Genomic DNA, 55,713 nt, shown 5'->3' with positions numbered 1-55,713 from the left:
ATCTGATCACGGGTGATCGTCTCGTTGAACCGGATGATCGCGGTGTTCAGATTGGACGAGTACAACTCGGGATGTGTGGAGACGTACTTGACGTCCTCATGCCGCGTGACGGCCCAGTAGCCCGCGTCGTCGTAGCCGGAGATCCGCGGCGGCTGGGCGATCCAGCGCACCGGTTCCGTCTGCCGCAGCTGTGCGAACTCCGGCAGGGGTACGCGGTCTTGGAGCAGGTCGGGGTCGGTGAAGTCGAACCCGTCGGGCAGCGCTGGACAGGGCATCGGCAACTCCAGGCGTGGGCTGAATTCTGACGAACCATCAGGGCAGTTGGCTCGCAAGGTAGTAACGGGTTCTACAAGAGGCAAGGCCCAGGGCGGGTCCGGTTGCGTGCGGGTCCTGCGCAAGATGCGTGCAAGCCCCTTGCGGCACCAGGGTCGCGGTCAGCAGACTGCTGGACGGAACTAGAACGCGTACTAGTTCTACTCGCGAGCCGCCGGGACGGCTCGCGGGACGTGGAGAGGGAGGACGAGCCCATGGCCGCGGAACCCGTCATCGTCGAAGCAGTACGCACGCCCATCGGCAAGCGCGGAGGAGCGCTCGCCAATCTCCACCCCGCCTATCTGCTCGGTGAGACCTACCGCGAACTCCTCGGCCGCACCGGCATCCACGCCGACTGCGTCGAGCAGATTGTCGGCGGCACGGTGACGCACGCCGGGGAGCAGTCCATGAACCCGGCGCGCACGGCCTGGCTCACCATGGGGCTGCCGTACGAGACCGCGGCGACCACCGTCGACTGTCAGTGCGGCTCCTCCCAGCAGGCGAGCCACATGGTCGCCAACATGGTCGCGGCCGGTGTCATCGACGTCGGCATCAGCTGCGGTGTCGAGGCGATGTCACGGGTGCCGCTCGGCTCCGGCTCCAAGCACGGCCCCGGCAAGCCCTTCCCCGACGAGTGGAACGTCGACCTGCCCAACCAGTTCGAGGCCGCCGAGCGCATCGCCCGCAAGCGCGGCCTCACCCGCGAGAACGTGGACTCGCTCGGCCTCATCTCGCAGGAGCGGGCGGCCGTCGCCTGGGCCGAGGAACGCTTCAAACGCGAGACGTTCGCCGTGCAGGTGCCCACCACCGAGGAGGAGCAGGCTTCGGGGCAGGGCATGTGGCGGCTCGTCGACCGCGACGAGGGGCTGCGCGACACCACGATGGAGGGCCTCGGCCGCCTCAAGCCGGTCATGCCGACCGCCGTGCACACCGCGGGCAACTCCTCGCAGATCTCGGACGGTGCGGCGGCCCTCATGTGGGCGTCCAAGCGGATGGCGCGGGCCCTCAAGCTGAAGCCGAGGGCGCGCATCGTCGCGCAGGCGCTCGTCGGCGCCGACCCGCACTTCCACTTGGACGGTCCTGTCGACGCGACGCGCGCGGTGCTCGGCAAGGCGGGGATGTCCCTGAAGGACATCGACATCGTGGAGATCAACGAGGCGTTCGCATCGGTGGTCCTGAGCTGGGCGCAGGTCTTCGGGCAGGACCTGGAGAAGGTGAACGTGAACGGCGGCGCGATCGCCATCGGCCACCCGGTGGGGGCGACGGGGGCGCGGCTCATCGCCACGGCCCTGCACGAACTGGAGCGCAGGGACAAGGAGTTCGCGCTCATCACGATGTGCGCGGGCGGGGCGGTGGCGACGGGGACGATCATCCAGCGCCTCTGAGGCTCTGCTCGCAGGCCCCCTCGGCGGGTGGCGTCAGGTACACCCCGCGGCCGGGGGGTTCTCGGATGTCGGCGGGGCGGTGACTCTTCGTAACGTCTGGGGCATGAACTCCACGCCTGTTCACGCCCGTTCGATGCGCCGAGGGGGCGCCGCCCTCGCCGCGCTGATGCTCGCCGGGCTTGCCGGATTCGGTGCCGCACCCGCCGCGCAGGCCGCACCCGCCGCGGAGACGGCGACCGCGCAGCACGCGGACCGGACCGCCCGGGGTGCCCTCCTCAAGGTCACCCCGGTCGCCGACCTGAGCCGCGCCGAGGTCGCCGCCTTCCTGAAGAAGGGCAAGTTCGACAAGGCCACGGTGCGGTACGGAGTGCGGGCGTACCGCCTCACCTACCGCACCGTCGACACCCAGGGCCGCCCCACCACGGCGACCGGCCTGTTCGTGCTGCCGAGGACGCCGGAACACCGCGCCCTCGGCCTCGTCTCCGACAGCCACGGCACGATGGTCCACCGCTCCTACGCCCCCTCGGTAGGCGAGGACTTCGGGCGGCTGAGCCCCTACCTCCACGCCGCCGCGGGCAAGGCCGTCGCCGCGGCGGACTACCTCGGGCTCGGCAAGGGTCCAGGACGCCACCCGTACATGGACACGCGCTCGGCGGTGACCGCCTCCGAGGACATGCTCCGGGCCTCGCGCACCGCGGCCCGCCGCGAGGGGCGCACGCTCTCCGGCGACCTGTACCTCACCGGCTTCTCGCAGGGCGGCCAGGTGGCGATGGCGCTCGGCAGGGAGCTGGACCGAAAGAAGGGCGGGCCGTTCACGGTGCGTGCCGTCGCACCCGTCAGCGGGCCCTACGACCTGTCGGGCGAGGAGCTCCCCGCCCTCTTCGACGGCCGGGTCAACGACACGAGCGGCGTCTTCTACCTCTCGTACTTCCTGGTCGCCCAGAACCGTCTGCACCCGATCTACAAGGACCCCTCCGAGGTGTTCCGCGCGCCCTACGCGGACCGGGTGGAGAAGCTCTTCGACGGCGAGCACACCGAGGAGGAGGTCCTGCCCGCGCTGCCCGGATCGGTGAAGGAGCTGCTCACGCCCGCCTTCTACGAGCGCGTCCAGCACCCGGACGGCGGCCTGAAGGAGGCGCTGGCGGCGAACGACGGCTCCTGCGACTGGAAGCCCGCCGCGCCGGTGCGGCTCTACGCGGCGCGGGGCGACACCGACGTGCCGATCCAGAACGCCCGCAGCTGCGCGACGGCCCTCGCCGCGCACGGGGTGCGGGCGCCGGTCGTGGACCAGGGCGGGGTGCCGCACATGGAGTCGGTGGCGAAGGCGGCGCCGAAGATCGCGCGGTGGTTCGCGGCGGTGCGGTAGGCGGCAGGGCGCCGGGTACGCGAAAGAGGCGGCAACCCTCACGGGGTTGCCGCCTCTTTCAGTGGCGGGTCGCGGCGGCTCAGTACCAGCCGTTGGCCTGCCAGTGGTTCCACGCGCCGACCGGGCTGCCGTAGCGGTCGTTCATGTACTTCAGACCCCACTCGATCTGGGTCTCGGGGTTGGTCTTCCAGTCCGCGCCCGCCGAAGCCATCTTCGAGGCGGGCAGGGCCTGGACCAGGCCGTAGGCGCCGGACGAGGAGTTCGTGGCGCTGGGGTTCCAGCCGCTCTCGTGCGAGACGATCTTGTCGAACGCGGCGAACTGCGCCGGGTCCGCGATCTTCTTCTGGGCGATCGCCTTGGCGGACGCGGGGGCGGCCGGGGCGGCGGCCTTCGCGGTGGTCGGGGTGGCTGCCTGGGCCGGGGCCGCGGCGAAGACCATGCCGGAAGCGGCAACGGCGACGAGGCCGCCGGTGATGGCCTTCTTCGGGGAAGCGATGCGGCGGATGAGCGAGGCGGACACAGAGGACCTTCCGGTGGGGGACGGGACGATCGCGGTGCACGCCGTGCGACACAGGAGTGTGGGGGACATGCGGCGGCGCCGAGGCCCGGGTGGGCTGTCGGCGCCTTGCGACTCATCCAGAGAAGCAGGGCTGTTACCTCGCCGCAATGACCCCATTTACTAGTGGAAGTCGCACCCGAGTCGAATGTCCTTCATGTGACCTGGCTCTCAATGCCCAGGTCAGCGCGGTGATTGACGCGTGTACGTCAAGGAGGAAGGTCTACGAGCCCGCTTCGTAGAGGACCAAGGTCCTGTGCGCCGCCTCACTCGGGACGGGCCCGGATGTAACGGAGTGCGTCGGATTCCCTACGGTTTCGGCGCCTCGAATGTGACCGGCGCCTCGAACGCGGCCCGGCGCGTGGCCCGGCGCAGCGCCTTCAGCACGGCGGGACCCAGCGCGAGGCTCAGCAGCACGGTGACGACCGCCCGCGGCAGGTCCCAGCCGAGCGAGGTCGCCAGGCAGTACGCGACGAACCGCCCGAGGTTCTCCACCAGCGGGTCACCCGGTACGAAGGAGACACCGGTGGCGAGACCGCCCAGGTAGGGCCAGCCCTGGAGGTTCATCACCGTGCCGTACAGGACGGAGGACACCGCCCCGTAGCCCGCGAGGAGCCACAGCTCGCGCCGCCCGCGCAGGCTCTCGGCGCCCGGCAGCAGCCCCGCGCCCATGCAGACCCAGCCCATCGACAGCATCTGGAACGGCATCCACGGCCCCACACCGCCGGTCAGCAGCGCCGACGCGAACATCGACACCGCCCCGAGCACGAACCCGAACCCCGGCCCGAGCACCCGCCCGCTCAGCACCATCAGGAAGAACATCGGCTCGATGCCCGCCGTCCCCGCGCCCAGCGGCCGCAGCGCGGCGCCCGCCGCGGCCAGCACGCCCAGCATCGCGATGGCCTTCGCGTCGAGACCGACGTCCGCGATGGTCGCCACCACCACGGCGAGCAGCAGCGGAAGCAGCGCCGCGAACAGCCAGGGCGCGTCCTGCGCGTGCTCACCGATCCCCGAGTCGCCCGCCGCGAGCAGCGGCCACCCGAAGGCGGCCACGCCGACGGCGCTGACCAGGGCGAGAGCGGCGACCGAGCGGACGCCCAGGCGGATGGGGCGGGCCCGGCCCCGCGCCTTCGGCACGCCCGTCACGAGAACTCCCCCTGCTCTGTGCCGAGGGCCCGCCGCACCTGCGCGACCGTCAGCCATTCCTGCGGCGCCAGGATCTTGGTGACCTGCGGCGCGAAGGACGGCGACGACACCACGATCTGCTCGGTCGGACCGTCCGCGACGACCTCGCCGTCCGCGAGGATCACCACCCGGTGGGCGATCTCGGCGGCCAGCTCCACGTCGTGCGTGGCCAGCACGATCGCGTGCCCCTCGGCGGCGAGCCCGCGCAGGACCGTGACGAGGCGGTTCTTGGCCGCGTAATCGAGGCCGCGCGTCGGCTCGTCCAGGAGCAGCAGCGGCGGGCGTGTGGTCAGGACGATCGACAGGGCGAGCGTCAGCCGCTGGCCCTCGGAGAGGTCCCGGGGGTGGGTGTCGTCCGCGATGCCCGGCAGCAGCTCGTCCACCAGGGCCCGGCAGGTGCCGGGCGCGGCGTCCGCGTCGTGGTCGGCTGCCGTGCACTCGGCGGCCACGGTGTCCGCGTAGAGAAGGTCGCGCGGTTCCTGCGGGACCAGGCCGACGTGCCGGATCAGCTGTCGCGGGGCCGTGCGGTGGGGGACCGCGCCGCCGACGCGGACGGCGCCCGATGTGGGTTCGAGGAGGCCGACCAGGGTGGAAAGGAGCGTGGACTTCCCTGCGCCGTTGCGGCCCATCAGGGCGACGGTCTCGCCCGGCACGACGGTCAGGTCGACGCGGCGCAGCGCTTCGACGCGGCCGCGGCGCACCGCGAGGCGTTCGACGGAGGCGGCCGCCGCGTCCTGTGCCGTCGCCGTACGTTCCTTGCGCAGCCGGGGCCACCGGCGGCCGGTAGCCTCGCCCGGCTCCGCTCCCGTGCCCGGTTCGGCCGCCGTCTCCCGGCGCGGCTCCGCGCCCGCGAGCCGCTCCCGCAGCGCGCCCGCCCTGCGCCGCGCGTCCCGCACGGTCAGCGGCAGCGGCGACCAGCCCGCGATGCGACCGAGCGCGACCACCGGGGGGAAGACGGGGGAGCGGGCCATCAGCGCGGCCGGGTCGCCGAGCACCGGAGGCTCGCCGGGCGCGCCGAGCAGCAGCACCTGGTCCGCGTACTGCACGACCCGCTCCAGGCGGTGCTCGGCCATCAAAACCGTGGTGCCGAGGTCGTGGACGAGCCGCTGCAGCACGGCGAGGACCTCTTCGGCGGCGGCCGGGTCGAGGGCCGACGTCGGCTCGTCGAGGACGAGGACCCGCGGGTGCGGGGTGAGGACCGAGCCGATGGCGACGCGCTGCTGCTGGCCGCCCGACAGGGTCGCGATGGGGCGGTCGCGAAGACCGGCGAGGCCGAGCAGGTCCAGGGTCTCCTCGACGCGTCGGCGCATCACGTCGGGGGCGAGGCCCAGTGACTCCATGCCGTACGCCAGCTCGTCCTCGACGGTGTCGGTCACGAAGTGCGAGAGCGGGTCCTGGCCCACGGTGCCGACGACGTCGGCGAGTTCGCGGGGCTTGTGCGTGCGGGTGTCGCGGCCCGCCACGGTCACGCGGCCGCGCAGGGTGCCGCCCGTGAAGTGCGGCACGAGACCGCTCACGGTGCCGAGCAGCGTCGACTTGCCGACCCCGGAAGGGCCGACGAGCAGCACCAACTCGCCCTCGGGGACGTCGAGATCGACCCCCTGGACGGTCGGCAGGGGTGCCCCGTCGTAGGTCACCGAGACGTCCTCGAAGCGGATCATGAGGTCTCCTCGGAAGCGGCGGGGGAGGTGCGAGAGGCAGGAGAGACAGGAGAGATAGGAGAGGCGGGGGAGTCGGCGGGGACCGGTGCCACGAAGGCGGGCAGCAGGCCGAGCAGGACCGCGGCCGCGGGCCACAGCGGCAGCGTCGGCGCGGTCAGCGGCACGACTCCGGGGTGCAGCGCGGCGGGGTCGTACGACGCGGCCCAGATCATCAGGCCCGCCACCGCCACCCCGGACCCGGCGACCAGCCAGGCCCGCACGCCCCACGGATCGGGCCGGTAGCGGGTGCGCACCGAGCGGCGGCCGCCCAGCCGCAGCCCCGCGAGCGCGGCGAGCAGCCCGACGGCCAGGGCGGGCAGACCGTACGACGCGCCCTGCGCGGTCAGCAGTCCGTACGTCCCCACACAGACGCCCATGAGACCGCCGAGCGTCAGCGCGGTCGTCGCCCTGCGGACCCCGGCGGGAACGGGGGTGGTGCGCCCGAAGCCCCGCGCGTCCATGGCGGCGGCCAGCGAGACCGACCGCTCAAGCGCGCCCTCCAGGACGGGAAGCCCGACCTGCAGCAGTCCACGTACGCCCTTGTCCGGCCGCCCGCGCAGCCGCCGCGCCGCCCGCAGCCGCTGCACGTCGGTGATCAGGTTCGGCGCGAACGTCATCGCCACGACGACGGCGACCCCGACCTCGTACAGCGCGCCCGGCAGCGACTTCAGCAGCCGGGACGGACTGGCCAGCGCGTTCGCGGCGCCGACGCAGATCAGCAGACCGGCCAGCCTGATCCCGTCGTACAGCGCGAAGGCCAGGCCCTCCGCCGTCACCCGGCCGCCGATCCGCACGCCCTTCGCCCAGTCGGGCAGCGGCACCTCGGGCAGCGTCACGACGATGTGCGTGCCGGGGATCGGCGAGCCGAGCACGATCGCGAAGACCAGCCGGATCGCGATGACCACCAGACCCAGCTTCACGAACGCGCCGTACGACTTCGCCCACGGCGCCGACGTCCGCCGCGCCGCCACCACATAGCCCGCGACCCCGATCAGCATCCCGATCAGCAGCGGATTGGTGGTGCGCGACGCCGCGGTGCCGAGGCCGATGGCCCACACCCACCAGGCGCCCGGGTGCAGCGCGTTGCTGCGGTGCGCCTCGGGGGCGAGGCGGCGCCGCAGAAGGGCGGGCGCGCCGTTGCCGTGGTCCGTCATGGTGCTGTCCGTGTCGTCGCGTCGTGGTGGCGTGGTGGCGTGGTGTCGTCGTGTCGCCTCTGGTCAGGGCCCCGCGTCAGCCGCGGCGACGCCGGGCCTGCCAGATCCCGGCACCGCCGAGCAGCGCGACGGCGGCGATCCCGGCGATCAGACCGACCGAGGGCCCGCCGTCGCCGTCACCGTTGTCGGGGTCCGCCTGCGCGTCGGTGGTCGCGGTCTTCTTGCCGCTCGGGTCCCCGTCGCCGGAGACCTGCTCGCCGCAGCCCGACTTCGGATAGCCGTCGATGGCGCACAGCAGCGCCTTGTTGTCGTAGCGCAGCGGCTTGGCGACGGCGGCGAGGGCCTCCGCGCTGGTGGCGTCCTCGGCGACCTGCGCGCAGGCGGTGCGCGGCTTCGGCGGCCGCTCGCCGCCGGGGGCGTCGCCCGCCGTGCCGAAGTCGACGACGAGGCCGACGCGCTTCTGGCCGTCCTTCGCCGGGGTGTCCTTGCAGAGGTCCGCGAAGTCGGCGGGGCCGCGGGGCTTCGCGGAGTCCTTCGAGTCGTCGGAGACCGAGAAGCGGAAGCCCTGCACGTCGCCGTCCTCGGGGGTCGCGGTGCCGGGCCCCTGGGTGGCGTACGTCCACTGCTCGCCGTCCCGCTCCCAGAACGACCAGTAGCGGTAACCGGCGGCCTGGGCGGGCGCGGCGGCGAGGGCGCACAGCAGCGCGGCGAGGAACGCCACGACCACCGGGCGCCCGCGCCGCACACGGCCCCGTGTCACTGCTTCTTCTTGCGGTTGCCGCTGTACAGGAAGCCGATGCCGATGCCCGCGACCATGCCGACGCCGATGATCCACCAGACGCTGACGCCGCCGTCGTCGTCCTTCTCGTCCGCGTCCGACGCGGACGGGGACTTCGACGCGGTCTCCGGGGCCGGGCCCGTGGCGTTCAGCTGCTTGACGAGGTCGGCGCCGCCGAAGTCGCGCGGGTCCATGCCTGCCGCGTGCGCGGCGAAGATCAGCTGGGAGTAGGCGGCGGGGCCCGACTGCTTCGCCCAGTCCGCGGAGTTCTTCGCGAGCCAGTCGGCGGACGCCTCGGCCCGCTCGCTCTGCCCGGCGGCGGCGAGGGCGAGCACGGAGTCGGCGGTGTTGCCGAAGTCCGGCTGGTCCGTGGAGCCCGGCATCGACGACATCAGGTGGTCGTCGGTCTTGCCGAGGGTGTCGAGCAGATAGCCCACGCCGTTGCCCGCGGCCTGCGCGGCGGTGTCCGGCTTCGCGCACTTGGGCGCGGCGGTCTCGGACTTCTTGGGGGCGGAGACGACGAGGCCCTTGCCGAGGCTGCCGAGCACACCGGCGGCGGTGGCGTCGGCGTTCGGCGAGAGCTTGCCGGACTTGGCGTCGGCGAGGCCGAACGCGCCGCCGTCCTTGTCGCAGTCCATGGCGAGCTTCGGCAGCGCGTCGTAGGCGGACTTGCCGTCCTGGGACTTCATCGCCGCCGGGTTCTGGCCCGCCGCGACGAGCGCGCCGACCACGATGCCGGTGGAGTTCGCGTCGCTGGGCAGCCCCGGGTTGTAGCCCCAGCCGCCGTCCTTGTTCTGTACGGACTTCAGCCAGTCGACGCTCTTCTTGACCGTCTTGTCCTGCTTGCCGAGCGCGGCGAGGGCCTGCACGGCGGCGGCGGTGGAGTTGCTGTCGACCGCCGTCTTGGAGTTGCAGGGCTCGGTGGCGTCCGCGCGGTACGCCGCGAAGCCGCCGCTCGCGCACTGCTGGCCGGTGAGCCAGTCCACCGCCTTCGCGGCGGGCTTGACGCCCTCGGTGTCCTGGGCGAGCAGGGCGTACGACTGGCGGAAGACACCGTCGAACTTGGGGTCGGTCTTGCCGTAGAGGCCCGAGGGGAGCGCGGCCGAGGGCGACGGCGTGTCGTCCGCGAAGGCGACCGGTGCTGCGGCCGGGCCGAACACGGCGACGGCGGCCAGAACCGCTGCGCTGCGACGAACGTTCATGATGCGGCGGGTTGCCTCTCCCTGCGGGGAGCGGGGCGGCACGGACCATGCGAGCACGGCTACCGGGCGGCTCCGGCTCCGTATACCTCGACGGTGCCGCTCATCGGGGGCCCCGATGAAGCGAGCCGGTCACGTTCCGCGCCGGGCATTCCGGCTCACGGGTCCCGAAGGTCGGGGCCCGTACACGGCTGCGGGTCAGCGCCGGATTCGCACCGGCTTCCCCCTTGGCGGACGTGAGGACGACGCGCTCACTCTACCGGCCGGTCCGCGCACCTCCCGGGTCACACCGCCACGAACGTGACCGGGTCGCTGCCCGGCACGGCCTCCGCGCGCCCCAGCTTGACCAGGCGCCGCACATGGGCCTCGGCCTCCGAGACGGCGATGGTGCGCGAGCCGTAGGGGATCTCGGCCCAGGGGCGGTTCCACTCCATGCGCTCGGCGATCTGCCAGGGGGTGAGGGGCTCGGCGAGCAGGGTGCGGAGTCCGGTCAGGCGCTCCTCGTGGTGGGTCAGGAGCTCGTGGACGCGGGCGGGCGCGTCGGTGAACGTGCGCTGGTGGGCGGGCAGGACCTCCGCGGGGCCGAGGCGGCCGACGCGTTCCAGGGAGTCCAGGTAGTCGCCGAGGGGATCGGTGACGGTCTCCGAATCGGGGTCCTCGTACAGGCCGATGTGCGGGGTGATGCCGGGCAGCAGGTGGTCGCCGGAGAAGAGGCGGCCGTTGCCGCGCAGGCCCGCCGGGTGGTCCTCCTCCAGATGGAGGCAGACGTGGCCCGGCGTGTGGCCGGGGGTCCAGATCGCGCGCAGGCGGCGGCCGGGCAGGGCGAGGAGCTCGCCGGGGGTGATGGAGCGGTCGGGGAGGGCGGGGGCGAGGCCGGGGAGCTTGCGGGGACGGCCCTCGTCGCGGGCCAGGACCAGCGGGGCGAGGTGGTCGGCGGGCGCGCCTGCGGCGGTGAGCTTGTCCACCAGGTACGCGTACCAGCGGTCCGGCGGGTTCGAGCGGGTGCGGCGGACCACGGACGCGTCCGCGTCGTGCATGGCGAGCCACGCCCCCGAGGCGTCCCGGACCTTGCCGGAGAGGCCGTGGTGGTCGGGGTGGTGGTGCGTGATGACGACGCCGTGCACGTCGGCGACCGCGACGCCGCAGGTGGCGAGCCCGGCGGTGAGGGTGTCCCAGGACGTCGGGTCGTCCCAGCCGGTGTCGACGAGGACCGGTCCCGCGTCGGTGTCCAGGAGGTGGACGAGGGTGAAGCCGAGGGGGTTGTCGGGGATCGGGACCTTGATGCTCCAGACGCCGCCGCCGTGCTCGATCACCGGCGGGTCCGTCACCTGCGGGGTCATGAGGGCCTCGTCTCTGTTCGCCGGGTGCCACCACTATAACTAGAACTAGTTCCAATAGTCGCCCAAGTCGACTGTCTGGAGGCTGTGTTACCCCTTCCGTCCGTGGACTCCACGAACTAGAACTGGTATCAGTTCTGAAACCGTGTCAGGAAACCGGGTCGGGAAACCGCGTCGGGAAGCGCTCCGCAGGAGGCAGTCAGCCATGACCGAGCTCGTGGAACACGGACAGCTGTTCATCGGCGGGGAGTTGGTCGACCCGCTCGGAAAGGACGTCATCGACGTCGTCTCTCCGCACACCGGAGAGGTCTTCGCCCGGGTGCCGCACGCGGCGCCCGCCGACGTGGACCGCGCCGTCGCCGCCGCCCGCAAGGCCTTCGAGCACGGTCCCTGGCCGCGGATGACCCTGGACGAACGCATCGAGATCATCGCGAAGATCAAGGACGGATTCGCGGTGCGCCACGAGGAGATCGCCCGCGTCATCAGCTCCGAGAACGGCACCCCCTACACGTCCAGCGTGATGGTGCAGGCCCTCGCCGCGATGATGGTGTGGGACGCGGCGATCACCGTGGCCCGTGACTTCCGGTACGAGGAGCAGCGCGACGGCGTCCTCGGCAAGCTGCTCGTCCGGCGCGAACCGGTGGGCGTCGTCGCGGCCGTCGTGCCCTGGAACGTCCCGCAGTTCACCGCCGCCGCCAAGCTGGCGCCCGCGCTGCTCGCCGGCTGCCCCGTGATCCTCAAGACCTCCCCGGAGGCCCCGCTCGACGCGTACATACTCGCCGAGCTCGCGGCCGAGGCGGGCCTGCCCGAAGGGGTGCTCTCCATCGTCTGCGCGGACCGCGAGGTGAGCGAGTACCTCGTCGGGCACCCCGACGTCGACAAGGTGTCCTTCACCGGGTCCGTCGCCGCGGGCAAGCGCGTCATGGAGGTCGCCGCCCGCAACCTCACCCGCGTGACGCTGGAGCTGGGCGGCAAGTCGGCCGCCGTCATCCTGCCGGACGCCGACGCGGCGACCGCCGTCGCGGGCATCACCCCGTTCGCCTGGATGATCAACGGCCAGGCGTGCGTGGCCCAGACCCGCATCCTCGTGCCGCGCACCCGCTACGACGAGTTCGCCGAGGCGTTCTCCGCCGCGGCCAGCGCCCTCAAGGTCGGCGACCCCCTCGACCCCGCCACCGAACTCGGCCCGCTCGTCGCCCAGCGGCAGCAGCAGCGGTCCCTCGACTACATCCGCATCGGCCAGGAGGAGGGCGCCAAGATCCTTGCGGGCGGCGGCCGTCCGGCAGGCCTCGACCAGGGCTGGTACGTGGAGCCGACGCTGTTCGGCGGCGTCGACAACTCGATGCGCATCGCCCGCGAGGAGATCTTCGGCCCCGTCATCTGCCTGCTGCCCTACGGCGACGAGGACGAGGCGGTACGGATCGCCAACGACTCCGACTACGGCCTCAGCGGCAGTGTCTGGACGGCCGACAACGAGCGCGGCATCGACATCGCGCGCCGGGTGCGCACGGGCACGTACTCCGTGAACACCTTCAGCCTCGACATGCTCGGCCCCTTCGGCGGCTACAAGAACTCCGGCCTCGGGCGCGAGTTCGGCCCCGAGGGATACGGCGAGTACTTCGAGCACAAGATGATCCATCTCCCCAACGGTTACCAGGGGAGCGGTGCCTGATGGGTGACCGCTGGCACGTCGAGGTCGACCGGTCGGTCTGCATCGGCTCCGGGATGTGCGTGCTCACCGCGCCCGGCGGGTTCGAGCTGGACACCGCCCGTCAGTCGCACCCCACCGAGCCCGAGACCGACGCCAACGAAAAGGTCCTGGAGGCGGCGGAGGGCTGCCCGGTCGAGGCGATCACGATCACGCTGGCGGGCGGCGGTGAGGTCGTGTTTCCGCCGGAGGACTAGCCCCAGGAACAGCGTCCCCAAGCCCGGCAGGACCGCGCCCGCGCCCCGTTTGCCCCGATGACGGCGCGGGCGTCGCCCTTTGTACCGTCCGTGGATATTCTGTGCTCTCGAACATGCGCGAACGCGACTTTACCCATGCGTTCCGCACGGCGTTCTGATGACACTCGTGACTGTTCCGCCCCTTTGCGCCCTGGAAATCTCTCTGCCACGCCGAGCGGAGAGGGGACGCCATGGACAAGCGGTACGAGGTCTACTGTCTGGCCGACAGGCACTTCTACGAGACCCCGGACCGGCTGTCGTCCAAGGGCGCCTCGGGCACCCCCGAGTTCCCGGTGGCGGGCCGGCCCGTCCCCGCCGGGTGGCGCTCCGGACGCATCGGCGACTGGCTGTCCCTCGTCCCGTTGGGCGACGACGGGACCCCCGTACCCGCACCGCAGCAGGGCTGGAAGATCCACGTCTCCGCGACCCTGCAGAACGCGGACCGCGTCGCGTCGACCGTCTGGGACCACTGCGTCCCCCGCCGCATCCCCTTCAAGTTCGTACCGGCCAAGCACCTGCTGCACCTGCGCAACAGCAAGTACGCGGGCCGCGACCACAGCGGCAAGGCCGTCACCGTCTATCCGGCTGACGAGGCACAACTGCAGCAAGTCCTCACCGACTTGGGGGATCTGCTCGACGGCATCGAGGGCCCGTACATCCTCACTGACCTGCGCTGGCGGCAGGGCCCGCTGTACGTCAGGTACGGCGCCTTCACCCGGCGCATGTGCGACAACGGCAAGGGCACCCTGGTGCCCGCCATCGAGGACGCCGAGGGGCAGCTCGTGCCCGACCCGCGCGACCCCGCCTTCAAGGTCCCCGAGTGGGTGACGCTGCCGCCCTTCCTCGAACCGGCGCTCGCGGCCCGCAACAAGACCACCGTCTCCGACCTGCCGTACCGCATCGAGAAGGCCCTGCACTTCTCCAACGGCGGCGGTGTCTACGCGGGTACCGACACCCGCGACGGCCGCAAGGTCGTCCTCAAGGAGGGCCGCCCGCACGCGGGACTCGCCTCCGACGGCGCCGACGCCGTGGCCCGGCTCGAACGCGAGAAGGCCGCCCTGGAGAAGCTCTCCGGACTCGGCGTGGCCCCCGAGGTGCGCGACTGGTTCCTCCTCGACGGCCACCGCTTCCTCGTCATGGACTTCCTCGAAGGATCCACCCTCAACTCGTTCTTCGCCCACCGGCACCCGCTGTGCACCAGCGAACCCGACGCCGCGGCCATCTCCGAGTACACGGCCTGGGCGCTGCGCATGCACCGCGCCGTCGAGGAAGCCGTCACCGCCGTGCACGAGCGGGGCGTCGTCTTCAACGACCTGCACCTCTTCAACATCATGGTCGCGCCCGACGAACAGTCCGTCTCCCTCCTCGACTTCGAGGCGGCGGGCGCCGTCGGCGACACCGGCCGCCAGATCGTCGCGCACCCCGGATTCCTCGCGCCGCCGGACCGCACCGGCGCCGACATCGACCGGTACGCCCTCGCCTGCCTGCGCCTCGCTCTCTTCCTGCCGATCACCTCGCTGCTCTCCATCGACCGGGGCAAGGCCGCACACTTCGCCCAGGTGATCGCCGCGGAATTCCCCGACGTACCCGAGGAGTTCCTGGCCGAAGCGGTGGCGGAGATCGAGCACGGCCCACGCGGCAGGACCGGCGCCACCCGGCGGACGGCAGGGGCGACCGCGCCCCTGGTCGACCCCGCCGACTGGCCCTACAGCCGCGACTCGATGGTCAAGGCCATCCTCGCCTCGGCCACCCCCGAACGCGACGACCGGCTCTTCCCCGGCGACATCGCCCAGTTCTCCGACGGCGGCGGACTCGGCATCGCGCACGGCGCGGCCGGTGTACTGCTCGCGCTCGCCGAGAGCGGCGCCGAACGCTACGAAGAGGGCGAACGCTGGCTCCTCGCACACACCGCACCGACCCCGCTCGGCACCCCGCTCGGGCTGCACGACGGAATCGCGGGCATCGCCCACGTACTCGACCGGCTCGGCCACCGCACCCGCGCCCTCGACCTCGTCGGCCTCGTCCTGGCCGAGAACTGGGAGCGGCTCCCCTCCGACCTGTACGGCGGCCTCGCCGGACTGGGCCTCGCCCTCGACGGCCTCGCACGGAGCACGGGCGAGAGCGACCTCGCACGCCACGCGGAGCGGGCCGCCGAACTCCTCGGCGAACGCCTCACCGCCGAAGACGCCGGAGCCGCCGGAGCCGCCGAACGCGCCCCGAAGATCGGACGCCGCAAGGCGGGACTGCTGCGCGGCGCCACCGGACCCGCACTGCTCTTCCTGCGCCTCCACGAACGGACCGGCGACCCCGCACTCCTCGACCTGGCGGCCCGCGCCCTGCGCACGGACCTCGCCCAGTGCATCACCCAGCAGGACGGCAGCCTCGCCGTGAACGAGGGCTGGCGCACCATGCCCTACCTCGGGGAGGGCAGCGTCGGCATCGGCATGGTCCTCGACGACTACCTCTCGCACCGCGACGACGCCGACTTCGAGGCGGCACGCCCCGGCATCCTGGCTGCCGCCCGCTCACGCTTCTGCGTACAGCCGGGCCTGTTCCAGGGCCGGGCGGGCCTGCTGACCCACATGAACCGCAGCACCGCGCCGGGCATCACCCCCGAGGACGTCGCGGAGCAGGTCGAGGAACTCGGCTGGTTCGCCATGTCCTACGCGGGCCAGCTGGCCTTCCCCGGACACCAGATGCTGCGCCTGTCCATGGATCTCCACACCGGGACGGCGGGCTGCCTCCTCGCACTCGCCGGAGCGCTCGGCGACGACGGAGCGCACGTCCCCTTCCTGCCGCCCCTGCGGCGGCCCCAGAGCCGGTCCCGCCTCACGGCGGGGTCGTGACACAACCCCATATAGGGCAGTCAACTCCCCCAAGAGAGAGGGAAGTTTCATGGCACTCCTCGACCTGCAGAGCATGGAATCCGACGAGATGACGGGTGGCGGCGGCCACGGTGGCGGCGGCAGCCAGGTCAGCCTGCTGCTCTGCTGGAGCGACGCCAGCGTCCTCCTCTGTCTCTGATTGACGCCTGACCGCAGCACCTGAGCGGCACGGCAACGCAGGCCCGGGCGGCACCCCGAGAGGGGCCCGCCCGGGCCCACCACCGAGGCGACGGAGATCCGGACCGCATGGCGACGACGACCACCCGTCCGCAGCACCCGCGGCAATCCGCGGCAGGCACCCGCCTGCTGGGCACGGCGACCCGGTACAGCGCCGCACGCTGCACGGTCCTCGCCCTCTGCGCCGTCGCCGGATCGGGCGCCACCCTGCTCCTGCCGCTTGCGATCGGCCGCGCCCTGGACGCCGTCCTCACCGGCCACCTGACCGGCGGCGACACCGACGCCACCCGCTGGATCCTCGCCTGCGCCGCACTGATCGGCGCCGGCGCACTCCTGGACGCCGTCGACGGCGTCCTCACCGGCACCACCAACGCCCGCACCACCGCCTGGCTGCGCGGCCGCGTCGTACGCCACGTACTCGCCGTCGGCCCGCGCACCACCGCGCGCTTCGCCCCCGGCGACCTGGTCGCGCGCCTCATCGACAACGCGGCCCACGCGGGCGTCGCCCCCGCCACCTTCGCCGCGCTCCTCGCCGCCCTGGTCACACCCCTCGGCGCGATCGTCGCCCTCGCCCTCATCGACGGCTGGCTCGCCGTGGCCTTCGTCGCGGGCGCACCCGTCCTCTTCCTGCTGCTGCGGGCGTTCGTCCGCGTCTCCTCCGACTGCGTGGCCCGCTACCAGCACGTCCAGGGGGACATCGCGGGCCGCCTGAGCGAGGCGGTCGGCGGCGCGCGGACCATCGCGGCGGCGCACACCGAGGACAAGGAGGCGGCGCGGGTCCTGCGGTCGCTGCCCGAACTCGCCCGCCAGGGCCACCGGATGTGGCGGGTCCAGGGCCGCTCCCAGGCACAGGCCGTCGCCGTCGCGCCGCTGCTGCAGCTCGCGGTCGCCGCGGTGGCGGGCCACCTGGTGCTCCAGGAGCGCATCAGCATCGGCGACCTGCTGGCCGCTTCCCGGTACGCGGTGCTCGCCACCGGTGTCGGCATGCTTGTCGGACAGCTCGGCGGCCTGGTGCGGGCGCGGGCCGCGGCCCGGCGCCTGGGCGAGGTGCTCGCGGAGCCCGAAACCGTGCACGGAACGGCTGGACTCCCGCCCACCGGCGGCCTGTTGGAGCTTTGCGGCGTCAGGGTGAGCCGCGGCGGACGCACCGTCCTCGACGGCGTCGACCTGACCGTGCCCGCGGGCGGCACGGTCGCCGTGGTCGGCCGGTCGGGCGCGGGCAAGTCCCTGCTCGCCTCCCTCGCCGGACGGCTCACCGACCCCGACGAAGGAGTCGTACGCCTCGACGGCGTCCCACTGGACTCGCTCGGCCGCGAGGAACTGCGCCGCGAGGTCGGCTACGCCTTCGAGCGGCCCGCACTGCTCGGCGAGACCCTGGAGGGCACGATCGGCTTCGGCGCCCCGCGCCCGGCACCGGAACGCGTCCGCGAGGCCGCCCGCGCCGCCCGCGCCGACACCTTCATCACCCGCCTCCCCGACGGCTACGCCACCCGCTGCGCCGAAGCTCCCCTGTCCGGAGGCGAGGCCCAACGCCTCGGCCTGGCAAGGGCGTTCGCGCGCGGCGGCCGACTCCTGATCCTCGACGACGCGATGTCGAGCCTGGACACCGTGACGGAGCACCACATCGCCGAGGCCCTGCTCCGCCACACCCCGCACCGCAGCCGCCTGATCATCGCCCACCGCGCGGCGACGGCGGCCCGCGCGGACGCGGTGGCCTGGCTGCACGAAGGCAGGATCCGGGCGATGGGCACGCATGCGGAGCTGTGGGAGCGGCCGGAGTACCGGGAGGTGTTCGGCGCGTGAAGCTTTCCGGAGTGCAGCCTTCCGCCAGGCCGGGCCCGTACCGCAGGGGCGTGCGCTTCCTGCGGCGCAGGTGGCCTGTGGTGCTGCGGCTCGTGCTCTGGTCCGTGCTGGAGACCGGGCAGACGTTCCTCACCGGGTACGCCCTCGCGCACGCCCTGGACGACGGATTCCTCGACGGGAACGAGGCGGTCGGCCTCGGCTGGCTGGGTGCGGCCGCACTCGGTGTGGTGATCGCCGCCTACGGCACGGGGAAGGTGTACCGCGCCGTTGCCGACCTGGTGGAACCGATGCGGGACTCCCTGGTGCGGCAGGTCGTCGGGCGCGGTCTGCGCGACGCGGACGGCGCCGCCGTGTCCCGGCTGACCCAGCAGGTGGAGATCGCGAGGGACACCTTCGCGGGCCTGGTGCTGGTGTCCCGCTCCTTCGTCTTCACGGCGGCGGGTGCGCTGATCGGTCTGTTCTCGCTGGCCCCCCTGCTGCTCCTGGTGGTCGCGCCGCCGCTGCTCGCCGGGATCGTCCTGTTCGTGGCGACGCTGCGGCCACTGGCCCGCAGGCAGGAGGAGTTCCTGGTCGCGGACGAGGAGCTGGCCGGTCAACTGGGCGTCGTGTGCCCGGGGTTGCGGGACGTGGCGGCGGCGGGCGCGGAACAGGGCGTGGCCGAGGACTTGGACCGGGGCGTCGCCACGGAGTACGCGGCGGCCGGTGCGCTCGCCCGCTGGGGCATCCTGCGCACGGTGGCCCTGGCGACCGGCGGCCAGCTCCCGCTGGTCCTGCTCCTGGCCACGGGCCCCTGGCTCCTGGACAACGGAGTGACGCCGGGAGCCCTGGTCGGCGCCCTGGCCTATGTCACCCAGGCCCTGCTCCCCGCGCTCCACAACCTGGTCCACGGCCTGGGCGCGAGCGGCTCCCGCCTGGCCATCGTCCTGCGGCGCCTGACGTGGGACCCGCCGGAGACGGCCGAGACCCCCGAGGGCGAGGCACCCGAGGCCAGTACACCCCGGGGTGACGTGCCCGCCCCGGCCCTCCGCCTCTCCTCCCTCACCTTCGCCTACGGCCCCCATGCCGAGCCCGTCCTCAACGACCTGGAGCTCACCCTCGCCCGGGGCGAGCACCTCGCCGTCGTCGGACCCAGCGGCATCGGCAAGTCCACGATGGCCGGAATGGTCGCGGGGCTGCTCGTACCGGACGCGGGAGACGTGCGCGTCGACGGGCTTCCCGTGCGGGGCGAGGGGGCCGTGGGGCGGCGCGTGCTCATTCCTCAGGAGGCGTACGTCTTCACCGGGACGCTCCGCGAGAACCTGGGCTATCTGAGGGAGGAACCCGTTCCGGAGCGGGAGATGCTCGCCGCCGCCGAGGTGATCGGTCTGGCCCCGCTGATCGAGCGGCTCGGCGGACCGGACGCCGAGCTGGCGCCGGACGAACTGTCCGCGGGGGAGCGGCAGTTGATCGCGCTGACCCGCGCCTACCTCTCGTACGCCCCGCTCGCGATCCTCGACGAGGCGACCTGCCACCTCGACCCGGTGGCGGAGTCCCGCGCCGAGCGGGCCTTCGCGGCCCGCCCGGGCGGCACTCTGGTGGTGATCGCCCACCGCATCAGTTCGGCCCGCCGGGCCGACCGCGTCCTGGTGATGGACGGGGCGCACGCCCTCTGCGGTCGGCACGACGAGCTGCTGGCACGCTCCCCCCTCTACCGGGACCTCAACGGGGCGGGCGAGTGGGGTTCACACCCACCCCTCGCCCTGCGAGATCCGTATCGCGTCGATCCTGTTCCGCGCCCCGGTCTTGCGGGTGATCGCGGCCATGTAGTTGCGCACCGTTCCGTTGGACAGATGGAGGCTGTTCGCGATCTCGGCGACCGACGCACCCCCGGCGGCGAGTGAGAGCACGCTCAACTCGCGCCGGGTGAGCGGCATCTGCGCCGCCTTGAGGAAGCCGAACCCGAGCGACTCGTCGACGAACCGACGACCCGCCGCCACCTGCCTTATCCCCGCGAGCAGCCGTTCCGGCGCGCTCGCCTTGTTCACATAACCGAGGGCGTCCGCTTCCGCCGCCCGCCGCAGCTGGCCCGGCCGGTTGGCGGTGGCGAGCACCAGCACCCGGCAGCCCCTCCCCAGCGCCGACGGCCCGGTCAGTTCGCCGAGCGGTGCCAGTGCGTAGGTCGCCTCGTCATCGAGGTCCACCACACACAAGTCCGGTCGTACGCTCCGTTGCCGCCCGCGCGCGTGTGACCACGGCGCGTGGAACACCTCCAGATCCGGCTCGCGGGCGAGTTGCTCCGCCAAAGCCATTCTCAACAGACAGGCGTCGTGCACGAGTAGAACCCGGATCACGCTCTGCCCCTCCAGCTCCCGCCCCGGTTGCTCCGTTCAAGCACCAGACCATTCATAGCGGTGAGTACCCCGGTCGTGACGCTGAGAACTGGCCAACGGGGAGGGCAGGGGCGCATTTGCCGTACGACTGTGCGCCCCCTGTGCGTCGGACAGGTGACGGACGACTTATGGGCAGGGCGGCGCCGAACGGCTATGCGTGCGGCTCGGCGGTGAGGTCGATGAGTCGGCACACCGTCTCGATGTCGATCTTCACCTGGGCGATGGAGGCCCGGCCCGACAGCCAGGTGATCAGCGCCGAGTGCCAGGTGTGCTCGATGACCCGCACCGCGGACAGCTGCTGCGCGGTCGGCGTCTCCGTCAGACCCATCGCGTCCAGGATGATCGCCGTCGTCAGCCGCGACACCGTGTCGACCTCGGGGCTCACCGAGCGGTCCGCGAAGGTCAGCGCCCGCACCATCGCGTCCGCCAGATGCGGCTCGCGCTGCAGCGCACGGAAGGCCCTCATCAGCGTCTCGGCGACCCGCTCGGCGGGCGTCTCACCGGCGGGCGGGCGCTTGCGGATCGTCGTGTGCATGTGCTGCAGCTGGTCCTGCATGGTGGCGACCAGCAGATGGACCTTGGAGGGGAAGTAGCGGTACAGCGTGCCGAGGGCGACGCCCGCGGCCTCGGCGACCTCCCGCATCTGCACGGCGTCGAAACCGCCCCGGCTGGCGAGCTGCGCGCTGGCGTGCAGGATGCGGCGGCGGCGCGCCTCCTGGCGCTCGGTGAGGGGCGGCGCCGCAGGGTTCGCCGTCCTGACTTCCGCTGTCATGTCGATGCCCCTCCGAATACGCCTCGCGAGATCGCACAGCATGGCAGGGAGCCCGTCGTGGCGCGAATCACCTGATCCGGGCCTTACACCTCGCCTACCTGCCGGTAGATTCAAAGCTCGTTCAGCGATCATTCAGCGATCAAGTCTGAAACTTGTTCTAGATTACCGTCCCGGCGTAACCTCGCGGAGAACTGCAGGGAGAAGGGGGCCGAGAGTGACCGCTGAGGCCATGGAAGCGGGCCCCCGAAAGGGCTCTGGCGGCGACGGCGAGCGCCCGCTGCGCATCGCTCTCCTCACGTACAAAGGGAACCCGTTCTGCGGGGGGCAAGGCGTCTACGTACGCCACCTCTCCCGCGAGCTCGCCCGGCTCGGCCACAGCGTCGAAGTGATCGGCGCGCAGCCCTACCCCGTCCTCGACGAGGGCGCGGGCCTCGCGGGCCTCAAGCTCACCGAGCTGCCGAGCCTGGACCTCTACCGCTCGCCCGACCCCTTCCGCACCCCCAAGCGCGACGAGTACCGCGACTGGGTCGACGCCCTCGAAGTGGCGACGATGTGGACCGGCGGCTTCCCCGAGCCCGTCACGTTCAGCCTGCGCGCCCGGCGGCACCTGCGCGCCCGACGGGGCGACTTCGACGTCGTGCACGACAACCAGACCCTGGGGTACGGCCTCCTCGGCGACCTCGGCGCGCCCCTCGTCACCACGATCCACCACCCCATCACCGTCGACCGGCAGCTGGAGCTGGACGCCGCGCCCGGCTGGAAGCGCCGCGCCTCCGTCCGCCGCTGGTACGCGTTCACCCGCATGCAGAAGCGCGTCGCGCGCCGCCTCCCCTCGGTCCTCACCGTCTCCGGTACGTCCCGGCAGGAGATCGTCGACCACCTCGGCGTCCGCGCGGACCGCATCGAGGTCGTCCACATCGGCGCCGACACCGGCCTCTTCTCACCGGACCCGGCCGTCCCCGAAGTGCCCGGCCGCATCGTCACCACCTCCAGCGCCGACGTCCCGCTCAAGGGACTGATCCACCTCGTCGAGGCGCTCGCCAAGGTCCGCGCCGACCACCCCGGCGCCCACCTCGTCGTCGTCGGCAAGCGCGCCGAGGACGGCCCCGTCGCCCAGGCCATCGAGCGCCACGGCCTCGCAGGCGCCGTCGAGTTCGTCAAGGGCATCACCGACGCCGAGCTCGTCGACCTCGTCCGCTCGGCGCAGGTCGCCTGCGTCCCTTCGCTGTACGAGGGGTTCTCGCTCCCCGCGGCGGAGGCGATGGCCACCGGCACCCCGCTCCTCGCGACCACCGGCGGCGCGATCCCGGAGGTCGCGGGCCCCGACGGAGAGACCTGCCTCGCCGTCCCGCCGGGCGACGCCGGAGCCCTCGCCCACGGCCTGAACCGGCTGCTCGGCGACGGCGACCTGCGGGCCCGACTCGGTACCGCGGGGCGCGCACGCGTCCTCGCCAAGTTCACCTGGGCCCAGGCCGCCAAGGGCACGGCCGACCGCTACCGCGAGGCCATGGACCGCTCCGCGGCCACGCATCCCGGCCGCGCCGCGGCCACCACGACGTACTCGACGCACTCCGGGAGCCATCGCTGATGCTGACCGTCGACTTCACCCGCTTCCCGCTCGCCGCGGGCGACCGCGTCCTCGACTTGGGCTGCGGCGCGGGCCGGCACGCCTTCGAGTGCTACCGGCGCGGCGCGCAGGTGGTGGCCCTCGACCAGAACGCCGAGGAAATCCGCGAGGTCGCCAAGTGGTTCGCCGCGATGAAGGAGGCCGGTGAGGCGCCCGCGGGCGCGACGGCCACCGCGATGGAGGGCGACGCGCTCAACCTCCCCTTCCCCGACGAGTCGTTCGACGTCGTGATCATCTCCGAGGTCATGGAGCACATCCCCGACGACAAGGGCGTCCTCGCCGAGATGGTGCGCGTCCTCAAGCCGGGCGGCCGCATAGCGGTCACCGTCCCGCGCTACGGCCCGGAGAAGGTCTGCTGGGCTCTCTCGGACGCCTACCACGAGGTCGAGGGCGGCCACATCCGCATCTACAAGGCGGACGAACTCCTCGACCGGATGCGGGAGTCGGGCCTCAAGCCCTACGGCACGCACCACGCGCACGCGCTGCACGCGCCGTACTGGTGGCTGAAGTGCGCGTTCGGCGTCGACAACGACAAGGCGCTGCCCGTGCGGGCGTACCACAAGCTGCTCGTCTGGGACATCATGAAGAAGCCCCTCGCGACGCGCGTCGCCGAGCAGCTGCTCAACCCCGTCGTCGGCAAGAGCTTCGTGGCGTACGCGACCAAGCCGCACCTCCCCAAGGCCTCCGCCGACGCCGCGGCGGCCGCCAAGTGACGAGCCCGGAGCGGACCGAACACCTCGTCCTGCCCGGCGTCCTGACGGCCGATCAGGCCGTGGCGACGGTGCGCGGCATCCTCGCCGTGCAGCGCGAGGACGGCGCCATCCCGTGGTTCCGCGGCCACCACCTGGACCCGTGGGACCACACCGAGGCCGCCATGGCGCTGGACGCGGCGGGCGAGCACGCGGCCGCCGAGCGCGCCTACGACTGGCTCGTGCGCCACCAGAACCCGGACGGCTCCTGGTACGCGGCGTACGCCGACGGGGATCCGCACGACGTCACCGACCGCGGCCGCGAGACCAACTTCTGCGCCTACCTCGCGGTCGGCGCCTGGCACCACTACCTCTCGACCGGCGACGAGGCGTTCCTGGACCGCATGTGGCCCGCCGTGGTCGCCGCCGTCGAGTTCGTGCTCGGGCTCCAGCAGCCGGGCGGGCAGATCGGCTGGAAGCGGGAGCCGGACGGCACCCCGGTCACCGACGCGCTCCTGACCGGCTCCTCCTCCATCCACCAGGCACTGCGCTGCGCCCTCGCCATCGCCGAGCAGCGCGAAGAGCCGCAGCCCGACTGGGAGTTGGCCGCGGGCGCCCTCGCGCACGCGATCCGCCGCCACCCCGAGCGTTTCCTCGACAAGGACCGCTACTCGATGGACTGGTACTACCCGGTCCTGGGCGGCGCGCTGACCGGCGTGGCGGCCAAGTCCCGCATAGAGGAGGGCTGGGACCGCTTCGTCGTGCCAGGCCTCGGGGTGCGCTGCGTGGTGCCCAACCCCTGGGTCACCGGCGGCGAGAGCGCCGAACTCGCCCTCGCCCTCTGGGTGTTGGGGGAGTCCGACCGCGCTCTGGACATCCTGCAGTCCCTCCAGCACCTGCGCGATCCGGAGTCGGGCCTGTACTGGACGGGCTACGTCTTCGACGACAAGGCGATCTGGCCCGCGGAGCTCACCACCTGGACGGCGGGCTCACTCCTGCTCGCCGTGGCGGCCCTGGGCGGCGACGAGGCGACCTGCGCGGTCTTCTCGGGCGAAGGGCTGCCGCGGGGCCTGGACCCCGACTGCTGCGCCTGACGCTCCGCGGGGGAGTGGGAAAGTCCGCGGGCCGGTCGTGGCTGGTCGCGCAGTTCCCCGCGCCCCTTACGGGGCGCACCTGAGCCGCTGCGTTCTTCAGTAGCGGCGCAGGCGGCCCGCGAGGGCGTGGCCGATGAACAGGTAGACGACGGCCGCGAGGCCGTAGCCCGCGACGACCCGGGCCCAGTCCTCGTCGAACGTGAAGAGGTCGTGGGACCAGCCTGCCAGCCACCGGGCCGCGTCGTGGATGAACTGGACGAGGTCGTTGGCGCGGTTCGCGTCCAGCAGGTACATCAGGATCCACAGGCCGAGGATGGCGGCCATGACGTCGGCGACGACGACGATCACCCGTGCCGCAGTGCTTCCGTGGGAGTTCCGCGTGGGAGACATGGTTACCGGGTACCGGGGAGAGCGCCGTTGAAACCCGTACGGGGGAGCCCCGGTGGCGTGGTGCGGCGGCCGGGGTGAGGCTGCGGAGAGGTCCGCGCTCTCCCACGGGCCGCTCAGCTCCCGTCTGGAGGCCCCCGTCGTGCCCAGCCCCGTACCCGTCCGCCGTGCCGCGGTCTCCCTCACGCTCTGCGGCGCCCTGCTGGCCGGTGCGACGGCCTGCGGCGGCAGCGGTGAGAGCACCGCCTCCGCGGCGGCGCCGTCCGCCAGCAGCAGCGCCGAGAAGCAGAAGTTCGCCAAGACCCGCTTCGTCGCCAACGCGGGCCTGGCCGCGGGGGCCACGTACCAGTGGATCGTGAAGCCGTACCGCGCGGGCAAGTTCAAGAAGGGCGCGGGCGGCCGGAAGTTCGCCCTGATCAAGGCGGGCCTCGCGGGGGCGTTCACGTACAACAGGCTGAAGGCCGCGACGAAGAACGCGAAGGGCGACCCGACCCTCTCCAAGGCGGTGGCCCCGCTGACCTCCGGCATCGACGCCCTGAAGGACCTGCCGTCCAAGCTCCGCAAGGGCGAGGGGACGGACTCGGTGGTGAACTCCTTCGACGACATCATCAAGGACATCAAGGGCGCGGGCAGCAGCGCGGGCGCGGAGGTCAAGGACAAGGTGCCGTCGGCGGGCGATCTGACCAAGAACTAGGGGCCTGGTCCCTAGGAGTTGAGCTCGGCCAGGACCCGCAGCGTGTGCGGGTCCGGGGCGAGCACCAGCAGGTCCGTCACCGGACCCTTGCGCCACAGCTCAAGCCGCTCCGCGATCCGCGCCCGCGGCCCGACCAGGGAGATCTCGTCGGCGAAGGCGTCGGGCACCGCCAGGACCGCCTCCTCCCTGCGCCCCGCGAGGAACAGCTCCTGGATGTGCCGGGCCTCGGCCTCGTACCCCATGCGCGCCATCAGGTCGGCGTGGAAGTTGCGGGCGGAGTGCCCCATCCCGCCGATGTAGAAGCCGAGCATGGCCTTCACGGGGAGCAGGCCCTCGGCCACGTCGTCGCAGACCTTGGCGCGGGCCATCGGGGCGATCAGGAAGCCCTCGGGGACATCGGCGAGCGACGCCTCGTACACGTCCGTCCGCAGCGGCGACCAGTACAGCGGCAGCCAGCCGTCCGCGATCCGGGTCGTCTGCGCGATGTTCTTCGGACCCTCGGCGCCGAGCAGGACGGGCAGGTCGGCGCGGAGGGGGTGGGTGATCGGCTTGAGGGCCTTGCCCAGTCCGGTGCCGTCCTCGCCGTCGTACGGATGGGAGTGGAAGCGTCCCGCCAGCTCCACGGGTCCCTCGCGCCGCAGGACCTGGCGGATCACCTCGACGTACTCGCGCGTCGCGGTCAGCGGCGACCTCGGGAAGGGCCGCCCGTACCAGCCCTCCACCACCTGCGGCCCGGACAGCCCGAGTCCGAGCATCATCCGCCCGCCGGAGAGGTGGTCGAGGGTGAGCGCGTGCATGGCGGTGGTGACGGGGGAGCGCGCCGCCATCTGCGCGACGGCCGTGCCCAGCCTGATCCGCGAGGTCCGCGCGGCGATCCAGGTCAGCGGCGTGAAGGCGTCCGAGCCCCAGGCCTCGGCGGTCCACACGGAGTCGTAGCCGAGCCGCTCGGCCTCCTGGGCCAGGGCGACGTGTCCGGGGTCGGGGCCGCGCCCCCAGTATCCGAGTGCGAGCCCGAGCCGCATAGGCCTGCCTCCCTGGTGAACTGACGGTATGTCAGGTTGGGTTCGTAGGGGAGGGACTGTACGACAACGGCCCCCCGCCCGGAAGGGGCGAGGGGCCGCGGTACTGCTCTGCGGGGGATCAGCCGCGCTGGATCCCCGTGGTGTCCTGCAGCACGCCGCGACGGCCGTCCTGCGTCTGGGCCACCAGACCGGGACCGCGCTGCTCGACGGCCAGGTACCAGGTACCCGGCGCCAGCTCGGCGATCGGCGTGGGCGAGCCGTCCTCCGCGTACAGCGGACGCGGCACCGGCACGGCGAACCAGAACGGCGAGAAGTCACCGGCGGGCTGCGCCTGCGCGGGCGGCGGGGTCTGCCCGGCCTGCGGCTGCGGCTGACCACCGAAGGACTGGCCCTGCGGCTGGCCCGGCTGGCCGCCGTAGGGCGCACCCGGCTGCGGCTGACCCGCACCGGCGCCCGGGTAGCCGTAGCCACCCTGCGGCTGACCGCCGTAGGGCTGCGGGGCCATCGGCTTGGGGGCACCCATGAGGGGGGCCTTCAGCGCAGGAACGATCAGCCCGGCGACCGCGCCACCGGCGAGGACCAGGGCGGCGATCAGACCGAGGATGAGGCCGACACCGGCGCTGGGGGTGGACTCGGAGGGCGCGCCGTCGAAGAAGAAGCCGTAGGACTGGTCGGCGTCGAAGATCGCACCGAGCGAGCTCCATGCGGAGGCGACGGCGAAGGCCACGCCGAGCTGGCCGAGGTCCAGGCCGATGACCTTGCTCGGCTGCGGCAGCGCGCGGCCGACGACGATGAGAGCCGCTCCGATGATGCCGAGCAGGTACACGCTCAGCAGCAGGTTGCCGTTCTCCCACGCGTTGGGGAGCTTGTCGCCGTCGACACGAGCGATGTCAAGGGTGTCGAGGAACGAAGCGATGAAGAGCAACACCGCTGCTCCGATCACCACGCCGTCGCCTCGAGTGAGGGAGCGGAAATTCACTTCAGGGTCCTTCGTCAGTCGTCTCGTCAGTGGAGGCGTCGCTGTCGCCGTAGTCGCGGTCGTGTCGCGGTGCGCGAAGCGCGGGGGTGGCCCCTCATCGTAGGGAGGACAATATCGTCAGTACGCGCGGGGTGTCTGCTCGGGATAAAGACGTCCACGCTTCATCGCGAAGACGTTCACCTCTACTTCCGCAGGAACCCCGTGATTCCCTCGGAAATCCCCTGCGCCGCCTTCTGGCGCCACGTGCCGCTCGTCAGCAGGGCCTCGTCCTTCGCGTCCCGCATGTTCCCGCACTCGATGAACACCTTGGGGACGGTGGAGAGATTGAGGCCGCCGAGGTCCGTGCGGGTGTCGAGGCCGGTGCCGCCGCCGATGTAGTTCGAGGGGGCGCTGCCCGTCGCGCTCACGAACTTTCCGGCGATGCGCTCGCCCAACTCCTTGGAGGGGGCGACGATCGGTGAGGTGTCGGCCGAGCCCGACCGCACCTTTCCCGGCATGATCACGTGGTAGCCGCGGTTGCCCGCGCCGGAGCCGTCGGCGTGGATGGAGACCACCGCATCGGCGTGCGCCTTGTTGCCGATCCGGGCGCGCTCGTCGACGCACGGCCCCCAGGGGCGGTCGTCGTCCTGGGTGAACTTGACCGTGGCGCCCTGCTTTTCGAGCAGCGTCCGCAGCTTGCGCGAGACGTCCAGGGTGAACTTCGCCTCGGTGTAGCCGTGGTTGGTGGACGTCCCCGTGGTGTCGCACTCCTTGCGGTTCGTCCCGATGTCGACCTGGCGGTTGATCTCCGAGGCGTGGCGGAAGTTTCCGGGGTTGTGGCCGGGGTCGATCACGACGACCTTGCCCTTGAGGGGGCCGCTCGCGGCGGGGCCGCCACCGGGCGGCTTCGTGGCCGAATCGTTGTCGTCGGAGTCCCCGCCCTTGCCGTCCTTGTCGCCCTTGTCCTTTTCTTTGGCCTGATCGGAGGCCTTGCTTCCGGATGGGGAGGGCGTGGTGGAGCCGGGCGACGCGTCCTGTCCGCCGGACGCGCTCGCCGACGCGGGCAGCGATCTCGCCGGTTCGTTCCCGTCGGGCCCGCTCGTGGCCTGGTAGACGAGCCAGCCCGCGAGGCAGGTCGGCACCAGCGCGGCGACGGCCACCGTCACGGGGCGGCCGATGCGGCGCCTGGGCGGCTGGGAGGGATCGAATTCCGGACCTACGTACGACACGGGGGCGAGCCTATCCGCGAGGTCGGGCCCCTCGCTCCTGTTGAGGTCAGATACCCGGCGCCGTGCGCCGCAGCACGCGCAGCGAGTCCGTCACCGCGACCTCCGTGAACGCGCCGGACTCCAGAGCCCTGAGGTAGACGCGGTACGGCGCCTGCCCGGTCATGATGTCGACCGGGTCGGGGAACACGTCGTGGATGACGAGCAGCCCGCCCTCGGCGACGTGCGGCGCCCAGCCCTCGTAGTCGGCCGTGGCGTGCTCGTCCGTGTGGCCGCCGTCGATGAAGACCAGGCCGAGCGCGCCGCCCCACGCCTTCGCCACCTGCGGCGAGCGGCCGACGACCGCGATCACGTGATCCTCCAGGCCCGCCTTGTGCAGCGTGCGGCGGAAGGTGGGCAGCGTGTCCATGCGGCCGATCTCGGGGTCGACCGTCTCCGGGTCGTGGTACTCCCAGCCGGGCTGCTGCTCCTCGCTGCCGCGGTGGTGGTCGACGGTGATCGCGGCCACCCCGGCCTGCCGGGCCGCGTCGGCGAGCAGGATCGTGGAGCGGCCGCAGTACGTGCCGACCTCCAGGAGCGGCAGGCCGAGCGCGGCGGCCTCCGTCGCGGCCGCGTACAGCGCGAGCCCCTCGCCGCGCGGCATGAAGCCCTTGGCGGCCTCGAAGGCGGCAAGAATCTCCGGCTTGGGCTCGACGGCGGCGGCCATGGGTTCCTCCAGGTCGTACGCGTGTGGGCAGGCGTTTCGCGCGTATGTATGGCCGCCCATGATGCACGGCACCCCCGTCACCGGAGTGACGGGGGTGGGTGGTCCGTGCCTGCCTCAGGCCGGTACGTCGCTGCTGCCGGGCAGCAGGAGGTCCAGCTCGACGGGGCGGTCCTGGCCGGGGTGGGCCGCCGCCGACGCCAGCGGGCCGTGGCCCGTGGCCCGCACCGCGAGGACGTACGAACCGTCGCCGGGCACGGCCAGCTCGTACCGCCCGCCGTCGTCGGTGAGCGCCGCGCCCGCCTGACGGCCGCTGCGGTCGATCAGCGTCACCTTCGCGCGGGGGACGGGCGCCCCGTCCGCGCCCCGCACCTGCCCGTGGAAGCCCGCGAGGACCTGGACCGCGCGCTCCAGGTTCGCGTCCTCCTCGCTGCTGGCGCGCAGCTGCACGGTGGCCGGGCGGCGGGCGGAGGGCAGCATGAGCGCGAAGAGCAGACCGATGGCGACCGCGCCCCCGGCGATCAGGAACGAGACGCGGAAGCCGTGCATGGTCGGCACGGCGACGCCACCGACGTGGTTCGCGGTGTTGGCCAGGACCATGCCGATCACGGCGCTCGACACCGAGGTGCCGATCGAGCGCATCAGGGTGTTGAGGCCGTTGGCCGCGCCCGTCTCGGACGGGTCGACCGAGCCGATGATGAGTGCGGGCAGCGAGGAGTAGGCGAGGCCGATGCCCGCGCCGAGGAGCACCGCGATGACGATGGTCTGCCAGGCGGCGCTCATCAGGCCGAGCCCGGCGCCGTAGCCGATCGCGATGATCAGCATGCCGAGGATGAGGGTGACCTTCGGGCCGTACTTCGCCGACAGGCGGGCGTAGACGGGGGCGGTGAACATCATCGTCAGGCCGAGCGGCATCACGCACAGGCCCGCCACGACCATCGACTGGCCGAGGCCGTAGCCGGTCGCCGTCGGCAGCTGGAGGAGCTGGGGCAGGACCAGCGAGACGGCGTAGAAGGCGACGCCGACCATGATCGAGGCGAGGTTGGTGAAGAGCACCGAGCGGCGTGCGGTGGTGCGCAGGTCGACCAGCGGGGCCTTGATGCGCAGCTCCATCACGCCCCACAGGACGAGAACGGTGGCCGAGGCGCCGAAGAGGCCGAGCGTGAGGGGGTCGCTCCAGCCCCAGTCGCTGCCCTTGGTGATGGGCAGCAGGAAGAGGACGAGTCCCACGGAGAGGCCGAGCGCGCCGAGCACGTCGAAGGTGCCCTCGGCGCGGACCGAGCTCTCGGGGACGAAGGCGAGGGTCAGCAAGATCGAGGTCACGCCGAGTCCCGCGGCGCCGAAGAACAGGGCGTGCCAGTCGGCGTGCTGCGCGGTGAGTGCGGCGACGGGCAGGGCGAGGCCGCCGCCGACGCCGATGGAGGAGCTCATCAGCGCCATCGCGGAGCCGAGCTTCTCGCGGGGCAGCTCGTCGCGCATCAGGCCGATGCCGAGCGGGATGGCGCCCATGGCGAAGCCCTGCAGCGCGCGGCCCACGATCATCACGACGAGATCATCGGTGAAACCGCAGATCAGGGAGCCCACGACCATCACGGCGAGGCTGCTGAGCAGCATCTTCCGCTTGCCGTAGAGGTCGCCGAGGCGGCCCATGATCGGAGTGGAGACGGCGCCGGCGAGGAGGGTCGACGTCATGACCCAGGTGGCGTTCGACGGCGAGGTGTTCAGCAGCTCCGGCAGGTCCTTGATGACCGGCACGAGCAGGGTCTGCATCACCGCGACGACGATGCCGGAGAAGGCGAGCACGGGGACGACCCCGCGTATGCCGCGCGGTTTGTTCGTCGACATCGACATCGACATTGCTTGGGGCCTCCGGGGCGGAAGGTCGGGCTCGGCAGGAGCGGGAACGTATGTGTAAGCCGAACCTGTTTCCCTGGGCGACTATTCCGACGGATGTCGTACGAGGGGAATTCTTGACCCTTTGTTAACCGAGTCATCAGCAGGGCCGCGGAGTGAGCCAGCGGCGGGTGGTCCACGGGTGGTCCATTCGATGTCCATCTGACCTTCCGTCAGATGAGAACGTGTTCTACTCTGTCGCCGTCCCGGCAGCTGCTACCGGCGAGGATGCGCATGGGGATCGGAATCACGCGGGAACAGCGGGAGTTGGCGTCGGCGGTGCGCGGCTGGATCGCGCGGGCCGTGCCGCCCGAGGAGACGCGCAAGCTTCTGGACGGGCCGCCACCCGGCGGCGGGCGTCCCGCCCACTGGGACGGACTCGCCGGGCAGGGGCTGCTCGGCCTTCATCTGCCCGAGGAGTACGGCGGTGGGGGCGGCGACCTCCTCGATCTCGCCGTCGTCCTGGAGGAGGCGGCGCGGGCCGCGCTCCCCGGGCCGTTCGCGGCGAGCTCCCTCGCCTCGCTGGTGCTGCGCCGCGCGGGCGCGCACGCCCTCGCCGCCGAGCTGGCCCGCGGCGCCCGGATCGGCGCCGTCGCCCTGGACCCGGGCACGCTCACCGCCGTCTCCGTCCCCGACGGACACGTCCTCGACGGGGTGTCGCCGCCCGTCCTCTCCGGCGGCGAGGCGGACCTGCTGATCCTGACCGCCGCGTCGGCCACGGGGCCGGTGTGGCTGGCCGTCGACGCCGGTGCGCTGACCGTACGTACACACGACAGCGCCGACCCGACCCGGCCCACCGCCGAAGTGACCGCACGGGCCGCCCACGTCCCCGTCGGCCGGGCGCTCGCCGTGGACTCCGCCGCCGTCCGCGACCTGGCCGCCGCCGTGCTGGCCGCCGACGCGTGCGGCACCGCCGCGTGGGCGCTGCACACCGCGGCCGAACACGCCAAGGTGCGCGAGCAGTTCGGGCGGCCCATCGGACAGTTCCAGGGCGTCAAGCACCTCTGTGCCGACATGCTGGTCCGCGTCGAGCAGGCGTGCGCCCTGGCGTGGGACGCGGCCCGCGCGGCGGACGACCACGACGTGCCGGACGACGTGCGCGGCCTGGTCACCGCGCTCGCCGCGGGCACCGCCCTGGACGCCGCGTACTCCTGCGCCAAGGACTGCGTGCAGATCCTCGGGGGCATCGGCTTCACCTGGGAGCACGACGCCCACCTGTATCTGCGCAGGGCGGTCGTGGCCCGCCAGCTGCTCGGCGCGGGCGACGCGCACCGGATGCGTGCCGTCCGGCTCGCGGAGGGCGGCGCGCGCCGCGAGCTGCGCCTGGAGCTCCCGGACGAGGCGGAGACGTACCGCGAGCTGGCCCGCGCGGCGCTCGCCCCCGCCCGCGGACTCGACCCGGCCGCGGCCCGCAAGGCCCTCGCCCCCACCGGCTACGCCGCCCCGCACCTCCCCGAGCCGCACGGTCTGGGCGCCGGCCCCGTCCAACAGCTGGCCGTCCAGGAGGAGATGAAGGCGGCGGGCATCAAGCTCGGCGATCTCGGGATCGCGACCTGGGTGGTCCCCTCCCTCATCGCGTACGGCACCGAGGAGCAGCAGGAGCGCTTCCTGGCCCCCACCTTGCGCGGCGAGCTGCTCTGGTGCCAGCTCTTCAGCGAGCCGGAGGCGGGCTCCGACCTCGCGTCGCTGCGTACGAGGGCCGAGCGCGTCGAGGGGGGATGGTGCGTCAACGGCCAGAAGGTGTGGACGAGCGCGGCCCAGTGGTCCGACCACGGGATCCTCCTCGCCCGCACGAACCCTGCGGCGCCCAAGCACAAGGGCCTGACGTACTTCCTCGTGGACATGAAGGCCGCGGGCATCGACGTCCGCCCCCTCAAGGAGATCACCGGGGACTCCCTCTTCAACGAGGTGTACTTCGACGACGTCTTCCTGCCCGACGAAGCGGTCGTCGGGGAGATCGACAACGGCTGGCGGGTCGCCCGCGACACCCTCGGCAACGAACGCGTCCACATGGCCGACCAGTTGACCTTCGACACCGGCCTGGAGGCGCTCATCGCGCGCGCCGCCGAACTGGACGGCGCCCACCGCGCCCGCATCGGAGCGCTCGCCGCCGAGGCGCACGCCCTCGCCTGCATCGGACTGCGCACGACCATCCGGCAGGTGGCGGGCGCGGAGCCGGGCGCGGGCGCTGCCGTACGCAAACTCGTCCAGACCCCGCACCAGCAGAAGGTCGCCGAGCTCGCCCTCGAACTCCTCGGCACGGCGGGCGCGGTGCGCGAGGGCCCGGGGGAGCGGGCGCTGCACGGCTTCCTGATGTCGCGCTGCCTGACGATCGCGGGCGGCACCACCCAGGTCCAGCTCAATGTCGTCGCCGAGCGGATCCTCGGCCTGCCCAGGGACTGAAGGAGTACGAGCGTCATGAAGAGCTACATCGTCGGCGTCGGGATGACCAAGTTCGAGAAGCCCGAGACGCGTGACTGGCAGTACTGGGACATGGTGAAGGAGGCGGGCACCAAGGCCCTGGAGGACGCCGGAATCGCCTACGACCAGGTCGAGCAGGTCCCCGTCGGCTACTGCTTCCAGGCCTCGACGGCAGGCCAGCGCGCCGCCTACGAGCTCGGTCTGACGGGCGTCCCCGTCTACAACGTGAACAACAACTGCGCGACCGGGTCGACCGCCCTGATGATGGCGCGCCAGTTCGTCGAGGGCGGCCTGAACGACTGCGTGCTCGCGCTCGGTTTCGAGAAGATGACGCGCGGGGCGCTGGGGGGAGGGTCCGACGGAGGCGACTTCAAGACGTCACCCGTGGCCCGGCACTACGGGATCATGGCCGCCCGCCACGGCTTCGAGATGACCCCACCCACCGCGCAGATCTTCGGCAACGCGGCCCGCGAGCACATGGAGAAGCACGGCACGACCGAGGCGCAGCTCGCCGCGGTCGGCGCCAAGAACCACCGGCACTCCACGAACAACCCCTACGCGCAGTTCCAGGACGCGTACACCGTCGACGAGATCCTCGCCGCCAAGACGATCCACCGCCCGCTCACCAAGCTCCAGTGCTCCCCGACGTCGGACGGCGCCGCGGCGGCGGTGGTGGTCTCGGAGCGGTTCGTGGAACAGCACGGGCTGGAGTCGAAGGCAGTGGAGATCGCCGCTCAGGCCATGACCACCGACACGGGGGAGTCCTTCGCCTCCGGGTCGTGTGTCGACGCCGTCGGACAGCCGATGTCGCGGGATGCGGCCCGCCAGGTGTACGAGACGTCGGGGCTCGGCATCGAGGACGTGGACGTCGTCGAGCTGCACGACTGCTTCTCCATCAACGAACTCCTGACGTACGAGGCGCTCGGCATGTGCGCGCCCGGCGAGTCGGGAAAGCTGGTCGAGAGCGGTGCGACGACGTACGGCGGACGGTGGGTGGTGAACCCCTCCGGCGGTCTCATCTCCAAGGGCCACCCGCTCGGCGCGACGGGCATCGCGCAGGTCGCCGAGTTGACCTGGCAGCTGCGCGGTGAGGCGGCGGCCCGGCAGGTCGAGGGGGCACGGGTGGGGCTCGCGCACAACATCGGGCTCGGCGGGGCGGCGGTGGTGACGGTGCTGCGGAGGTGAGGGGGGCGGTGCGGCTGGGGTGGTCCTAGGCCTGTCGGCCGAGGTCTCGTCCAGCGAATTTCCGATGCGCCGCTCAAGTTTCGCTTGAGAGGATGGCTGTCATGGTCCAGACGCCCTCCACCACTTACTCAGCCCCGTCCGCCGCCTCCTCCCCCTCCTCTTCGTCCTCCCCCGGGGCCGCGCCGAAGAGGTCCGTCCCGGTGTGGGCCGTACTGCTCACCGCCTGTGCGGGCCAGTTCCTCGTCGTGCTCGACGTCTCCGTGGTGAACACCGCGCTGCCGTCGATGCGCTCCGACCTCGGCATGAGCGCCGTCGGCCTGCAATGGGTCGTCAACGCGTACTCCATAGCCTTCGCCGGGTTCATGCTGCTCGGCGGGCGGGCCGGTGACCTCTTCGGGCGCAAGAGGATGTTCCTCGTCGGGCTCGGCCTCTTCACCGCCGCCTCGCTCGGCGGCGGCCTCGCGCAGGCCGAGTGGCAGCTCCTCGTGGCGCGCGCCGTGCAGGGTCTCGGCGCGGCGGTCCTCGCCCCCTCGACCCTGACGATCCTCACGTCGGCGGTGCCCGAGGGCCCGGCGCGGGCGCGGGCGATCGGCGTCTGGTCCGCTGTCGGCGCGGGTGGCGGCGCGGCGGGCGGGCTGGTCGGCGGGGTCCTGACCGACCTGCTCTCCTGGCGCTGGGTGCTCCTGATCAACGTGCCGGTCGGCGCCCTGGTGATCGTCGCGGGCCTGGCCTGGCTCACCGAGAGCAGGGCCGACCGGACGCGGCGCCTGGACGTGCCGGGCGCGGTGCTCGTGACGGCCGGTCTCGCCACCCTCGCGTACGGCATCGTGCAGACGGAGGAGAAGGGCTGGACGGCGACGGCGACCCTGGCGCCCCTCGCGGCGGGCCTCGCCCTGCTCGCGGCGTTTCTCCTGGTGGAGTCGCGCACGAAGGCGCCGCTGATGCCGCTCAAGCTGTTCAAGGTGCGGACGGTGTCGGCCGCGAACGCCGCGATGTTCGTGTGCGGCGGCGGCATGTTCGCCATGTGGATGTTCATGACGCTCTACACCCAGAACGTCCTCGGGTACTCGCCGATGAAGGCGGGCCTCGCCCTCATGCCGTCCTCGCTCACCGTCGTCCTCGGCTCGATGCTCGCGCCGCGCCTGATGCCGGTGCTCGGCCCGAAGAACGTCTCCGTGCTCGGCATCCTCGTGGCCTCCGCGGGCTTCGGGTGGCAGTCGACGATGACGGTCGACGGCGCGTACGCCACCTCGATCCTGCTGCCCGGCATCGTGATGATGTTCGGCGCGGGCCTCGCCACGACCCCGCTCGCCTCGCTCGCCACGTCGGGCGCCAAGGCGGGCGACGCCGGACTCGTCTCCGGCCTGGTCAACACCTCCCGCACCATGGGCGGCGCGCTCGGCCTCGCGGTGCTCTCCACGGTGGCGGCCGCGCAGATGCACGGCTCGACATCGCCGCAGGCGCTCACCGACGGCTATGCGATGGCGTTCCGGACCAGCGGATTCATCCTGCTGGCGGGCGTGGTGGTGCTGCTCCTGTGGATGCCGGGGCGACGGGGCCGGGATCAGGGCACCGGCTGAGGCAACGGTTTGTGGCTCTCATGGACTCCAATGTGCAAGGAGGCATTCATGGGGGAGCCAAAGCAGACCGTGGACGGCGGGTTCGACTGCGATTTCCAGGGGTTCGTCACCAACCGCTGGCCGCAGCTGATGCGCACGGCGTTTCTTCTCACGGGGCAGCAGCACGCCGCGGAGGACCTGGTGCAGTCGTCCCTGGAGCGGACGTACGTGTCGTGGCGGAAGGTGAGCACGGCGGGTGATCCGGACGCGTACGTACGCCGGATCATGATCAACATTCACGCGCGCAGGCACCGGCGCAAGCTCAAGGAGTTCCTGTCCTTGCAGGACTCGGGCCCGGTGCTGGACAGACCCGAGCACGGCGACCGCATGGCTCAGGCGGACGATCGCGCGACGCTGCTGCGCGCCCTCGCCGAGCTGCCAGCCCGCCAGCGAGAAGCGGTCGTCCTTCGGTACTGGGAGGACTTGAGCGAGACCCAGACCGCCGAGGCCATGGGCTGCTCGGTCGGCGCCGTGAAGAGCAATGCCTCCAAAGGAATCGCCAAGCTCCGCGCCATACCCGCACTGACCGACAAGGTCGGAAGCCGAGGGGAGAAGTAATGACCAGGGACCAGGACCCGGCGCGGCTCGACGCCGCCGAGCACAGTGACATCACCCACCGCCTCGCGGACGTGGCGGACGGGGTCGAGATCGGCGCGGCCCCGTACCAGGCGGTGCTGCGCGGCGGGCGGCGCAGGAAGGCGCGCCGCTGGGCGCTCGGTGCCCTGGCGGCGGCCACGATCGTCGGCTCCACCGGCTCGCTGGCGCTCGCCGTGGTGGACGGCAGGGACCACGCGCAGGCGGCGTCGCAGCACGGCTCCGCGAGGGACCGGCATGTCTACGACCCCCGGTCCACCCCGCTGACCGAGGTGAGGGACGGCTCCGGCACCCGTGTGGCGCGGGTGGAACTGCAGGTGTGGGGCGCCCCGCGGGACGAGGCGGAGGCGCGCGGCCAGCAGAAGGCGATGATCCGGGCCGGAGTGTGGGACGAGCGGACGACGGACCCGGTCCCCAATTTCAACCAGCCGTGGTACGCGATCGTGGTCAGCGCCGACGGCAAGGACAAGGTCACCTCCTTTGGACTCCAGGACAAGGCGCCGGGGGGCGACGACGGCCTGAGCTTCGCCTCGGTGGAGTTCGAGCTGAAGGGCAGGAAGCTCACCGTCGGGCACGTGGGACCCAAGACACACCGCGTTGTGTACGAGTACGAGAACGGCACATCCGAGCCGGAGCTCCACAAGGCGGCGGGCTCGGGCTACCTGTGGTTCACGCGGGAGGAGAAGGAGTCGGGCCCGTCGGGCAAGCTGGAGAGCATCGTCATCCACGACGCGAAGGGGACCGCGGAAGTGGTGCAGGAGGACTGACGCCCCCGCCCGCTCCGTCCGCTCACAGCCAGCCCTGCTGCCGGGCCTCGCGCACCGCCTCCATCCGGTTCCGCGTCCCCGTCTTGCCGATCGCCGCGGAGAGGTAGTTCCGCACGGTCGACTCGGACAGATGCAGCGTGCCCGCGATGTCGGAGACCGTGGCGCCGTCCACGGAGGCCTTGAGGACGTCCGCCTCGCGGCCGGTCAGCGGGCTGGGCCCGGCGCTCAGCGCGGCCGCGGCGAGCGCCGGGTCGATCACCGTCTCGCCCCGCAGCGCCCGCCGGACCGCCTCGGCGAGCTCCTCGACAGGACCGTCCTTGACCAGGAAGCCGACCGCGCCCGCCTCCATGGCACGGCGCAGATAGCCGGGCCTGCCGAAGGTCGTCAGGATGAGGACCCGGCAGTCGGGGCACTCCTCGCGGAGATCGGCGGCGGCGTCCAGGCCGCTGCGGCCCGGCAGTTCGATGTCGAGCAGCGCGACGTCGGGGCGGGCGTTCAGCGCCGCGTCGACGATCTCGTCGCCCCGGCCGACCTGGGCGACGACCTCGATGTCCGCCTCCAGACCGAGCAGCAGGGCGAGCGCGCCCCGCATCATGCCCTGGTCCTCGGCGAGGAGAACTCTTACGGATTTCGCTGGGCGGTGGTCCTGCGGCATCTCGTCCATGGCGCTCAGAGTACGGCGAGCACCGTGCCCCGTAGCGGCAAAGGCCCCGGTCAGCGCCCCGGAGTCCGGAGCGCTGACCGGGGCCGCCACCGGGGCTCAGTCGTCGGCAGACGGGAACACGAACCCCCGCGTGGGACCTTGCTGCCGCTTCTCCCGGGGCTCGGGGCTGATCTCGCAGAACTTCGCCACGACGGATGACAGCGCGTCAGCGGTCTTGTCCTCACGAGTCGCTGGATCCGCGCTGTCGTACACCCGCCATGCTCCCGACAGGTCTTCCGGATCTTCCGGCGCGACCACACCGGGAATGCCCAGACGCCTCAACGTGGCGTCCACCTGCCGGGCTTGTTCCGCGTCCATGCGCTCACCTCTCAGCCGTACGTGCGGGCAGCCTAGCCACCACCGCCCCCACCCCCTGAGCAGTGGGACGCGCACTTGCCGGGATTGATCGGCCCGCACCCTCCGGGTTTCGGTGTGTGCGAGCAGCTCGCGGCCACCGCTACCAGAGCCTTGGTCGGTCCCGTCCACAACTCGCCGTCCACGCTGTACCCGGCCTGTTCGATCAGTGCCACCGTACGAGTCAGCGCGTGCGGATCGTGGCGCTCCCCGTCGGGACGCTCCGGCCAGTGGTGCACGAACCGGCCGAGCCGTTCACACAGCTTGGCGTACAGGTTCGTATGCAGGATCAGCGCGTGCCATCCCTCGTCCACGATGTTGGACGGGGCGATCTTGACCCTGGGGAACTGGGCGGCAGCGGCAACGAACTTGAGTGCTTCCGCCACGATTCGCTGTGCCGTAGCGTCGGGCATGTCGGGATTGTTGTCGCGCACTGTGGCGACGACACCCCCGAACCCGTCAGGGGTGAGTAAGTCGCGTACATGGTTCATGTGCGTGCCTCCCTGATGTGTGGCCCGTCCCCGGTTGCCGACCTGTCCAGGGTTTCCACCAACCGGGGGCGGGGGTCTCAGCATGCTGACCCGCCCGGCCTCTCGAGGGGTCCGTTCTCCACCACGTTAGGAATGCCGGACCCGTAACTCACAACGGATTGCGCCTGATTGCGAGTCCATTACGCGAGGGAGTCACGGGCCTTGAGGATCAGTGTGCGGGCCTTCTGGCCGTAGACCGCCATTTCGGCCAGCGCGGTGAACGTGTCGGCGTACATGCCCACCTCGCTGGGCTGGGTCAGCGTGAGGTGGCCGGAGACAAGCTCCACGTTGACCTGTTCCGTGCCGAAGATCCAGAACCCTTCTACCGGCATCCGGGTTCGGTCGAGACGAGTGGGGACCACTCCTACGCTGATGTTGGGCTGCGCGCCGACCGTGAGCAGCCGATCAAGTTGTTCGGCTTGCGTGCCGCCGTCCCCGAGTCCGTTGCTCAACACGGACTCCTCGACCAGGAATGCGAACCGACGTTGCCCCTCGTGCAGCACACGTTGGCGCTCCATGCGGACGGCCACAGCGTCCGCCACATCATCAACTGGGACCCGTCTGCGCTGAACCGCCCGCAGCACATCGGCCGTGTACCCGTGGGTCTGGAGCAAGCCGGGCACGAACCACGAGGAGTAGGCGCGGAACCAGTGCGTGCGCTCGAACAGCGGGAGAACGGCTTCCTGAGCCCGGCGCAACCCCGCACGTTCCATGCGGCGCCATTCCACCCACATGCCTTCGACGGCCCGCAGTGAGGCAATCAGGTCCTCTGTCCGGTCCTCGGCGCCGGTTGCCGCGCACCAAGCGCGGATGTCGCCCTCGGTGGGCTTCTGCTGCCCCGTGGTGATCCGCGAGACCTTGGACGGGTACCAGCCGCAGCGCGCGGCCACTTCCTTGCCCTCAAGCCCGGAGTCCGTGACCAACTCGCGTAGGCGGGCGGCGAGGAGTTGCCTGGCTTGTTGGACGCTGGATGACGGTGACTGGGCCATGGCTCACTTGACCGGCTCGTACTCCTCGTGTGGCGTAGCCCGCTGCCACGCCAACTCAAACGCGGCCGAGACCAGTTGCACGACCTCCGGTTCCGTCCGCCACTCCCGGTCAACGACCTCGCCGACGCCGGAGAAGTAGGTGAACAGCACCGCCTCACCGTCGAACATCCACAGGTCGGTACCGGGCAGCGGGATGTCAGCGGCCCGGCGGCGGGGCAGCCAGCGGACGAGCTCACCCGCTGCCACGTTGGCGAACGTCATGTCGTGCTCGTACCGGATGTACTCCGTCAGCGGCTCCGAGACGATCCGGGCCCGCCGCATGACCACGCCGCGTGCTGTCGTCTCCCGTACGAGGTCGTGCCACGACCCCCACCAGTCGGGCAGGTTCGCCGGATCGTTGTGGTAGCGGTGACCGGCACGCCAGCGGGCGAACTCGGGATCGTCCGGCGTGTAGCCGTCGCGCATCTCCAGGTGCACAGCGGAGCGTTGAGCCTTGGTGATGCCTTCACGTACGGGGTACTTCACCGTTGCCGTCCTCCGGTCGCGGGATGTACTCGAGCATGACGGCGGGCAACCGGATGATCGTCTCGTGATCGGGGACGTCCGTGCTGTGGCCGGGGACCGAACCGACCTCCTTGCACTTCTCCACCTCCTCCTCGGTGGCCCGGTACGACTGGATCAGCAGATCCCCGCTGTCCTCGTCCAGCCAGATCGTCGGCGAGTCATCAACGGGCGTGTTCGGAATGATCCCTAGGAATCGCAGCTTCATGTCTGCCCTCTCCCTGCACCGATCCGATTGCGGCCGATTGCTAGAGCGTCGCCCGCCCGGCGGGGCAGCGCAAGACGGCCTGCGGATCATAGACGCCCAACTCCCCTGCGTTGCAGGGGAAGACCCATAGTCGGCCGGGAAACGGGGTTTCTCGGCCTGTGGTCCGAAGGCGCCCCCAGCAACGACGAAAAGCCCGTCAGTCACCCGGGGTGCGCATGCTGATGCCCGTCGGGGTGGCGGGGGCCGCGGGACCCGGGTCGCCTTCGGTGGCCGGGAGGGCCGCCGTGACGCGGAAACCGGCGTGGGGGGCCGGGCCTGAGGTGAGGGAGCCGCCTGCTGCGGCGAGGCGTTCGGCCAGGCCCTTCAGACCGCTGCCGGGCGGCCCCGAGCCCTCGCCGCGGCCGTCGTCCGTGATCACCAGGCGGGTCTCGTCGGACGTGCCCGTGACCTCGATCTCGCAGTGGTCGGCGCCGGAGTGGCGTACGACGTTGGTGGCGGACTCGCGGACCACCCAGCCGAGGAGTGCCGCCGTCTGCGGTGCGAGGGGAGGGCCGGACTGGCGGACGACCGTGCCGATCCCGGCGGCTTCGAGGAGGTCGCGGGCCCGGTCGAGCTCGGTGGCGAGGCTGCCCTCGCGGTAGCCGGTGACGGCCTCGCGGATCTCGGTGAGCGCCTGTCGGCCGACGGACTCGATGTCGGCGACCTGGCCGAGCGCCGCGGCCAGGTCGCGGGGGGCCAGCCGGCGGGTGGCCTCCGCCTTCACCACGATCACGGAGAGCGTGTGGCCGAGCAGGTCGTGCAGGTCGCGGGAGAAGCGGAGGCGTTCCTTCTCGACGGCGGTGCGGGCCAGTTCCTCGCGGGTTTCGCGCAGTTCGCGGACCGCCTCGGAGAGGGAGAGGATCGCGGCGGTCACCATGGTGGAGAGGAAGGTTCCGTAGGCGACGTTCAGCCCGGTCCAGCCCTCCCTGAACCCGCCGATGACGCCCGCGAGCACGCTCAGGGCCAGGCTGATGGGGCCGAGGCCGCGGCCGCGCACGACGGCCCCGACGGCCAGGCCGAGCAGCGGGAAGAAGAGCAGCCAGTTGCCGCCGTATCCGGCGGCGAGCACGACGGTCAGCAGGCCGAGGACGACCAGCGCGATCCTGGTGGCGAGCGCCTCGCGGGCGTATTTGTTGAAGGCCCGGAAGGCCAGGAAGACGTAGAGGGAGTTGAAGAGGAGGACTCCGAGGACGCCGATCCAGGGGTTGGGGGTTTCGCCCTTGAGGAGGTGGGAGATCGCGCCGAGGCCCATGAGGAGCCAGGGCAGGAGCGCGAAGCCGTTCGGCGGCGGGCCGAGGTGCTCGATGTTCTTGCCGGTCCTGCGCCCCTCCCGCCACTCCTTCTTGACGCGCCGGTGCTCGGCCTTCCACTCGGCGCGGGAGCTCTTCCACTCGGCGCGGGCGTCCTGCCACTCACGCATCCGGCAGCTGACCCTGTTCTTCCGGGACATGTTCTCGTTCCTCGCCCTCTGGCTCACGCGGTCCGCGCGGCGCGCCGGTACGAGACCACAGCGTACGAACCGAACGCCAGCAGCCAGCAGAGCAGGACCGTCACCGTGACGAGGCCGGGCGCGTCGTGCTCGGTCACCGAGACCCCGAGGTCCGCGAAGCGGTGGGTGGGCGTGTAGTCCGCGAGGGTGCGCAGCCAGTCGGGGAACAGCGCGATCGGGAACCACAGGCCGCCGAGCACGGAGAGCCCGAGGTTGCAGGCGACGTTGATGACGCCGGTCGACTGGGCGGTGAGGCGGTAGCCGTTGCCGAGTCCGAGCAGCGTGAAGGGGAGCGAGCCGAGCCACAGCAGCAGCGCGGCCGCGGCCCACTGCCACACGGCGAGGCGGACGCCGTTGACCAGCCCGCCCGCGACGAACACCGCGACGATCGAAGGGAGCACGGTGACCGAACCGTTCAGGGCGCGGCCGACGACGACTTCGCGCGGTGTCATCGGCGTGATCCTGAGCTGTCGCAGCCAGCCGATGGTCTTGTCCTCGGCGACGCCGGTGCCGGTGCTCATGGCCGCACCCAGCGCGCCGTACGCGGCCATGCCGATCATCGACTGGGTCCGCCAGGCGCCGTCGTTCTCACCGAGGTTGGTGAAGAGGAGGTACATCAGGACCGGCACCGCGACCGCCGAGATCACATAGCCGGGGTCGCGCAGCGTCCTGCGGATCTCCAGTCGGAGGTAGGCGAACATCAGAAGGTCTCCAGAGCGGTCGTGGCCGTGGGGAGGGGAGAGGTGAGGGCGAGGAACGCGTCGTCCAGGGAGGCCGGGGCGACCTCCAGGCCGCGGACCGCGCCGAGCGAGGCCAGCGCGATGACCGTCGCGTCCGAGTCCTCGGTGCGCAGCCGGGCCCGGTCGCCGCGCACTTCGAGGGAGAGCACGCCGGGCAGTTCGGTGAGCCCGTGCGTGCCGCCGCCCGCCAGGTCGAAGGAGACGAGGCTGCCGCCCGCCGCGCGCCGCAGCTGTTCGCCGGTGCCGTCGGCGACGATCCGGCCGTGGTCGATGACGACGATCCGGTCGGCGTGCAGGTCGGCCTCCTCCAGGTAGTGGGTGGAGAAGAGGACGGTGTGGCCGCGCCGCGCGTAGGAGCGCATCGAGGTCCAGAAGGCGTGGCGGGCCTCGACGTCGAGGGCGGCGGTCGGCTCGTCGAGCACGAGCAGCGCGGGGTCGCCGGCGAGCGCGACGGCGAACCGTACGCGCTGTGTCTGGCCGCCGGAGAGCCGGTCCGCGCGCCGGTCGGCGAGTCCGGTGATGCCCGCGAGGTCGAGGGCGCGGGCGACGGACATCGGCGCGGGGTAGGTCTGGGCGACGAAGGCGACCAGTTCGCGGACGGTGACGCGCGGCACCTGGCGGCCCTCCTGCAGCATCGCGCCGACCTGCCCGGCGGCCACGGCCTGCCCGGGGGTGCGCCCGAAGAGCCGCACGGTGCCGGTGTCGGGGTCGTTCAGGCCGAGCAGCAGGGAGAGGGTGGTGGACTTGCCCGCGCCGTTGCGGCCGAGCAGCGCGACGGTCTCGCCCCGCCGGATCTCCAGGTCGACGCCGTCCACGGCGCGGACGGTGCCGAAGGTCTTCACGGCGCCGTCGAAGGCCACCGCGGGCCCGTCCTCTGATGTCTTCGTCATGGCTACGACGCTACGAATCCGGGGCGGGGCGGCGGCAGAGGCAGCTGTACGGACCCGGCCGGTACAAATGTCACCGTTCCTCGATGCCGCCCGGGATCTGACGTTGCGTCAGGAGTCTTCACAAGTGCTGGGGCCTCGGCTATACATGGGATCGCCGGACTGGAACGCGTTCTAGAACGGGGCGGTCCGCGGACCGCCCTCCGGCCCTGTTGCGACCTCGGTGCGGCCGACGGTGCGGACGGTCGCACCGAGGTCTTTTCCCACCGGCGACACCGTCCCAAGGAGCTGCCACCCAATGCCCATCGACGCCGTGAAGGCCGTGGCCGCCGAGCCCCGGTCCGCCGAGATCGCCTGGGACCACAAGGACATCCAGCTCTACCACCTGGGCCTCGGCGCCGGACTGCCCGCCACGGACCCGGCCGAGCTGCGCTACACACTGGAGTCCCGGCTGCACGTCCTGCCCAGCTTCGCCACCGTCGCGGGCGCGGGCATGGGCGTCGTCGGCGGACTCTCCGCGCCCGGCATCGAGGTCGACCTCGCCGCCGTCCTGCACGGCGGCCAGAGCATCACGCTGCACCGCCCGATCCCCGTCAGGGGCAAGGCCGTCACGACGTCCAGGGTCGCCGCGGTGTACGACAAGGGGAAGGCCGCGATCCTCGTCCTGCGCTCCGAAGTCGCCGACGACGAAGGACCGTTGTGGACGAGCGACGCCCAGATCTTCGTGCGCGGCGAGGGCGGCTTCGGCGGCGACCGCGGCCCCTCCACCCGCCTCCCCGAACCCGAGGGCGACCCCGACCTGGAGGTCGAACGCCCCGTCCGCGAGGACCAGGCGCTCCTCTACCGCCTCTCCGGCGACTGGAACCCCCTGCACGCCGACCCCGAGTTCGCCGCGCTCGCCGGGTTCGACAAGCCGATCCTGCACGGCCTGTGCACCTACGGAATGACGCTCAAGGCCGTCGTCGACACCCAGCTCGGCGGCGACGTGTCCCGGGTGCGCGGCTACAGCACCCGCTTCACGGGCGTCGTCTTCCCCGGCGAGACGCTGCGGATCCGCATGTGGCGCACCGAGGGCCGCGTACAGGCCACGGTCACGGCGGTCGAGCGGGACGACGCGCCGGTGCTCGCCGACACCGTCGTCGAACACGCCTGAGTCAGCCCGGGCCCCGACCGGCTCGGGCCCGCCCGGATCTTCGTACGAGAGGAGCCGCACCATGCGCGCAGCCGTACTGCACGAGATAGGCCAGGAGAAGCTCGAAGTCCTCGACGACATCGAGACGGTGGGCTTTGGCCCCGGCAAGGTGAAGATCCGGGTCCGGGCCACCGGACTGTGCCACTCCGACATCTCGGCGATGAACGGCGTGCTGCCGCAGCCCGCCCCCTTCATCCCCGGCCACGAGGGCGCGGGCGAGATCGTCGACGTCGGCGACGGCGTGAGCGGCCTCTCCCAGGGCGACCGGGTCCTCCTCTGCTGGCTCCCCGCCTGCGGCGTCTGTCCCGCCTGCAAGCGCGGCCAGACCCAGCTCTGTCTCGCCGGGTTCATGAACGCGGGCACCCCCAACTTCCAGCGCCCCGGCGGTGACGTCTTCGGCTTCGCGGGCACCGGCACCTTCACCGAGGAGGTCGTCGTCGACGCCGGATGCGCCGTGCCGATCCCCGACGACGTGCCCTTCGACATCGCGGCGCTGATCGGCTGCGGCGTGACGACCGGGCTCGGCGCCGCCATCAACACGGCGGACGTGGCGGCCGGTTCGTCGGTCGCCGTCATCGGCTGCGGCGGCGTCGGCATCTCGGCCATCCAGGGCGCCCGCCTCAAGGGCGCGGCGGAGATCGTCGCGGTCGACCCGGTCGCTTCGCGCCGGGAGGCGGCGCTCCGGTTCGGTGCCACGGAGGCGGTCTCGCCCGACGAACTGGCCGACGCCAAGCAGCGGATCACCGCGGGCGAGGGCTTCGACTACGTCTTCGAGGTCGTCGGCAAGTCGGTCACGGCCCGCACGGCGTACGAGACGACGCGCCGCGGCGGCACGCTGTGCGTCGTCGGGGCCGGGGCCATGGACGACCATCTGCAGCTCAACATGTTCGAGCTGTTCTTCGACGAGAAGCGCATCCTGCCCTCCATGTACGGCGGGGGCGACGTCCTCACGTCGTACGAGCGGGCCATCGCGCTCTGGCGGGCGGGCCGCATCGACCTCGCGAGCATGATCACGCACCGTGTGCAGCTCGCCGAGATCAACGAGGCCCTCGACCAGATGCGCACCGGCACGTCCCTGCGCACCTGCATCGAGATCTGACCGCTCCCGGCACGCCCGAACCGTCCAGCTCCGTTCCGAAGGGACTTCGATGTCACTGCCACTTGAGGGCCTGTCCGCGATCGTCACCGGCGCGGGCCGCGGGCTCGGCCGCGCCGAGGCACTGGAACTGGCCGGGCTCGGCGCGAGCGTCGTCGTCAACGACTTCGGGCAGCCGGGCCGCGACGGTTCGGGCGAGGCGTCGGCGGCGCCCGCCGAGGAGGTCGCCGCCGAGATCAGGGCGGCAGGCGGGCAGGCCGTCGCCCACACCGGCGACGTCGCCGACCACGAACAGGCCCGCGAGCTCGTGCGGGCGGCGGTGGACACGTACGGAAAGCTCGACGTCCTCGTCAACAACGCGGGCATCCTGCGGGACCGGATGATCTTCTCGATGAGCGAGTCCGAGTGGGACTCGGTCATCCACGTCCACCTCAAGGGCCACTTCAACACGACGCACTTCGCGGCCGCCCACTGGCGCGAGCGTTCCAAGGCGACGGGCGGTCCGGTGTACGGCCGGATCGTCAACACCTCGTCCGAGGCCTTCCTCGCGGGGTCGGCGGGCCAGCCCAACTACGCGGCGGCGAAGGGCGGCATCGTCGGCCTGACGACATCGACGGCGCTGGCCCTCGCCAAGTACGGCGTGACCGCCAACGCCATCTGCCCACGGGCCCGTACGCGGATGACCGAGGACGTCTTCGCGGGCTTCGCGGAGCCGTCGGAAGGGCGGCTCGATCCCTTGGCGCCCGAGCACGTCTCGCCGCTCGTGGGCTATCTGGCCTCGCCTGCCGCGGCGCGGGTGAACGGGCAGCTGCTCGTGGTCCACGGCGGCATGGTCGCGGTCGTCGAGCGGCCCAGGGTGGCGGCGAAGTTCGACTCGGCGAAGGAGACGTTCACCTTCGACGAGCTGGACGAGGCGCTCTCCCCGTACTACGCGGACCGCCCGCCGAACGAGACGTTCGCGGCGGCCGAGGTGCTGGGCCTCAAGCGCGGATAGCTGCGCGGGCAGTCGTGCGGACAGCCGTGCAGACAGTCGTGCGGACAGCCGTGCAGACAGTCGTGCGGATACGGAAAGGGCTCGCCCCCGCGCTGCTCTTGGCGGCGCGGGGGCGAGACGTTTCTGCAGTGCGGTTTCCGGAGAGTCGGGACCGGGTCAGGACTGCTGGTCCTGGCGGCGGTGCCGCCCCCGCGGCGCCGTCCCCTCGTCCTGCTCGGACACCGGGCCCCGGTGCTTCCCCGCGCCGACGTGCGCGCCGGTGGGCACGGTCGTCGGCATCATTGGTGCGGTGTTCTGCTGTGTCTCCGTGACGGTCTCGGTCGTAGTCAAGCCATTCACCCCGTAAAGAAGATCGTTCGTACAGCCGGGCGAGTCTAACTGCCCGCCGCCCGCCCGCCGAGGGGTGCCTGTTGCAGGGGGACGGGGCGTGTCGCGGCAGGCGCCGGGGGATCCGGCGGAGGGGGCTGCGAGGGGTGCGGGAGGTCGCCCGCGGCATCGCGTGATGCGTCGCCAATGGCCTCGTGCGGCGCGTCTTCCGGCCGGGCTTCGGCGGCGGGTGCCGTCGGCCCCGTCACCCGGGCCACCCCGCACGGCGCGGCGCCCGTCGCGTACGGCAGACAGAGCTCGCCGTCCCGCGTCCACCACCCCGAACCGGTCAACCACCCGCTCGGCGCCGCCAGTTGCTGCACCTGCCGCGCGGCGGGCCGCCACAGGCCGAGCCAGCTGCCGCCCCCACCGCCCACCGGACCGTCGATCCGCAGCGCCACCCCACAGGCCTCCGGCGTCAGGACCTGCCCCGGCTGGATCGCGAAGGGCGTCACGGTGAGGTCGGGAAGGCGCAGGCTCTCCGGGAAGCGCACCGGCCGCGTACCGCCGAGGACGCCCCAACCCAGGCGGTCGTCGCCCGGGGCGTCGGAGCGGATGAGCAGCAGGCCGCTGCCCGCGTCGGCGAGCAGCAGCCGGTCGTCGCTGTCCTCGGCGATCTGCAGCAGCGGCGAGACCTCGCCGTCGCGCTCCAGGTCCACCGCGACCGTCTTGGTGCGGCCTTCCAGCTCGCGGTCGAGCGCGAGCAGCCGGTCGGTGCCGTCCAGCCAGACCCCGCCCGAGCAGCGGCCGGGCACCGCGGCGAGATGTTCGGGACCGAAGGCCCCGCCCGCCACCAGCCAGACGTCCGAGGACCTCGCGCCGGGCGCGAGGGCATAGGCGCGGGTGCCGCCCGGCGCGGGCGGCAGCAGGGTCAACTCGCCGCACTCCACGGCCCCCAGCGGCACCTCGCCGGTGCCGGGACCCGTCGGGTACAACAGGGTGAAGATGTGCCGCTCGCCCACCACGCGGTGGACGAGGACGCGGCCGTCGGCCATCGGGAGCACTTCCGTGGACGGCTCCTCGGGCTGGTTGCCGGGCAGTGGCACCGTGAACGGCTCGGCGGAGCCGAGGGTCCAGCGTTCGGGATACCAGGAGTCCGGTGCTCCGGCCGGGCGGGCGAGGCGTGCCGCGTACGACCCGTCCGCCGTGATGGTGCAGCCCGCGGTGCGGGCGGGCGTCCGGACCCGGATGCGGGCCCGGACCGGTGGCGGCGCCGGTGGCGCCGGTTGTACTGGCGGCGCTGTCGGTGCTGGTGGCGCTGTCATGGTGAGTGGTCACCTCCGGCCCCGAAGCTAGTTTTCGCCCGCACTGGCGTGGCAGCGACGGGCGTCCGCTTCACACAGAAGGGTGGCGATGTCCTGATTCGCCTGAGCGGGCAGGGGCGGTTGTGCTGTGACGGGGGCGACTGCTCCGAAAGGGAAGATTCCGCTTATGGTGAGGCGAACCTAAGCTCGGCCCGATCGCGGGCAGCGCACCCCCTGGAGTCCCGATGCCCGTGTCCATCCGGTCCGTACGGTCCGCCCGGTCAGTCCGGTCCGTACGGCGAAACCGCCGCGGCACCGCTGCAGCCGCCCTCGCCGTGACGGCCGCGCTCTCGCTCGCGGCCTGCGGGTCGGGCGACGACGGCTCCGGCAAGTCCGACAACGGCAGCGGCAGCAAGGCCGTCGCCCAGGGCGGCGACGACTTCGCCAAGGCCGCCGAGCAGACCGCGAAGATGGGCACCACGGCCAAGCCCGGCGAGTTCCCGCGCACCCTCACCCACGCCCGCGGCAAGACCGAGCTGACGAAGCGGCCCCAGCGCGTGGTGGTCCTGGACGTCGGCGAGCTCGACAACGTCGTCTCGCTCGGCGTCAAGCCCGTCGGGTACGCCCCCACCGAGGGCGACGACGGCATCCCCGGCTACCTGAAGAAGGACGCGGGCAGCCCGAAGAACGTCGGCACGATCAACTCCCTCAACCTCGAAGCCATCGCGAACCTCAAGCCCGACCTGATCCTCGGCAGCGAGCTGCGCGCCGCCAAGCTCTACCCGCAGCTCTCCAAGATCGCCCCCACGGTCTTCTCGATCCGCCCCGGCTTCACGTGGAAGGAGAACTACCTCCTGAACGCGGCCGCGCTCGACAGGACGGCGAAGGCCAAGGAGGAGCTCTCCGCGTACGAGAAGAAGGCGAAGACCCTCGGCAAGGAGATCGGCGCCGCCCACGACGGCAAGCCGACGATCACGATGCTCCGCTACATGCCGGACCGCATCCGCCTCTACGCCAAGGCGTCCTTCATCGGCACGATCCTCGACGACGCGGGTCTGCCGCGGCCCAAGAACCAGCAGACCAACGATCTCGCCACGGAGATCAGCCCGGAGAAGATCGACCAGGCCGACGCGGACTGGATCTTCACGGGGGTCTACGGCGACGCGGAGAAGACCGGACGCTCCGGCGCCGAGAAGAACCCCCTGTGGAAGAAGCTCGACGCGGTGCGGAACGGCCAGGCGAAGGACGTGCCCGACGAGACGTGGTACCTGGGCCTCGGCGTCACCGCGGCGAACTCCGTTCTGGACGACCTGAGGGACACCCTCGCCTCGTAAGGGGCGCGCCCCGTCAGGGGCGCGGGGAACTGCGCGCTCAGCCCGCGAAAAGCCGCAGACGCGTCTGCGGCTTTGTCCGTGGTTGCTCGCGCAGTTCCCCGCGCCCCTGGAGGGGCTATCCGTAGCGGCCCCGTAGCGGTACGTGACGCGCGACATGCCGAGCGCAGCGGGAAGGTAGCCTTTCTCCGTGCCCCGTCTGTCTGAAGTCATCGCCGCGCTCGACGCCCTGTGGCCCGCCGAACTGGCCGAGAGCTGGGACGCGGTCGGCACGGTCTGCGGAGACCCCGAAGCGGAGGTCTCCAGGGTCCTCTTCGCCGTCGACCCCGTCCAGGAGATCGCCGACGAGGCGGTCGCACTGGGAGCCCAGCTCCTGGTCACCCACCACCCCCTCTACCTGCGGGGTACGACGACGGTCGCGGCGTCCACCTTCAAGGGCCGGGTAGTCCACGACCTGATCAAGCACGATGTCGCGCTGCACGTCGCGCACACCAACGCCGACCGCGCCGACCCCGGTGTCTCCGACGCCCTCGCGGGCGCGCTCGACCTCCGCGTCGAACGCCCGCTCGTGCCGGACCCCGCCGACCGGCAGGGCCGCCGCGGCCTCGGCAGGATCTGCGCACTCGACCACCCGCTGACCCTCGCCGAGCTGGCCGAGCGCGCCGCGAAGCGGCTGCCCGCCACCGCGCAGGGCATCCGCGTCGCGGGCGACCCCGACGCGCTCATCCGCACCGTCGCCGTCAGCGGCGGCTCGGGCGACAGCCTCTTCGACGACGTACGCGCCGCGGGCGTGGACGCCTTCCTCACCGCGGACCTGCGCCACCACCCGGTGTCGGAGGCCCGCGCGCAGACTCCGCTCGCGCTGCTCGACGCCGCGCACTGGGCCACCGAGTGGCCGTGGTGCGAGCTGGCCGCGGCGCAGCTCGACGAGATCTCCGACCGTCACGGATGGGGACTGCGCGTCCACGTCTCGAAGACGGTCACCGACCCCTGGACCGCCCACGCGGCCTCACCTCACGAATCAACTGGAGCCCCCAACTGAACGCCGCGCCCGCCGATCAGATCCGACTGCTCGACGTCCAGGCCCTGGACGTACGCCTGCAGCAGCTCGCGCACAAGAAGAAGTCGCTGCCCGAGCACGCCGAGATCGAGTCGCTGACCAAGGACCTCACGCAGCTGCGCGACCTGCTCGTCGCCGCGACGACCGAGGAGAGCGACTGCGCCCGCGAGCAGACCAAGGCGGAGCAGGACGTGGACCAGGTCCGCCAGCGTGCGGTCCGCGACCAGCAGCGCCTGGACTCCGGTGCCGTCACCTCGCCCAAGGACCTGGAGAACCTCCAGCGGGAGATCGCCTCGCTGGCCAAGCGCCAGGGAGACCTGGAGGACGTCGTCCTGGAGGTCATGGAGCGCCGTGAGTCCGCGCAGGAGCGCGTCACCGAGCTCACCGGCCGGGTCTCCTCGGTCCAGTCGAAGATCGACGATGCGACGGGCCGTCGCGACGCCGCGTGCGAGGAGCTCGACGGCGAGACCGCCACGGTCGGCAAGGAGCGCGAGGTCGTGGCGGGTTCGATCCCGGACGACCTGCTCAAGCTCTACGACAGGCTGCGCGAGAAGCAGGGTGGCATCGGTGCCGCCAGGCTCCACCAGCGGCGTTGTGAGGGCTGCCGCCTCGAGCTCGACATCACCGAGGTCAACGAGGTGAAGGCGGCGTCCCCGGACAAGGTCGTGCGCTGCGAGAACTGCAGTCGCATCCTGGTCCGTACGTCCGAGTCGGGCCTGTAGGGACGTCAGGACCTCAAGGACCTCAAGGACCTCAAGGACGTAAGGATCTCCTGGAGATGCGCGAGTTCATCGTCGAGGCCGACGGCGGCTCCCGGGGCAACCCGGGGCCCGCGGGCTACGGCGCGGTCGTCATCGACGCGGCCACGGGGGAGACCCTGATGGAGGCCGCGGAGTACATCGGCGTCGCGACGAACAACGTCGCCGAGTACAAGGGCCTGGTGGCCGGTCTCAAGGCCGCCCACCAGCTGGACCCGGCCGCCGCGGTGCACGTGCGCATGGACTCCAAGCTCGTCGTCGAGCAGATGTCGGGCCGCTGGAAGATCAAGCACCCGGACATGAAGCCGCTGGCGGCGGAGGCGGCCCGGGTCCATCCGGCGTCCCAGGTGACGTACGAGTGGATCCCCCGGGAGAAGAACAAGCACGCCGACCGGCTCGCGAACGAGGCGATGGACGCGGGCAAGCGGGGTGAGCAGTGGTCGCCGTCGGCCTCCACTGCGGAGTTCGACGCGCGGGCCGCGCGGTCGGCCGCGGAGGCTCCTGCGGGGCCGCCGGGGGATGCGGTCGCGGGTGCGGCGCGGGCTCGGGCTGCGCTGGCTGCGGGAGTGGCTTCGGTGTCGCCTGAGGCGGTGCCGGAGGCAGTGCCTGACGCGGCTGCTCCGCCCGTTGGCTGGGCCGCGCCCGCCGACCTCGGCGCCCCTGCCACCTTCGTCCTGCTGCGGCACGGCGAGACCGCGCTGACGCCCGAGAAGCGGTTCTCCGGAAGCGGCGGGTCCGATCCGTCCCTGTCGGACGTCGGCCGTGCGCAGGCCGAGCGCGTCGCGGCCGCACTCGCCGCCCGCGGCACCGTCCAGGCGATCGTCTCCTCGCCGCTCAAGCGCTGCCAGGAGACCGCGCACACCGTCGCCGCCCGCCTCGGGCTCGACGTCCACCTCGAAGACGGCCTGCGCGAGACGGACTTCGGGGCCTGGGAAGGGCTGACCTTCGGTGAGGTGCGCGAGCGCCACCCGGAGGAGCTGACCGCCTGGCTCGCCTCGCCGAAGGCCGCGCCGCCCGGCGGGGAGTCGTTCGCGGCGGTCTCCCGCCGTGTCTCGGCCGCCCGCGACCGGCTGACCTCGGCCTACGCGGGCCGCACGGTCCTGCTCGTCACGCACGTCACGCCCATCAAGACGCTGGTGCGGCTCGCGCTCGGCGCCCCGCCGGAGTCCCTGTTCCGCATGGAACTCTCGGCGGCGTCGGTGTCGGCCGTGGCGTACTACGCGGACGGCAACGCGTCGTTGCGCCTCCTGAACGACACGTCTCACCTGCGCTAGCGGGTGCGGGTGCGGGTGCGGGTGCGGGGTGCGCCTTAGCGCAGGAACGCTGCCTCGCGGGCCAGTGACTCCACGCGGTCCCACTCCTTGGCCGCGATGGCGTCGGCGGGCAGCATCCAACTGCCGCCCACGCAGCCGACGTTCTTCAGCGCGAGGTACGACGGGGCGGATCCGGGCGTGATCCCGCCCGTCGGGCAGAAGCGGGCCTGCGGCAGCGGGGCGCCCAGCGACTTCAGGTAGGCGGTGCCGCCTGCGGCCTCCGCCGGGAAGAACTTCATCTCCCGTACGCCGCGTTCGAGCAGCGCCACGACCTCCGAGGTCGTCGAGACGCCCGGCAGGAACGGCACGCCGGAGCCCTGCATCGCGTCCAGCAGCGTGTCCGTCCAGCCCGGGCTGACCAGGAAACGGGCGCCCGCCTCCACGGAATCGGAGACGTTCCGCGCGGAGATGACGGTGCCCGCGCCGACCACCGCGTCCGGCACCTCGGCGGCGATCGCCGAGATCGCGTCCAGCGCGACGGGCGTCCGCAGCGTCACCTCGATCGCGGGCAGCCCGCCCGCGACGAGGGCGCGCGCCATCGGCACGGCGTCGTCGAGGTCCGTGACGACGACTACGGGGATGACGGGGGCGAGGTCCAGGACGGAGGTGGGTTCGGGGGAGGGGGACGGGGAGGCGGATGCGGAGGAGGTCATGGGAGCATCCTGCACCGGTGCATGCAGCATGCGCAAAGCCCGTTGCGAATGCTGCAACGGGCTTGCGGGTTGTGGTCTGCTCCTCAGTGGATCTCGCGTACCACCACGTCGAGAGCCCACGGCTTGCCCGCCTTGGCCGGGGCCTCCGCCTCCACGGCGTGCCCCAGGTCGCGCAGCGCCTCGACCAGCTCGGCCGGGTTCTTCGGGCTGGTCCCCGTCGTCAGCAGGGAACGGACGATCCTGCCCTTCGTCGCCTTGTTGAAGTGCGACACGACGGACCGCTTCTCGGCGCCGGTCTTCTCGTCGACCTGCGCGTGCAGCACCCGGACGGTCGCCGTCCGTCCCGCGACCTCGCCCTTCGGCTTCCACGCGGCGGTGTACGCGGACGACCGGAGGTCCAGGACGAGACCGTCGCCCGCGGCCTCGGGCATGACGGAGGCCATCGGCGTACGCCAGTACGCGCCGAGCGCGCCGAGGCCGGGCAGCTTCACGCCCATCGAGCAGCGGTACGAGGGGATCTTGTCGCCCACGCCGACGGCGCCCCACAGTCCGGAGAAGACGAGCAGCGAGCGGGTGGCGCGGCGCTTGGCGGCGGGGGCGAGCGAGGCGAGGTCGAGGGCGTCGTAGAGCACGCCCGTGTAGACCTCCCCGGCGGGGCGGGCACCGGCGGTGCGCAGCTCGATGTTCTTCGCGACCTCACCGCGCAGGCCTTCGCTGAGGCCGAGCACGGTGCGGGCCTTCTCCTCGTCCGCGGCACACAACTCGACGAGCTCGTCGAGAACGGCCTGCCGTGCCTGGGTGAGCCCCGGCAGCGACAGACTCTCCGGCTTGAGCGGAGCACCACGGCCGGAGGGAGCCTTGCCTTCGGACGGCGGCAGCAGGACGAGCACGGTGGGACTCCTTCAGGGGTACGTGAGGGGGGTGCGGCCCCTGCGAAAGGGTACGGGGCGCGGTGGTCTGGCGGGGTCGCCTTGGGCGGGGCACGCCTGCTGTCTGCTTGTGGGTGCGGGGCCGCGGGGGTATGTACGTACTCGCTATCCCTACGCCACGCCTGAAGACCTTCTGGCCGTCATGATCGGCTCGGTGCTCCGTGCGCACATACCCCCACGTCCCCTCCCGTCTCGTGCGCGGCTGCGGCCCGGCGGGGGCGGAGGCCCTCCCCACGCCCACTCACCTGGGCGGTAACGGTGGTCCCCCACCCGCCCGCGCCTGCGGCCCGGCGGGGTCGGAGGACCTCCCCGGGCCTGCTCCCCTGGGCGGTCGCGGTGGTCTCCCACCCGCCTGCGCCTGCGGCCCGACGGGGCCGGACGACCTCCCCGGACCCGCCCGCCCGGGCGGCCACGGCGGTCCCCCACCCGCCTGCGCCTGCGGCCCGACGGGGCCGGACGACCTCCCCGGACCCGCC

52 protein-coding genes, 1 pseudogene and 1 riboswitch (1 of these 54 only partly in view) are annotated in these 55,713 nt (G+C 72.1%); of the genes and pseudogenes, 24 read left to right on the top strand and 29 right to left on the bottom strand.

Annotated features, from left to right (window positions below; translation table 11 throughout):
• Positions 1–275 carry the start of a cytochrome P450 gene (locus tag ABZV77_RS26855; RefSeq protein WP_356261786.1) on the bottom strand. Its footprint begins 973 nt before the window's first position, so the window shows 275 of its 1,248 coding nt (coding positions 1–275); its start codon is at positions 273–275; its stop codon lies beyond the left edge, outside the window.
• Between the two features lie 252 nt (positions 276–527).
• Here ABZV77_RS26855 and ABZV77_RS26850 point away from each other — a divergent pair, with 252 nt between their 5' ends.
• The gene (locus ABZV77_RS26850) at positions 528–1,697 is read left to right on the top strand and encodes a steroid 3-ketoacyl-CoA thiolase (protein WP_356261783.1); all 1,170 of its coding nucleotides are present in this window, start codon (positions 528–530) and stop codon (positions 1,695–1,697) included.
• Positions 1,698–1,800: 103 nt separating this feature from the next.
• Positions 1,801–3,063, top strand: a complete 1,263-nt coding sequence (locus ABZV77_RS26845) for an alpha/beta hydrolase (RefSeq protein WP_356261780.1) — start codon at positions 1,801–1,803, stop codon at positions 3,061–3,063.
• Positions 3,064–3,142: 79 nt separating this feature from the next.
• On the opposite strand, the gene ABZV77_RS26840 is transcribed toward ABZV77_RS26845, so the two are convergent.
• The 7 genes from ABZV77_RS26840 to ABZV77_RS26810 form a co-directional block, all read right to left on the bottom strand.
• Entirely contained in the window at positions 3,143–3,583 is a 441-nt protein-coding gene (locus ABZV77_RS26840) for a lytic transglycosylase domain-containing protein (RefSeq protein WP_356261777.1), read from the bottom strand.
• Positions 3,584–3,928: 345 nt separating this feature from the next.
• Positions 3,929–4,765: an ECF transporter S component gene (locus ABZV77_RS26835; RefSeq protein ID WP_356261775.1), complete on the bottom strand. Its 837-nt coding sequence runs from the start codon at positions 4,763–4,765 to the stop codon at positions 3,929–3,931.
• Positions 4,762–6,465 (bottom strand): ATP-binding cassette domain-containing protein, encoded by a 1,704-nt coding sequence (locus ABZV77_RS26830; RefSeq protein ID WP_356261772.1) that lies wholly within the window; start codon positions 6,463–6,465, stop codon positions 4,762–4,764. The genes ABZV77_RS26835 and ABZV77_RS26830 overlap by 4 nt, the downstream gene beginning before the upstream one ends.
• Positions 6,462–7,658, bottom strand: a complete 1,197-nt coding sequence (locus ABZV77_RS26825; RefSeq protein WP_356261769.1) for an energy-coupling factor transporter transmembrane component T — start codon at positions 7,656–7,658, stop codon at positions 6,462–6,464. Before ABZV77_RS26825 ends, ABZV77_RS26830 begins: the two co-directional genes overlap by 4 nt.
• A gap of 76 nt (positions 7,659–7,734) precedes the next feature.
• Positions 7,735–8,418, bottom strand: coding sequence for an SCO2322 family protein (locus ABZV77_RS26820; RefSeq protein ID WP_356261766.1), 684 nt, complete (start codon positions 8,416–8,418; stop codon positions 7,735–7,737).
• Positions 8,415–9,638, bottom strand: a complete 1,224-nt coding sequence (locus tag ABZV77_RS26815; RefSeq protein ID WP_356261763.1) for a prenyltransferase/squalene oxidase repeat-containing protein — start codon at positions 9,636–9,638, stop codon at positions 8,415–8,417. The genes ABZV77_RS26820 and ABZV77_RS26815 overlap by 4 nt, the downstream gene beginning before the upstream one ends.
• 122 nt (positions 9,639–9,760) lie before the next feature.
• Positions 9,761–9,895, bottom strand: a riboswitch (cobalamin riboswitch).
• A 24-nt stretch (positions 9,896–9,919) separates the two neighbouring features.
• Entirely contained in the window at positions 9,920–10,975 is a 1,056-nt protein-coding gene (locus tag ABZV77_RS26810; RefSeq protein ID WP_356261760.1) for an MBL fold metallo-hydrolase, read from the bottom strand.
• A 202-nt stretch (positions 10,976–11,177) separates the two neighbouring features.
• Here ABZV77_RS26810 and ABZV77_RS26805 point away from each other — a divergent pair, with 202 nt between their 5' ends.
• The 6 genes from ABZV77_RS26805 (at position 11,178) to ABZV77_RS26780 (ending at position 19,661) form a co-directional block, all read left to right on the top strand.
• Positions 11,178–12,644: an aldehyde dehydrogenase gene (locus tag ABZV77_RS26805; protein WP_356261757.1), complete on the top strand. Its 1,467-nt coding sequence runs from the start codon at positions 11,178–11,180 to the stop codon at positions 12,642–12,644.
• A complete protein-coding gene (locus tag ABZV77_RS26800; RefSeq protein ID WP_356261754.1) occupies positions 12,644–12,877 on the top strand; it encodes a ferredoxin in 234 nt (77 codons plus the stop codon). Before ABZV77_RS26805 ends, ABZV77_RS26800 begins: the two co-directional genes overlap by 1 nt.
• 230 nt (positions 12,878–13,107) lie before the next feature.
• On the top strand, positions 13,108–15,762 hold the full coding sequence (gene lanKC, locus ABZV77_RS26795; RefSeq protein WP_356261751.1) for a class III lanthionine synthetase LanKC: 2,655 nt from the start codon (positions 13,108–13,110) through the stop codon (positions 15,760–15,762).
• Between the two features lie 49 nt (positions 15,763–15,811).
• Positions 15,812–15,940: a SapB/AmfS family lanthipeptide gene (locus ABZV77_RS26790; RefSeq protein ID WP_356261748.1), complete on the top strand. Its 129-nt coding sequence runs from the start codon at positions 15,812–15,814 to the stop codon at positions 15,938–15,940.
• 107 nt (positions 15,941–16,047) lie between these two features.
• Positions 16,048–17,781, top strand: coding sequence for an ABC transporter ATP-binding protein (locus tag ABZV77_RS26785; protein ID WP_356261745.1), 1,734 nt, complete (start codon positions 16,048–16,050; stop codon positions 17,779–17,781).
• Positions 17,778–19,661, top strand: a complete 1,884-nt coding sequence (locus ABZV77_RS26780; protein WP_356261742.1) for an ABC transporter ATP-binding protein — start codon at positions 17,778–17,780, stop codon at positions 19,659–19,661. Before ABZV77_RS26785 ends, ABZV77_RS26780 begins: the two co-directional genes overlap by 4 nt.
• On the opposite strand, the pseudogene ABZV77_RS26775 reads toward ABZV77_RS26780, so the two are convergent.
• Positions 19,587–20,069: pseudogene (locus tag ABZV77_RS26775) on the bottom strand (response regulator transcription factor); the annotation flags it as partial. The gene ABZV77_RS26780 and the pseudogene ABZV77_RS26775 overlap by 75 nt on opposite strands.
• 232 nt (positions 20,070–20,301) lie before the next feature.
• Positions 20,302–20,922 carry a TetR family transcriptional regulator gene (locus tag ABZV77_RS26770; protein WP_356261739.1) on the bottom strand — a complete coding sequence of 207 codons (621 nt, stop codon included), beginning with the start codon at positions 20,920–20,922 and terminating at the stop codon, positions 20,302–20,304.
• A 214-nt stretch (positions 20,923–21,136) separates the two neighbouring features.
• Here ABZV77_RS26770 and ABZV77_RS26765 point away from each other — a divergent pair, with 214 nt between their 5' ends.
• From ABZV77_RS26765 to ABZV77_RS26755, 3 genes are read left to right on the top strand one after another with little or no spacing between them, the layout of a single operon-like run.
• Positions 21,137–22,510 (top strand): glycosyltransferase family 4 protein, encoded by a 1,374-nt coding sequence (locus ABZV77_RS26765; RefSeq protein WP_356261736.1) that lies wholly within the window; start codon positions 21,137–21,139, stop codon positions 22,508–22,510.
• Positions 22,510–23,262: a class I SAM-dependent methyltransferase gene (locus tag ABZV77_RS26760; protein ID WP_306338383.1), complete on the top strand. Its 753-nt coding sequence runs from the start codon at positions 22,510–22,512 to the stop codon at positions 23,260–23,262. The genes ABZV77_RS26765 and ABZV77_RS26760 overlap by 1 nt, the downstream gene beginning before the upstream one ends.
• The gene (locus ABZV77_RS26755) at positions 23,259–24,332 is read left to right on the top strand and encodes a prenyltransferase/squalene oxidase repeat-containing protein (protein ID WP_356261733.1); all 1,074 of its coding nucleotides are present in this window, start codon (positions 23,259–23,261) and stop codon (positions 24,330–24,332) included. Before ABZV77_RS26760 ends, ABZV77_RS26755 begins: the two co-directional genes overlap by 4 nt.
• 96 nt (positions 24,333–24,428) lie before the next feature.
• On the opposite strand, the gene ABZV77_RS26750 is transcribed toward ABZV77_RS26755, so the two are convergent.
• Positions 24,429–24,722, bottom strand: a complete 294-nt coding sequence (locus ABZV77_RS26750; protein ID WP_356261730.1) for a hypothetical protein — start codon at positions 24,720–24,722, stop codon at positions 24,429–24,431.
• A gap of 139 nt (positions 24,723–24,861) precedes the next feature.
• Between ABZV77_RS26750 and ABZV77_RS26745 the strand changes: the two genes are divergently transcribed.
• Positions 24,862–25,413, top strand: coding sequence for a hypothetical protein (locus ABZV77_RS26745; RefSeq protein ID WP_356261727.1), 552 nt, complete (start codon positions 24,862–24,864; stop codon positions 25,411–25,413).
• Between the two features lie 11 nt (positions 25,414–25,424).
• Here the strand turns inward: ABZV77_RS26745 and ABZV77_RS26740 are convergent, their stop codons facing one another.
• The 5 genes from ABZV77_RS26740 to ABZV77_RS26720 all read right to left on the bottom strand — a co-directional run bounded on the left by ABZV77_RS26740 (position 25,425) and on the right by ABZV77_RS26720 (position 31,173).
• The gene (locus ABZV77_RS26740) at positions 25,425–26,435 is read right to left on the bottom strand and encodes an LLM class F420-dependent oxidoreductase (protein ID WP_356261724.1); all 1,011 of its coding nucleotides are present in this window, start codon (positions 26,433–26,435) and stop codon (positions 25,425–25,427) included.
• 118 nt (positions 26,436–26,553) lie between these two features.
• The gene (locus tag ABZV77_RS26735; protein WP_356261721.1) at positions 26,554–27,414 is read right to left on the bottom strand and encodes a hypothetical protein; all 861 of its coding nucleotides are present in this window, start codon (positions 27,412–27,414) and stop codon (positions 26,554–26,556) included.
• Between the two features lie 182 nt (positions 27,415–27,596).
• A complete protein-coding gene (locus ABZV77_RS26730; RefSeq protein WP_356261718.1) occupies positions 27,597–28,622 on the bottom strand; it encodes an N-acetylmuramoyl-L-alanine amidase in 1,026 nt (341 codons plus the stop codon).
• 46 nt (positions 28,623–28,668) lie between these two features.
• The gene (locus ABZV77_RS26725; protein WP_356261716.1) at positions 28,669–29,325 is read right to left on the bottom strand and encodes a class I SAM-dependent methyltransferase; all 657 of its coding nucleotides are present in this window, start codon (positions 29,323–29,325) and stop codon (positions 28,669–28,671) included.
• Positions 29,326–29,439: 114 nt separating this feature from the next.
• Positions 29,440–31,173, bottom strand: coding sequence for an MFS transporter (locus ABZV77_RS26720; protein ID WP_356261714.1), 1,734 nt, complete (start codon positions 31,171–31,173; stop codon positions 29,440–29,442).
• 276 nt (positions 31,174–31,449) lie between these two features.
• Between ABZV77_RS26720 and ABZV77_RS26715 the strand changes: the two genes are divergently transcribed.
• From ABZV77_RS26715 to ABZV77_RS26695, 5 genes are all read left to right on the top strand, one after another.
• Entirely contained in the window at positions 31,450–33,618 is a 2,169-nt protein-coding gene (locus ABZV77_RS26715; protein WP_356261711.1) for an acyl-CoA dehydrogenase, read from the top strand.
• A 15-nt stretch (positions 33,619–33,633) separates the two neighbouring features.
• The gene (locus tag ABZV77_RS26710; RefSeq protein ID WP_356261709.1) at positions 33,634–34,821 is read left to right on the top strand and encodes a lipid-transfer protein; all 1,188 of its coding nucleotides are present in this window, start codon (positions 33,634–33,636) and stop codon (positions 34,819–34,821) included.
• A 101-nt stretch (positions 34,822–34,922) separates the two neighbouring features.
• The gene (locus ABZV77_RS26705) at positions 34,923–36,401 is read left to right on the top strand and encodes an MFS transporter (protein ID WP_356261707.1); all 1,479 of its coding nucleotides are present in this window, start codon (positions 34,923–34,925) and stop codon (positions 36,399–36,401) included.
• Between the two features lie 48 nt (positions 36,402–36,449).
• Positions 36,450–36,998 carry a SigE family RNA polymerase sigma factor gene (locus tag ABZV77_RS26700; protein WP_356261704.1) on the top strand — a complete coding sequence of 183 codons (549 nt, stop codon included), beginning with the start codon at positions 36,450–36,452 and terminating at the stop codon, positions 36,996–36,998.
• Entirely contained in the window at positions 36,998–37,801 is an 804-nt protein-coding gene (locus tag ABZV77_RS26695; RefSeq protein ID WP_356261702.1) for a hypothetical protein, read from the top strand. Before ABZV77_RS26700 ends, ABZV77_RS26695 begins: the two co-directional genes overlap by 1 nt.
• Before the next feature lie 22 nt (positions 37,802–37,823).
• Here ABZV77_RS26695 and ABZV77_RS26690 read toward each other — a convergent pair whose 3' ends face one another.
• The 9 genes from ABZV77_RS26690 to ABZV77_RS26650 all read right to left on the bottom strand — a co-directional run bounded on the left by ABZV77_RS26690 (position 37,824) and on the right by ABZV77_RS26650 (position 44,304).
• The gene (locus tag ABZV77_RS26690) at positions 37,824–38,465 is read right to left on the bottom strand and encodes a response regulator transcription factor (protein WP_356261700.1); all 642 of its coding nucleotides are present in this window, start codon (positions 38,463–38,465) and stop codon (positions 37,824–37,826) included.
• 96 nt (positions 38,466–38,561) lie between these two features.
• Positions 38,562–38,822 carry a hypothetical protein gene (locus ABZV77_RS26685; protein ID WP_356261697.1) on the bottom strand — a complete coding sequence of 87 codons (261 nt, stop codon included), beginning with the start codon at positions 38,820–38,822 and terminating at the stop codon, positions 38,562–38,564.
• 32 nt (positions 38,823–38,854) lie between these two features.
• The gene (locus ABZV77_RS26680; protein WP_356261694.1) at positions 38,855–39,271 is read right to left on the bottom strand and encodes a hypothetical protein; all 417 of its coding nucleotides are present in this window, start codon (positions 39,269–39,271) and stop codon (positions 38,855–38,857) included.
• Positions 39,272–39,528: 257 nt separating this feature from the next.
• Positions 39,529–40,377: a helix-turn-helix transcriptional regulator gene (locus ABZV77_RS26675; protein ID WP_356261692.1), complete on the bottom strand. Its 849-nt coding sequence runs from the start codon at positions 40,375–40,377 to the stop codon at positions 39,529–39,531.
• A gap of 3 nt (positions 40,378–40,380) precedes the next feature.
• Positions 40,381–40,902, bottom strand: coding sequence for a DUF6879 family protein (locus ABZV77_RS26670; RefSeq protein ID WP_356261690.1), 522 nt, complete (start codon positions 40,900–40,902; stop codon positions 40,381–40,383).
• Entirely contained in the window at positions 40,883–41,146 is a 264-nt protein-coding gene (locus ABZV77_RS26665) for a hypothetical protein (protein WP_356261688.1), read from the bottom strand. The genes ABZV77_RS26670 and ABZV77_RS26665 overlap by 20 nt, the downstream gene beginning before the upstream one ends.
• Before the next feature lie 196 nt (positions 41,147–41,342).
• Positions 41,343–42,635 (bottom strand): histidine kinase, encoded by a 1,293-nt coding sequence (locus ABZV77_RS26660; RefSeq protein ID WP_356261686.1) that lies wholly within the window; start codon positions 42,633–42,635, stop codon positions 41,343–41,345.
• Positions 42,636–42,658: 23 nt separating this feature from the next.
• Positions 42,659–43,375 (bottom strand): ABC transporter permease, encoded by a 717-nt coding sequence (locus tag ABZV77_RS26655; RefSeq protein ID WP_356261684.1) that lies wholly within the window; start codon positions 43,373–43,375, stop codon positions 42,659–42,661.
• Positions 43,375–44,304 (bottom strand): ABC transporter ATP-binding protein, encoded by a 930-nt coding sequence (locus ABZV77_RS26650; protein WP_356261681.1) that lies wholly within the window; start codon positions 44,302–44,304, stop codon positions 43,375–43,377. The genes ABZV77_RS26655 and ABZV77_RS26650 overlap by 1 nt, the downstream gene beginning before the upstream one ends.
• Positions 44,305–44,599: 295 nt before the next feature.
• Between ABZV77_RS26650 and ABZV77_RS26645 the strand changes: the two genes are divergently transcribed.
• The 3 genes from ABZV77_RS26645 (at position 44,600) to ABZV77_RS26635 (ending at position 47,583) form a co-directional block, all read left to right on the top strand.
• Positions 44,600–45,454 carry a MaoC/PaaZ C-terminal domain-containing protein gene (locus ABZV77_RS26645; protein WP_356261679.1) on the top strand — a complete coding sequence of 285 codons (855 nt, stop codon included), beginning with the start codon at positions 44,600–44,602 and terminating at the stop codon, positions 45,452–45,454.
• 61 nt (positions 45,455–45,515) lie between these two features.
• On the top strand, positions 45,516–46,592 hold the full coding sequence (locus ABZV77_RS26640; protein WP_356261677.1) for a Zn-dependent alcohol dehydrogenase: 1,077 nt from the start codon (positions 45,516–45,518) through the stop codon (positions 46,590–46,592).
• Positions 46,593–46,641: 49 nt separating this feature from the next.
• Positions 46,642–47,583: a 3-oxoacyl-ACP reductase gene (locus tag ABZV77_RS26635; RefSeq protein WP_356261675.1), complete on the top strand. Its 942-nt coding sequence runs from the start codon at positions 46,642–46,644 to the stop codon at positions 47,581–47,583.
• 156 nt (positions 47,584–47,739) lie between these two features.
• Here ABZV77_RS26635 and ABZV77_RS26630 read toward each other — a convergent pair whose 3' ends face one another.
• Positions 47,740–47,913 carry a hypothetical protein gene (locus ABZV77_RS26630; protein WP_356261672.1) on the bottom strand — a complete coding sequence of 58 codons (174 nt, stop codon included), beginning with the start codon at positions 47,911–47,913 and terminating at the stop codon, positions 47,740–47,742.
• 44 nt (positions 47,914–47,957) lie between these two features.
• Complete coding sequence (locus ABZV77_RS26625; protein WP_356261670.1) at positions 47,958–49,214, bottom strand: hypothetical protein; 1,257 nt, start codon at positions 49,212–49,214, stop codon at positions 47,958–47,960.
• A gap of 224 nt (positions 49,215–49,438) precedes the next feature.
• On the opposite strand from ABZV77_RS26625, the gene ABZV77_RS26620 reads away from it, so the two are divergent.
• The 4 genes from ABZV77_RS26620 to ABZV77_RS26605 all read left to right on the top strand — a co-directional run bounded on the left by ABZV77_RS26620 (position 49,439) and on the right by ABZV77_RS26605 (position 53,616).
• Complete coding sequence (locus tag ABZV77_RS26620) at positions 49,439–50,527, top strand: iron-siderophore ABC transporter substrate-binding protein (RefSeq protein ID WP_356261667.1); 1,089 nt, start codon at positions 49,439–49,441, stop codon at positions 50,525–50,527.
• Between the two features lie 187 nt (positions 50,528–50,714).
• Positions 50,715–51,566, top strand: coding sequence for a Nif3-like dinuclear metal center hexameric protein (locus tag ABZV77_RS26615; protein WP_356261664.1), 852 nt, complete (start codon positions 50,715–50,717; stop codon positions 51,564–51,566).
• Positions 51,563–52,306: a C4-type zinc ribbon domain-containing protein gene (locus ABZV77_RS26610; protein WP_356262675.1), complete on the top strand. Its 744-nt coding sequence runs from the start codon at positions 51,563–51,565 to the stop codon at positions 52,304–52,306. Before ABZV77_RS26615 ends, ABZV77_RS26610 begins: the two co-directional genes overlap by 4 nt.
• A gap of 56 nt (positions 52,307–52,362) precedes the next feature.
• Entirely contained in the window at positions 52,363–53,616 is a 1,254-nt protein-coding gene (locus ABZV77_RS26605) for a bifunctional RNase H/acid phosphatase (RefSeq protein WP_356261662.1), read from the top strand.
• Positions 53,617–53,651: 35 nt separating this feature from the next.
• Here ABZV77_RS26605 and ABZV77_RS26600 read toward each other — a convergent pair whose 3' ends face one another.
• The gene (locus ABZV77_RS26600) at positions 53,652–54,308 is read right to left on the bottom strand and encodes a bifunctional 4-hydroxy-2-oxoglutarate aldolase/2-dehydro-3-deoxy-phosphogluconate aldolase (protein ID WP_356261659.1); all 657 of its coding nucleotides are present in this window, start codon (positions 54,306–54,308) and stop codon (positions 53,652–53,654) included.
• A gap of 83 nt (positions 54,309–54,391) precedes the next feature.
• Positions 54,392–55,198, bottom strand: coding sequence for a peroxide stress protein YaaA (yaaA, locus tag ABZV77_RS26595; protein WP_356261656.1), 807 nt, complete (start codon positions 55,196–55,198; stop codon positions 54,392–54,394).
• Between the last annotated feature and the right edge of the window lie 515 nt (positions 55,199–55,713).

The organism is Streptomyces sp. NPDC004732 (genome assembly GCF_040609235.1).
Classification (GTDB): Bacteria; Actinomycetota; Actinomycetes; order Streptomycetales; family Streptomycetaceae; genus Streptomyces.
The sequence above is the reverse complement of the archived record's forward strand: the minus strand, read 5'-3'. Positions and strand labels throughout refer to the sequence as shown.

What these genes read in the sequence shown, in the direction of transcription:
- ABZV77_RS26695 (WP_356261702.1), top strand. Translation starts at nt 36,998, where the DNA reads ATGACCAGGGACCAGGACCCGGCGCGGCTCGACGCCGCCGAGCACAGT.
- ABZV77_RS26635 (WP_356261675.1), top strand. Translation starts at nt 46,642, where the DNA reads ATGTCACTGCCACTTGAGGGCCTGTCCGCGATCGTCACCGGCGCGGGC.
- ABZV77_RS26705 (WP_356261707.1), top strand. Translation starts at nt 34,923, where the DNA reads ATGGTCCAGACGCCCTCCACCACTTACTCAGCCCCGTCCGCCGCCTCC.
- ABZV77_RS26760 (WP_306338383.1), top strand. Translation starts at nt 22,510, where the DNA reads ATGCTGACCGTCGACTTCACCCGCTTCCCGCTCGCCGCGGGCGACCGC.
- ABZV77_RS26600 (WP_356261659.1), bottom strand. Translation starts at nt 54,308, where the DNA reads ATGACCTCCTCCGCATCCGCCTCCCCGTCCCCCTCCCCCGAACCCACC.
- ABZV77_RS26665 (WP_356261688.1), bottom strand. Translation starts at nt 41,146, where the DNA reads ATGAAGCTGCGATTCCTAGGGATCATTCCGAACACGCCCGTTGATGAC.
- ABZV77_RS26790 (WP_356261748.1), top strand. Translation starts at nt 15,812, where the DNA reads ATGGCACTCCTCGACCTGCAGAGCATGGAATCCGACGAGATGACGGGT.
- ABZV77_RS26750 (WP_356261730.1), bottom strand. Translation starts at nt 24,722, where the DNA reads ATGTCTCCCACGCGGAACTCCCACGGAAGCACTGCGGCACGGGTGATC.
- ABZV77_RS26850 (WP_356261783.1), top strand. Translation starts at nt 528, where the DNA reads ATGGCCGCGGAACCCGTCATCGTCGAAGCAGTACGCACGCCCATCGGC.
- ABZV77_RS26825 (WP_356261769.1), bottom strand. Translation starts at nt 7,658, where the DNA reads ATGACGGACCACGGCAACGGCGCGCCCGCCCTTCTGCGGCGCCGCCTC.
- ABZV77_RS26770 (WP_356261739.1), bottom strand. Translation starts at nt 20,922, where the DNA reads ATGACAGCGGAAGTCAGGACGGCGAACCCTGCGGCGCCGCCCCTCACC.
- ABZV77_RS26650 (WP_356261681.1), bottom strand. Translation starts at nt 44,304, where the DNA reads ATGACGAAGACATCAGAGGACGGGCCCGCGGTGGCCTTCGACGGCGCC.
- ABZV77_RS26645 (WP_356261679.1), top strand. Translation starts at nt 44,600, where the DNA reads ATGCCCATCGACGCCGTGAAGGCCGTGGCCGCCGAGCCCCGGTCCGCC.
- ABZV77_RS26845 (WP_356261780.1), top strand. Translation starts at nt 1,801, where the DNA reads ATGAACTCCACGCCTGTTCACGCCCGTTCGATGCGCCGAGGGGGCGCC.
- ABZV77_RS26805 (WP_356261757.1), top strand. Translation starts at nt 11,178, where the DNA reads ATGACCGAGCTCGTGGAACACGGACAGCTGTTCATCGGCGGGGAGTTG.
- ABZV77_RS26740 (WP_356261724.1), bottom strand. Translation starts at nt 26,435, where the DNA reads ATGCGGCTCGGGCTCGCACTCGGATACTGGGGGCGCGGCCCCGACCCC.
- ABZV77_RS26785 (WP_356261745.1), top strand. Translation starts at nt 16,048, where the DNA reads ATGGCGACGACGACCACCCGTCCGCAGCACCCGCGGCAATCCGCGGCA.
- ABZV77_RS26700 (WP_356261704.1), top strand. Translation starts at nt 36,450, where the DNA reads ATGGGGGAGCCAAAGCAGACCGTGGACGGCGGGTTCGACTGCGATTTC.
- ABZV77_RS26725 (WP_356261716.1), bottom strand. Translation starts at nt 29,325, where the DNA reads ATGGCCGCCGCCGTCGAGCCCAAGCCGGAGATTCTTGCCGCCTTCGAG.
- ABZV77_RS26605 (WP_356261662.1), top strand. Translation starts at nt 52,363, where the DNA reads ATGCGCGAGTTCATCGTCGAGGCCGACGGCGGCTCCCGGGGCAACCCG.
- ABZV77_RS26815 (WP_356261763.1), bottom strand. Translation starts at nt 9,638, where the DNA reads ATGAACGTTCGTCGCAGCGCAGCGGTTCTGGCCGCCGTCGCCGTGTTC.
- lanKC (WP_356261751.1), top strand. Translation starts at nt 13,108, where the DNA reads ATGGACAAGCGGTACGAGGTCTACTGTCTGGCCGACAGGCACTTCTAC.
- ABZV77_RS26720 (WP_356261714.1), bottom strand. Translation starts at nt 31,173, where the DNA reads ATGTCGATGTCGACGAACAAACCGCGCGGCATACGCGGGGTCGTCCCC.
- ABZV77_RS26680 (WP_356261694.1), bottom strand. Translation starts at nt 39,271, where the DNA reads ATGCCCGACGCTACGGCACAGCGAATCGTGGCGGAAGCACTCAAGTTC.
- ABZV77_RS26685 (WP_356261697.1), bottom strand. Translation starts at nt 38,822, where the DNA reads ATGGACGCGGAACAAGCCCGGCAGGTGGACGCCACGTTGAGGCGTCTG.
- ABZV77_RS26810 (WP_356261760.1), bottom strand. Translation starts at nt 10,975, where the DNA reads ATGACCCCGCAGGTGACGGACCCGCCGGTGATCGAGCACGGCGGCGGC.
- ABZV77_RS26830 (WP_356261772.1), bottom strand. Translation starts at nt 6,465, where the DNA reads ATGATCCGCTTCGAGGACGTCTCGGTGACCTACGACGGGGCACCCCTG.
- ABZV77_RS26640 (WP_356261677.1), top strand. Translation starts at nt 45,516, where the DNA reads ATGCGCGCAGCCGTACTGCACGAGATAGGCCAGGAGAAGCTCGAAGTC.
- ABZV77_RS26800 (WP_356261754.1), top strand. Translation starts at nt 12,644, where the DNA reads ATGGGTGACCGCTGGCACGTCGAGGTCGACCGGTCGGTCTGCATCGGC.
- ABZV77_RS26625 (WP_356261670.1), bottom strand. Translation starts at nt 49,214, where the DNA reads ATGACAGCGCCACCAGCACCGACAGCGCCGCCAGTACAACCGGCGCCA.
- ABZV77_RS26710 (WP_356261709.1), top strand. Translation starts at nt 33,634, where the DNA reads ATGAAGAGCTACATCGTCGGCGTCGGGATGACCAAGTTCGAGAAGCCC.
- ABZV77_RS26620 (WP_356261667.1), top strand. Translation starts at nt 49,439, where the DNA reads ATGCCCGTGTCCATCCGGTCCGTACGGTCCGCCCGGTCAGTCCGGTCC.
- ABZV77_RS26655 (WP_356261684.1), bottom strand. Translation starts at nt 43,375, where the DNA reads ATGTTCGCCTACCTCCGACTGGAGATCCGCAGGACGCTGCGCGACCCC.
- ABZV77_RS26660 (WP_356261686.1), bottom strand. Translation starts at nt 42,635, where the DNA reads ATGTCCCGGAAGAACAGGGTCAGCTGCCGGATGCGTGAGTGGCAGGAC.
- ABZV77_RS26690 (WP_356261700.1), bottom strand. Translation starts at nt 38,465, where the DNA reads ATGGACGAGATGCCGCAGGACCACCGCCCAGCGAAATCCGTAAGAGTT.
- ABZV77_RS26675 (WP_356261692.1), bottom strand. Translation starts at nt 40,377, where the DNA reads ATGGCCCAGTCACCGTCATCCAGCGTCCAACAAGCCAGGCAACTCCTC.
- ABZV77_RS26715 (WP_356261711.1), top strand. Translation starts at nt 31,450, where the DNA reads ATGGGGATCGGAATCACGCGGGAACAGCGGGAGTTGGCGTCGGCGGTG.